General features: G+C 72.1%; 52 protein-coding genes and 2 pseudogenes (1 of these 54 cut by a window edge). 35 read left to right on the forward strand and 19 right to left on the reverse strand.

Annotated features, from left to right (window positions below; all coding sequences use genetic code 11):
* The first annotated feature begins 72 nt into the window (after positions 1 to 72).
* From E6U81_RS18625 to E6U81_RS18660, 8 genes are all read left to right on the forward strand, one after another.
* The gene (locus E6U81_RS18625) at positions 73 to 615 is read left to right on the forward strand and encodes a hypothetical protein (protein ID WP_136231231.1); all 543 of its coding nucleotides are present in this window, start codon (positions 73 to 75) and stop codon (positions 613 to 615) included.
* A 160-nt stretch (positions 616 to 775) separates the two neighbouring features.
* Positions 776 to 1,357: a TetR/AcrR family transcriptional regulator gene (locus E6U81_RS18630; RefSeq protein WP_206309965.1), complete on the forward strand. Its 582-nt coding sequence runs from the start codon at positions 776 to 778 to the stop codon at positions 1,355 to 1,357.
* A 284-nt stretch (positions 1,358 to 1,641) separates the two neighbouring features.
* Positions 1,642 to 2,676, forward strand: a complete 1,035-nt coding sequence (locus E6U81_RS18635) for an agmatine deiminase family protein (protein ID WP_136231232.1) — start codon at positions 1,642 to 1,644, stop codon at positions 2,674 to 2,676.
* A gap of 85 nt (positions 2,677 to 2,761) precedes the next feature.
* Positions 2,762 to 4,429, forward strand: coding sequence for an ABC transporter substrate-binding protein (locus tag E6U81_RS18640; RefSeq protein WP_136231233.1), 1,668 nt, complete (start codon positions 2,762 to 2,764; stop codon positions 4,427 to 4,429).
* Entirely contained in the window at positions 4,426 to 5,385 is a 960-nt protein-coding gene (locus E6U81_RS18645; RefSeq protein ID WP_136231234.1) for an ABC transporter permease, read from the forward strand. The genes E6U81_RS18640 and E6U81_RS18645 overlap by 4 nt, the downstream gene beginning before the upstream one ends.
* Positions 5,382 to 6,236: an ABC transporter permease gene (locus tag E6U81_RS18650; protein ID WP_136231235.1), complete on the forward strand. Its 855-nt coding sequence runs from the start codon at positions 5,382 to 5,384 to the stop codon at positions 6,234 to 6,236. The genes E6U81_RS18645 and E6U81_RS18650 overlap by 4 nt, the downstream gene beginning before the upstream one ends.
* A complete protein-coding gene (locus E6U81_RS18655; RefSeq protein ID WP_136231236.1) occupies positions 6,233 to 7,228 on the forward strand; it encodes an ABC transporter ATP-binding protein in 996 nt (331 codons plus the stop codon). Before E6U81_RS18650 ends, E6U81_RS18655 begins: the two co-directional genes overlap by 4 nt.
* A complete protein-coding gene (locus tag E6U81_RS18660; protein WP_136231237.1) occupies positions 7,221 to 8,045 on the forward strand; it encodes an ABC transporter ATP-binding protein in 825 nt (274 codons plus the stop codon). Before E6U81_RS18655 ends, E6U81_RS18660 begins: the two co-directional genes overlap by 8 nt.
* 22 nt (positions 8,046 to 8,067) lie before the next feature.
* On the opposite strand, the gene E6U81_RS18665 is transcribed toward E6U81_RS18660, so the two are convergent.
* Positions 8,068 to 8,721: a TetR/AcrR family transcriptional regulator gene (locus E6U81_RS18665; RefSeq protein WP_136231238.1), complete on the reverse strand. Its 654-nt coding sequence runs from the start codon at positions 8,719 to 8,721 to the stop codon at positions 8,068 to 8,070.
* 167 nt (positions 8,722 to 8,888) lie between these two features.
* Here E6U81_RS18665 and E6U81_RS18670 point away from each other — a divergent pair, with 167 nt between their 5' ends.
* Together E6U81_RS18670 and E6U81_RS18675 are read left to right on the forward strand one after the other, a co-directional pair.
* Positions 8,889 to 10,043 carry an agmatine deiminase family protein gene (locus E6U81_RS18670; RefSeq protein WP_136231239.1) on the forward strand — a complete coding sequence of 385 codons (1,155 nt, stop codon included), beginning with the start codon at positions 8,889 to 8,891 and terminating at the stop codon, positions 10,041 to 10,043.
* A gap of 156 nt (positions 10,044 to 10,199) precedes the next feature.
* Positions 10,200 to 11,450: an MFS transporter gene (locus E6U81_RS18675; protein WP_136231240.1), complete on the forward strand. Its 1,251-nt coding sequence runs from the start codon at positions 10,200 to 10,202 to the stop codon at positions 11,448 to 11,450.
* On the opposite strand, the gene E6U81_RS18680 is transcribed toward E6U81_RS18675, so the two are convergent.
* On the reverse strand, positions 11,422 to 12,456 hold the full coding sequence (locus tag E6U81_RS18680) for an FUSC family protein (protein WP_168714666.1): 1,035 nt from the start codon (positions 12,454 to 12,456) through the stop codon (positions 11,422 to 11,424). The genes E6U81_RS18675 and E6U81_RS18680 overlap by 29 nt on opposite strands.
* 102 nt (positions 12,457 to 12,558) lie before the next feature.
* Between E6U81_RS18680 and E6U81_RS18685 the strand changes: the two are divergent.
* Positions 12,559 to 13,073 (forward strand): annotated as a pseudogene (locus tag E6U81_RS18685) (DM13 domain-containing protein).
* An 18-nt stretch (positions 13,074 to 13,091) separates the two neighbouring features.
* Here E6U81_RS18685 and E6U81_RS18690 read toward each other — a convergent pair.
* Positions 13,092 to 13,259 (reverse strand): annotated as a pseudogene (locus tag E6U81_RS18690) (UTRA domain-containing protein); the annotation flags it as partial.
* Between the two features lie 15 nt (positions 13,260 to 13,274).
* Between E6U81_RS18690 and E6U81_RS39880 the strand changes: the two are divergent.
* From E6U81_RS39880 to gdhA, 3 genes are all read left to right on the forward strand, one after another.
* Positions 13,275 to 13,508, forward strand: coding sequence for a TetR/AcrR family transcriptional regulator C-terminal domain-containing protein (locus tag E6U81_RS39880; RefSeq protein WP_276615814.1), 234 nt, complete (start codon positions 13,275 to 13,277; stop codon positions 13,506 to 13,508).
* A 120-nt stretch (positions 13,509 to 13,628) separates the two neighbouring features.
* On the forward strand, positions 13,629 to 14,273 hold the full coding sequence (locus E6U81_RS18700) for a dihydrofolate reductase family protein (RefSeq protein ID WP_136231242.1): 645 nt from the start codon (positions 13,629 to 13,631) through the stop codon (positions 14,271 to 14,273).
* A 160-nt stretch (positions 14,274 to 14,433) separates the two neighbouring features.
* Entirely contained in the window at positions 14,434 to 15,789 is a 1,356-nt protein-coding gene (gene gdhA / locus E6U81_RS18705; RefSeq protein ID WP_168714667.1) for an NADP-specific glutamate dehydrogenase, read from the forward strand.
* Between the two features lie 136 nt (positions 15,790 to 15,925).
* Here gdhA and E6U81_RS18710 read toward each other — a convergent pair whose 3' ends face one another.
* Positions 15,926 to 16,576: a TetR/AcrR family transcriptional regulator C-terminal domain-containing protein gene (locus E6U81_RS18710; RefSeq protein WP_136231243.1), complete on the reverse strand. Its 651-nt coding sequence runs from the start codon at positions 16,574 to 16,576 to the stop codon at positions 15,926 to 15,928.
* 75 nt (positions 16,577 to 16,651) lie between these two features.
* Here E6U81_RS18710 and E6U81_RS18715 point away from each other — a divergent pair, with 75 nt between their 5' ends.
* Positions 16,652 to 18,145, forward strand: coding sequence for an FAD-dependent oxidoreductase (locus E6U81_RS18715; protein WP_136231435.1), 1,494 nt, complete (start codon positions 16,652 to 16,654; stop codon positions 18,143 to 18,145).
* Between the two features lie 160 nt (positions 18,146 to 18,305).
* Entirely contained in the window at positions 18,306 to 19,505 is a 1,200-nt protein-coding gene (locus E6U81_RS18720; protein ID WP_136231244.1) for a S8 family peptidase, read from the forward strand.
* Positions 19,506 to 19,586: 81 nt separating this feature from the next.
* On the opposite strand, the gene sulP is transcribed toward E6U81_RS18720, so the two are convergent.
* The 4 genes from sulP to E6U81_RS18740 form a co-directional block, all read right to left on the reverse strand.
* Positions 19,587 to 21,341 (reverse strand): sulfate permease, encoded by a 1,755-nt coding sequence (gene sulP / locus E6U81_RS18725; protein ID WP_136231245.1) that lies wholly within the window; start codon positions 21,339 to 21,341, stop codon positions 19,587 to 19,589.
* Positions 21,341 to 24,061, reverse strand: a complete 2,721-nt coding sequence (locus E6U81_RS18730; RefSeq protein WP_136231246.1) for an HAD-IC family P-type ATPase — start codon at positions 24,059 to 24,061, stop codon at positions 21,341 to 21,343. Before E6U81_RS18730 ends, sulP begins: the two co-directional genes overlap by 1 nt.
* Before the next feature lie 50 nt (positions 24,062 to 24,111).
* Positions 24,112 to 25,071, reverse strand: coding sequence for a polyphosphate kinase 2 family protein (locus E6U81_RS18735; RefSeq protein WP_136231247.1), 960 nt, complete (start codon positions 25,069 to 25,071; stop codon positions 24,112 to 24,114).
* Between the two features lie 93 nt (positions 25,072 to 25,164).
* Positions 25,165 to 26,427, reverse strand: a complete 1,263-nt coding sequence (locus tag E6U81_RS18740) for a DUF4436 family protein (RefSeq protein WP_346766157.1) — start codon at positions 26,425 to 26,427, stop codon at positions 25,165 to 25,167.
* Between E6U81_RS18740 and E6U81_RS18745 the strand changes: the two genes are divergently transcribed.
* Complete coding sequence (locus tag E6U81_RS18745; RefSeq protein WP_168714668.1) at positions 26,426 to 28,042, forward strand: alpha/beta fold hydrolase; 1,617 nt, start codon at positions 26,426 to 26,428, stop codon at positions 28,040 to 28,042. The two genes, E6U81_RS18740 and E6U81_RS18745, sit on opposite strands and share 2 nt — an antisense overlap.
* 12 nt (positions 28,043 to 28,054) lie before the next feature.
* Complete coding sequence (locus E6U81_RS18750; RefSeq protein ID WP_136231248.1) at positions 28,055 to 29,668, forward strand: alpha/beta hydrolase; 1,614 nt, start codon at positions 28,055 to 28,057, stop codon at positions 29,666 to 29,668.
* 24 nt (positions 29,669 to 29,692) lie between these two features.
* On the opposite strand, the gene E6U81_RS18755 is transcribed toward E6U81_RS18750, so the two are convergent.
* The gene (locus tag E6U81_RS18755; protein ID WP_136231249.1) at positions 29,693 to 32,551 is read right to left on the reverse strand and encodes a peroxidase family protein; all 2,859 of its coding nucleotides are present in this window, start codon (positions 32,549 to 32,551) and stop codon (positions 29,693 to 29,695) included.
* A gap of 328 nt (positions 32,552 to 32,879) precedes the next feature.
* Between E6U81_RS18755 and E6U81_RS18760 the strand changes: the two genes are divergently transcribed.
* Positions 32,880 to 34,985, forward strand: a complete 2,106-nt coding sequence (locus E6U81_RS18760) for a serine protease (RefSeq protein WP_136231250.1) — start codon at positions 32,880 to 32,882, stop codon at positions 34,983 to 34,985.
* Positions 34,986 to 35,111: 126 nt separating this feature from the next.
* Positions 35,112 to 35,630 carry a hypothetical protein gene (locus E6U81_RS18765; protein ID WP_136231251.1) on the forward strand — a complete coding sequence of 173 codons (519 nt, stop codon included), beginning with the start codon at positions 35,112 to 35,114 and terminating at the stop codon, positions 35,628 to 35,630.
* Positions 35,631 to 35,642: 12 nt separating this feature from the next.
* Here the strand turns inward: E6U81_RS18765 and E6U81_RS18770 are convergent, their stop codons facing one another.
* Positions 35,643 to 36,311, reverse strand: coding sequence for an amino acid transporter (locus E6U81_RS18770; protein ID WP_240803896.1), 669 nt, complete (start codon positions 36,309 to 36,311; stop codon positions 35,643 to 35,645).
* A 116-nt stretch (positions 36,312 to 36,427) separates the two neighbouring features.
* On the opposite strand from E6U81_RS18770, the gene E6U81_RS18775 reads away from it, so the two are divergent.
* Positions 36,428 to 37,168, forward strand: coding sequence for a class I SAM-dependent methyltransferase (locus E6U81_RS18775; protein ID WP_168714669.1), 741 nt, complete (start codon positions 36,428 to 36,430; stop codon positions 37,166 to 37,168).
* Between the two features lie 12 nt (positions 37,169 to 37,180).
* Here E6U81_RS18775 and E6U81_RS18780 read toward each other — a convergent pair whose 3' ends face one another.
* Positions 37,181 to 37,816, reverse strand: a complete 636-nt coding sequence (locus E6U81_RS18780) for a TetR family transcriptional regulator (RefSeq protein WP_136231253.1) — start codon at positions 37,814 to 37,816, stop codon at positions 37,181 to 37,183.
* Between the two features lie 98 nt (positions 37,817 to 37,914).
* On the opposite strand from E6U81_RS18780, the gene E6U81_RS18785 reads away from it, so the two are divergent.
* Both E6U81_RS18785 and E6U81_RS18790 read left to right on the forward strand, forming a co-directional pair.
* Positions 37,915 to 38,109, forward strand: coding sequence for a hypothetical protein (locus E6U81_RS18785; protein ID WP_136231254.1), 195 nt, complete (start codon positions 37,915 to 37,917; stop codon positions 38,107 to 38,109).
* Positions 38,106 to 38,387: a DUF4190 domain-containing protein gene (locus E6U81_RS18790; RefSeq protein ID WP_136231255.1), complete on the forward strand. Its 282-nt coding sequence runs from the start codon at positions 38,106 to 38,108 to the stop codon at positions 38,385 to 38,387. Before E6U81_RS18785 ends, E6U81_RS18790 begins: the two co-directional genes overlap by 4 nt.
* A gap of 28 nt (positions 38,388 to 38,415) precedes the next feature.
* Here the strand turns inward: E6U81_RS18790 and E6U81_RS18795 are convergent, their stop codons facing one another.
* From E6U81_RS18795 to E6U81_RS18805, 3 genes are all read right to left on the reverse strand, one after another.
* Positions 38,416 to 38,808 (reverse strand): hypothetical protein, encoded by a 393-nt coding sequence (locus E6U81_RS18795; protein WP_136231256.1) that lies wholly within the window; start codon positions 38,806 to 38,808, stop codon positions 38,416 to 38,418.
* A 137-nt stretch (positions 38,809 to 38,945) separates the two neighbouring features.
* Positions 38,946 to 40,763, reverse strand: a complete 1,818-nt coding sequence (locus tag E6U81_RS18800) for a serine/threonine-protein kinase (RefSeq protein ID WP_136231257.1) — start codon at positions 40,761 to 40,763, stop codon at positions 38,946 to 38,948.
* Between the two features lie 90 nt (positions 40,764 to 40,853).
* Complete coding sequence (locus E6U81_RS18805) at positions 40,854 to 41,231, reverse strand: FKBP-type peptidyl-prolyl cis-trans isomerase (RefSeq protein WP_136231258.1); 378 nt, start codon at positions 41,229 to 41,231, stop codon at positions 40,854 to 40,856.
* Between the two features lie 187 nt (positions 41,232 to 41,418).
* Between E6U81_RS18805 and E6U81_RS18810 the strand changes: the two genes are divergently transcribed.
* Positions 41,419 to 42,825 (forward strand): DUF5685 family protein, encoded by a 1,407-nt coding sequence (locus E6U81_RS18810; protein WP_136231259.1) that lies wholly within the window; start codon positions 41,419 to 41,421, stop codon positions 42,823 to 42,825.
* 176 nt (positions 42,826 to 43,001) lie between these two features.
* Positions 43,002 to 44,510 (forward strand): DHA2 family efflux MFS transporter permease subunit, encoded by a 1,509-nt coding sequence (locus tag E6U81_RS18815; RefSeq protein WP_136231260.1) that lies wholly within the window; start codon positions 43,002 to 43,004, stop codon positions 44,508 to 44,510.
* A gap of 27 nt (positions 44,511 to 44,537) precedes the next feature.
* Here E6U81_RS18815 and E6U81_RS18820 read toward each other — a convergent pair whose 3' ends face one another.
* Positions 44,538 to 45,677 carry a PucR family transcriptional regulator gene (locus E6U81_RS18820; protein ID WP_136231261.1) on the reverse strand — a complete coding sequence of 380 codons (1,140 nt, stop codon included), beginning with the start codon at positions 45,675 to 45,677 and terminating at the stop codon, positions 44,538 to 44,540.
* 87 nt (positions 45,678 to 45,764) lie between these two features.
* Here E6U81_RS18820 and E6U81_RS18825 point away from each other — a divergent pair, with 87 nt between their 5' ends.
* From E6U81_RS18825 to E6U81_RS18870, 10 genes are all read left to right on the forward strand, one after another.
* Positions 45,765 to 46,820, forward strand: a complete 1,056-nt coding sequence (locus E6U81_RS18825) for a ferredoxin reductase (RefSeq protein WP_136231262.1) — start codon at positions 45,765 to 45,767, stop codon at positions 46,818 to 46,820.
* A gap of 7 nt (positions 46,821 to 46,827) precedes the next feature.
* A complete protein-coding gene (locus E6U81_RS18830; RefSeq protein ID WP_136231263.1) occupies positions 46,828 to 47,946 on the forward strand; it encodes an acyl-CoA desaturase in 1,119 nt (372 codons plus the stop codon).
* A 230-nt stretch (positions 47,947 to 48,176) separates the two neighbouring features.
* Positions 48,177 to 48,671 carry a methyltransferase domain-containing protein gene (locus E6U81_RS18835; RefSeq protein WP_136231264.1) on the forward strand — a complete coding sequence of 165 codons (495 nt, stop codon included), beginning with the start codon at positions 48,177 to 48,179 and terminating at the stop codon, positions 48,669 to 48,671.
* 86 nt (positions 48,672 to 48,757) lie between these two features.
* Entirely contained in the window at positions 48,758 to 49,099 is a 342-nt protein-coding gene (locus tag E6U81_RS18840; RefSeq protein WP_136231265.1) for a metalloregulator ArsR/SmtB family transcription factor, read from the forward strand.
* 74 nt (positions 49,100 to 49,173) lie between these two features.
* Positions 49,174 to 50,829, forward strand: coding sequence for a SulP family inorganic anion transporter (locus E6U81_RS18845; protein ID WP_136231438.1), 1,656 nt, complete (start codon positions 49,174 to 49,176; stop codon positions 50,827 to 50,829).
* Positions 50,826 to 51,248: a pyridoxamine 5'-phosphate oxidase family protein gene (locus E6U81_RS18850; RefSeq protein ID WP_240803897.1), complete on the forward strand. Its 423-nt coding sequence runs from the start codon at positions 50,826 to 50,828 to the stop codon at positions 51,246 to 51,248. Before E6U81_RS18845 ends, E6U81_RS18850 begins: the two co-directional genes overlap by 4 nt.
* Before the next feature lie 17 nt (positions 51,249 to 51,265).
* Positions 51,266 to 51,670 carry an ATP-binding protein gene (locus E6U81_RS18855; protein ID WP_136231440.1) on the forward strand — a complete coding sequence of 135 codons (405 nt, stop codon included), beginning with the start codon at positions 51,266 to 51,268 and terminating at the stop codon, positions 51,668 to 51,670.
* A gap of 16 nt (positions 51,671 to 51,686) precedes the next feature.
* Entirely contained in the window at positions 51,687 to 52,097 is a 411-nt protein-coding gene (locus E6U81_RS18860) for an STAS domain-containing protein (protein ID WP_136231266.1), read from the forward strand.
* Between the two features lie 46 nt (positions 52,098 to 52,143).
* The gene (locus E6U81_RS18865; RefSeq protein ID WP_136231267.1) at positions 52,144 to 52,365 is read left to right on the forward strand and encodes an alkylphosphonate utilization protein; all 222 of its coding nucleotides are present in this window, start codon (positions 52,144 to 52,146) and stop codon (positions 52,363 to 52,365) included.
* A 175-nt stretch (positions 52,366 to 52,540) separates the two neighbouring features.
* Positions 52,541 to 52,876 carry a metalloregulator ArsR/SmtB family transcription factor gene (locus tag E6U81_RS18870; RefSeq protein ID WP_136231268.1) on the forward strand — a complete coding sequence of 112 codons (336 nt, stop codon included), beginning with the start codon at positions 52,541 to 52,543 and terminating at the stop codon, positions 52,874 to 52,876.
* A gap of 160 nt (positions 52,877 to 53,036) precedes the next feature.
* Here the strand turns inward: E6U81_RS18870 and E6U81_RS39885 are convergent, their stop codons facing one another.
* From E6U81_RS39885 to E6U81_RS18885, 4 genes are all read right to left on the reverse strand, one after another.
* A complete protein-coding gene (locus E6U81_RS39885) occupies positions 53,037 to 53,195 on the reverse strand; it encodes a DUF6126 family protein (protein ID WP_168714664.1) in 159 nt (52 codons plus the stop codon).
* Positions 53,196 to 53,391: 196 nt separating this feature from the next.
* Positions 53,392 to 53,838, reverse strand: a complete 447-nt coding sequence (locus E6U81_RS18875) for an ATP-binding protein (protein ID WP_136231269.1) — start codon at positions 53,836 to 53,838, stop codon at positions 53,392 to 53,394.
* A 241-nt stretch (positions 53,839 to 54,079) separates the two neighbouring features.
* Positions 54,080 to 54,592 carry an NAD-dependent epimerase/dehydratase family protein gene (locus E6U81_RS41940; RefSeq protein WP_346766159.1) on the reverse strand — a complete coding sequence of 171 codons (513 nt, stop codon included), beginning with the start codon at positions 54,590 to 54,592 and terminating at the stop codon, positions 54,080 to 54,082.
* A gap of 179 nt (positions 54,593 to 54,771) precedes the next feature.
* Positions 54,772 to 56,047: the 3' portion of an aldehyde dehydrogenase family protein gene (locus E6U81_RS18885; protein ID WP_136231270.1), read on the reverse strand. It continues 248 nt past the right edge of the window; 1,276 of the gene's 1,524 nt are visible here — the last part of the coding sequence; its start codon lies off the right edge, out of view; its stop codon occupies positions 54,772 to 54,774.

A 56,047-nucleotide genomic window follows, 5' to 3' on the forward strand; every position in this document is an offset into this window, starting at 1 on the left:
GGGCGTCGAGGACCTCGGGGACACCCTCGGTGTCCGAGAGGTTGTCGCCGGTGTTCACGACGAAGACGGCGCTTGCCGACGGCCGCCGCGGCGGTGGCCGCGACCCTGCTGGCCTGCGCCGCAGCCGTGTACTACCTGGACGGCCCGGCAGAGGGCGAGGGGGGCCCGGGCGGGAGCTCCGCCACCCCGTCCGGCCCGCCCGCAGCCTCCGCCCCCGCGGACCCCTCGGCCTCCGCCTCCGCCGGCTACGTGCCCGGCTACGCCCGGGCCGAGCTCACCGCCCCCGACTCCGGCTACGAGTTCGACCTGAAGGCCGGGAAGGTCGTGGCCGCGGAGACGGCCACCTGGTACCTGGCGCGCGACGGCCGGGCGTTCCTGCCGTCCGAGGACTCGGACGCCTTCGTGGCCGAGGGCGGGGAGCTGACGGTGGCCGACTGCCTGCGCGGCATCGAGACCCGTCCGGCCTCCGCCCTGCCCTTCGGTGCGCTCGCCCGGTCGCGGCCGTTCTGCGTGCGCAGCCCGGACCGCGGCGAGATCGCGATCGTGCGCCTGGTCGCCGCGTCCGCCGACGGCTCCGTCACGATCGCCGCGGACCAGTACCGCCGGACTGCTTGACTGAATTTTCAGTAGCCGCGAGGATGCCGAGTCATCCCGCCTCTTCCCCTTGGGAGGGCCCATGGACGCGTCCGGTGCCACCCGGCCGCTCCACCCGCCCCCTGATGCCTGCGACGGGCCGCGTACGCCGGCACCGGAACGCCCCGGTAAGGTGCGGTCCATGGCGTCTCGCAGCACTCAGATCCTGGAAGCGGCCGCCCGGGTGATCGCCCGGCGCGGGGTCCGCGGGCTGCGCGTGGAGGAACTCGCGGCCGAGGCGGGCGTGTCGACCGCCCTGATCTACTACCACTTCAAGGACCGCACCGGGGTTCTGCGCCAGACCCTCGAGTTCATCAACGACCGCGCCGAGCGCTACACCACGGACCGCGACCCGGACGACCCTCCGCTCACCCCCCGGGAGGAGCTGGAGGAGACTCTGCTCCTGGAGCTCCAGGACACCGTGGAGGTGCGGGAGAACAGCTCGGCCTGGGGTGAACTGCGGGCGAGCGCCGTCTTCGACGAGGTCCTGCGCGAGGATCTGGCCAGGGCCACCCTGGTGTGGGTCCAGGAGGTCGCCGCGCTGCTGGGCCAGGTGCACCCGATGGCGCCCGCGTCGTCGCTCGCCGCCGCCGCCGAGCGGCTCACCGCCCTGCTCGAAGGGCTCAGCATGCGCTGGCTCAGCGGCGGCATCAGGATCGGTCATGCGCGGGAACTCATGAGCGGCGCCATCGACGCCGAACTGGCCGGTCTCCGCCAGGGCTGACCCGCCCGCCCTTCCCTCCGATCGCCCGCAGGCCCGCCCCCCGGTGGCCTGCCCTTTTCGCCGCCCCATCTATTGACTGAATTTTCAGTCAATGCCAGAGTGGGCGCAACCCGAGCCGCCGGCCTGTGTGACCGCTCGCCCCGCTCCTTGCTGGGGAGCCCTGTTCCGGCAAGGTCCGCCGCGCACCCTTCTCGCCGCCCGGGCCGACCGCACTGCCGCCCGAACTCTTGACTGAATTTTCAGTCCGGTGGAAGACTCTGCCAACGAAAGAAGTGGGACACCTGATGTCTGAATACCGTATGCCCGCCGAGTGGTCCGAGCACGAGGGCTGCCTGATGGCCTGGCCGGTCCGCGAGGACCTGTGGGGGAGCGTGCTGGCCGGCGTGAAGGAGGAGTACGCGAACGTCGCCCGCGCCATCGCCGCATTCGAGCCCGTGACGATGGTCGCCCCGCCCGGCCACGGCGACGACGCCCGCGCCCACTGCGGCGCCGACACCGTCGGCCTCACCGTCATCGAGCTGCCGCTCGACGACTCCTGGTTCCGCGACTCCGCCCCGCTCTTCGTCCTCGACGCCGACGGCAACCGCGCCGGCGTCGACTTCCGCTTCAACGCCTGGGGCGGCAAGCACCACCCGTTCGACGCCGACGACCGGATCAGCACCCTGCTGCTGGACCACCTCGGGGTCGACCGCATCGCCTCCGACATGATCCTCGAAGGCGGAGCGATCACCGTCGACGGCGAGGGCACCCTCATCACCACGGAGCAGTGCCTCCTGCACCCCAACCGCAACCCCGGCCTCGGCCGCGACGCGATCGAGGCCGAGCTGAAGGCCCGCCTCGGCGTCACCAAGGTCATCTGGCTCCCGTACGGCGGCCTCCTCGACACCGAGACCGACGGCCACGTCGACGGCGTGTGCGCGTTCGCCGCGCCCGGCACCGTCGTCGTCTCGCTGCCGTCCGACCCCACCCACCCCGACTACGCCCGGATGCGTGCGAACCGCGCGGTGCTCGAGGCCGCCACCGACGCCCGGGGCCGCCGCCTGGAGATCATCGACGTACCGCAGACGGCCTTCGCGGACCTCGCCGACGGCCGGATCGAGGTCTCCTACCTGAACTACTACGTTGCCAACGGCGGCGTCGTCGTCCCCGTGGCCGGACTGCACCAGGACGAGGACGCCCTCGCCGTCATCGCCACCGCCCACCCCGGCCGCAAGGTCGTCGGCGTACGCGCGCTCGCGATCGCGTTCGGCGGCGGGGGCGTGCACTGCATCACCCAGCAGATCCCCGTCGCCGCACGGCGCGCGGCCGACGCCGGCTGACCGGGCACCGAACGTTCCCAGCGGACCGCCCCGGCGGTCCGCCCGCTCCTCCCCCCGCATCCCTCACGGCAAAGAGAGCGCGACGATGAACACCACCACACCCCGCACGAGCAGACGGCCCCACCGTCGGCCGGGCCGCCGTGCAGCGGCCGTCACCGCCGCCGTCCTGACCACCTTCTCCCTGCTCGCAGCCTGTTCGGGCCCACCCGGGAACGAGGGCGGCGCCGTCACCGACACCCACCTCTCCGTCTCCACGCCGCCCGCGCGCGGTGAGATCGACTCCTTCAGCTGGGCCGTCTACGCCGAACCGCCCACCCTCGACTACACGATGGCCTTCGACTACCCCCAGAACACCGTCCTGTCCAACGTGTGCGAGAGCCTGATGCGCTGGACCCCGGCCCTCACCACGGAGCCCGGCCTCGCCCAGAGGGCCTCCAACCCCGCGCCCACCACCTGGGTCTACGACCTCCGCCCCGGCGTGCGCTTCCACGACGGCAAGGAGATGACCGCGGACGATGTGGTCTTCAGTCTCGGCCGCCAGACGGACCCCGACAACGCGGCCGCCTGGGCGCAGGTCTTCCAGAACGTCGCCTCCGTGACCAAGACCGGACCGCTCCAGGTCACCGTCGAACTGAAGAAGCCCGACTCGCAGTTCCCGCAGTACATGGCCACCGCCGCCGGAGTGGTCGCCTCCAAGGCGGGCGTCGAGGCGGCGGGCAAGGACTACGGCACCCCCGGCGGCCTCGCCTGCACCGGTCCCTTCACCCTCGGCACGTGGAACAAGGGCCAGTCGATCGAACTCGACCGCTTCGACGGCTACTGGGGAACCAGGGCCAAGTCGAAGAAGGCCGTGTTCCGCTTCATGACCGACCCGTCGGCCCGGACCAACGCCATGCTCAGCGGCGAGGTCGACGGCGGCTACCTGATCCCCACCGAGAGCTACGCCCGCCTGCGGGCCGCCGGCATCGGCACCCTCTACTTCGGCGAGGGCCTCAGCACCGTCAACGTCAACATCACCGACATGAAGGGCCCCCTCGGTGACGTCCGCGTCCGCCGGGCCCTGTCCCTGGCACTCGACCGCACCGGATTCGTCAAGGCCGGACTCGGCGGCGCCGGCACCGTCACCAACTCCCTCACCACCCGGGCCGCCTGGGCCGCCGCGCCCGAACGCACCCTGAAGGCCGCGTTCGACCGCCTCCCGCCCACCGGCCAGGACATCGCGAAGGCCAAGGCCCTCGTCGAGGAGGCCGGCGCCACCGGCAAGACCCTCACCGTGGCCACCAGCTCCATCGGCCAGGACGTCTCCCTCCTCGCCACCGCGGTCCAGGCGGCCGGCACGCAGATCGGCCTGGACATACGGCTGAAGACCATCGCCCCGAACGCGTTCACCGCGCTGTTCACCGACCCGCAGGCGCGCGAGGGCATCGACATGTTCCCGCTCACCTACTACGACTCGATCACCGACCCGCTCGACCTGCTGCAGAACTTCAAGACCGGCGCCTACATGAACTTCGCCGGCTACAGCGACCCCGAGTACGACCGGCTCGTCGACCAGGCCACCGCCGCCTACCCGACCGAGCAGCGCATGGACATCGAGGCGAAGCTCCAACGCCACGCCGCCGAACAGCTGCTGTGGATCCCCGTCTCCGAATGGCCCACCGCGCTCTTCATGAACAAGCGGATCACCGGCGCGCCCACCACCATCTCCTACATGTACCACCCGTGGGCCGCCGACGTGGGGGCCGCTCAGTGAGCTTCGCCAGGTTCGCCGTGCGAAGGGCGGCGGAGATGGCCGCCACCCTCCTCACCGCCTCGTTCGTCGTCTTCGGTGCCATGTACCTGGCACCGGGCAGCCCGGCGAGCTTCCTGCTCGCCGGTCGGTCCGCCTCCCCGGAGGCCCTGGCCGCGATCAACGCCCAGTACCACCTGGACGACCCCTTCCTCGTACGGTACTTCCGCTGGCTCGGGGGCGTGCTGCAGGGCGACTTCGGACGGTCGATCACCTACCGCACCGACGTCTCGCGCCTCCTGGCGGACCGGCTCCCCGTGACACTGCTGCTGATCACCATGGCCCTCGTGCTGGTCGTCGCGGTCGGACTGCTCCTGGGCCGGATCGCCGCCGTCCGCGGCGGGGCCGCCGACTCGGCGATCCTCGTCACCACGACGTTCGCCGTCGGCACCCCGTCCTTCGTCGCGGCGGTCCTGCTCCAGGGCCTCTTCGCCGTGCAGCTCGGCTGGTTCCCCAGCAGCGGGGCCGGCGACGGCCTCGGCGACATGCTCTGGCACCTCACCCTCCCCGCGATCGCCCTGGCGCTCTACCTGACCGGCATGCTCGCCCGGGTGACCCGCTCCGCCATGCTCGAAGCCCTCGACAGCGAACACGTCACCGTCGCCCGCAGCCGCGGAGTGCCCGAACGCCAGGTCATCCGCCGCCACGTGCTGCGCAACTCCCTCGGGACGGTCCTGACCACCGGCGGACTCATCGTCTCGACCCTCCTCGTGTGCACCATCCTCGTCGAGACCGCGTTCGGCATCGGCGGCATCGGCCAGCTCCTGGAACTGTCCACGACCACCAAGGACTTCCCGACCGTCCAGGCCGTCTCCCTGATCATCGTCGCCCTGTTCATGATCGTGAACCTGGTCGTGGACCTGCTGCTGCCCCTGGTCGACCCCCGGGTCACCCTCGGATCCAGGAAGGGCGCCGCATGACCGCCGTCCTCACCCGCCGCCCCGGCCTGTCCCGGATCCGCGCCACCGGTTCCGCGCTCCACCTCCTCTGCCTGGGGCTCGTCGCCGTCGTCGTCCTCGCGGCACTGCTCGCACCGCTCCTGGTGCCCTACGACCCCAACGCCGTCGACCTGGGCAACGCCCTCGCCGGCCCCTCGGCGGCGCACCCGCTCGGCGTGGACGCCGCCGGCCGGGACACCCTCTCCCGGCTGCTGCTCGGCGCCCGCACCTCGCTGCTCGGCCCGCTGGGCGTCGTCGTCTTCTCCACCGTCGCCGGCATCGCCGTCGGCATGGCGGCCGCCTGGCGCGGCGGCCGGCTCGACTCCGTCCTTTCCCGCAGCACGGAGCTGGTCTTCGCCTTCCCCGGCATGCTGCTGGCCATCCTGATCATCTCCGTGTACGGCGAAGGACTGCTCGCCCCCGTCATCGCGCTCGCCGTCGCCTACCTGCCGTACGTCAGCCGCCTCACCCGCTCACTCGTCCTGGCCGAACGCTCCCGGCCGTACGTCAGCGCCTACCAGGTGCAGGGCCACTCGGCCGTGCAGATCTGCCTGCGCCACATCCTTCCCAACATCGCCCCCGTCGTCCTCGCCCAGTCCACCGTCAACTTCGGCTACGCCCTGATGGACCTCGCCGGGCTGTCCTTCCTCGGGCTCGGCGTACCGGCGCTCACCCCCGACTGGGGCCGCATGGTCTTCGACGGGCAGACGGCCATCCAGCACGGCTACCCGCTGTCCGCGATCCTGCCCTGCGCCTTCATGGTGCTGACCGTGGTCGCCTTCAACGTGGTGGGCGAGCGGTGGGCCGACCGTGTCGCCAGGAGAGACCGATGAACCCCACGCAACCGGTGCACACCCTCGACATCCAAGGCCTCAGGGTCACCCTGCCCGGGACCGCCCGGCCCGTCCTCGACGGCGTCGACCTGAGCGTCGGCGCGGGCGAGACCGTCGCCCTCGTCGGCGAGTCCGGCTCCGGCAAGAGCCTCACCTCCCGCAGCGCCCTGCGCCTGCTGCCGCCCGGCGCGGTCGTCGAGGGCGCCGTACGGGTCGCCGGGGAGGACGTGCTCACGATGGACGCCGACCGGCTGCGCGCCGTACGGGCGGGCTCGGCGGCCATGGTCTTCCAGGACCCGCGCGCCGCCGTCAACCCGCTGCGCCGCATCGGCGACTTCCTCACCGAGAGCGTCACCCTCGCCGGGGCCACGAGCCGGGCGGACGCGACCGCCCGAGCCGTGGAACTCCTGGGGGCGGTGGGCCTGGACGAGTCCGTCCTGCGCAAGTACCCCGGCCAGGTCTCCGGCGGCATGCTCCAACGCGTCGTGATCGCGGCCGCCCTCATGGGCGACCCCGCGCTCCTGCTCGCCGACGAGCCCACCACGGCGCTCGACGTCACCAGCCAGGCCGAGGTCGTCGCCCTCCTCGCCGCCCTGCGCGAACGCTTCGGCACAGGCCTGCTCTTCGTCACCCACGACCTCGACCTCGCCGCCGCCATCAGCGACCGGGTCTACGTCATGTACGCCGGGCGGATCGTGGAGACCGGGCCCGCCGAGGTCCTCTTCGCGCGCCCCCGACACCCGTACACGGCCGCCCTCCTGGCCTCCACCCCGCGGATGGAGGGCCCCCGGGGCAGGCTCGCCGCGATCGAGGGACAGCCGCCGGACCTGCGGGAGCCGCTGCACGGCTGCGCCTTCGCCACCCGCTGCCCGCTGGCCACGGAGGTCTGCGACCAGCGGGCCCCGCAGCCGGCCGCGGCCCCGGACCGGCCGGACCACCGGGCCAGCTGCCACCACAGCGGCCTGCTCGAAGGGAGCGCCGTCGATGCCTGAGAACGTACTGGAGGCCAGGGGGCTGCGCCGCACCTTCGGCGCCGTCCGCGCCGTGGACGACGTCTGCTTCGCGCTCCCCGCGGGCGGATCGCTCGGCGTCGTGGGCGAGTCCGGCTCCGGCAAGACGACCACCGCCCGCATCGTCGTCGGCCTGGAGCGGGCCGACGCCGGAGAGGTCCTGGTGCGCGGCCGGTCCCGGACCGGGCACGCCCGCGCCGGCGGGCGCTCGGCGCGGCTCGCCCGCGCCCGGGAGGTGCAGATGGTCTTCCAGGACCCCTACCTCTCCCTGGACCCGCGCACCGGGGTCGGAGCGGCCCTGCGGGAGACCCTCCGGCTGCACTTCCCCGGGCGCGACCACGCGCGGCGCGCGACCGAACTCCTCGACCAGGTCGGCCTGGGCACCCGGGCCGCCGACGCCCTGCCGCGGCAGCTCTCCGGCGGCCAGCGCCAGCGCGTCGCCATCGCCCGGGCCCTCGCCGTCGAGCCGGCCGTCCTCGTCCTGGACGAGGCGGTCGCCGCCCTCGACGTCTCCGTGCAGGCGCAGATCCTCAACCTGCTGGCCGACATCAGGGAGCAGACCGGGATCGGGTACCTCTTCATCACCCACGACCTCGGAGTCGTGCGGTGCGTGACCGACGAGATCGTGGTGATGCGCCACGGGGCGGTCGTCGAGCAGGGCCGCACGGAGGAGGTCCTCGCCGCGCCCGCTCATCCCTACACCCGGCTGCTGCTGGAGTCGGTGCCCCGCCCCGGGTGGGACCCGCGGGCGATCGCGGCCGCCCGCCGGGCCCTGTGGGCGCCCCCCGATCCGGTGTGATCCGCACGGCACCCCGCAGGGGTCAGGCGCCGGCGGCGAGCGTACGGATCAGGGTGCGCAGCACCGCCCCGGAGTCGACCTCGGAGCCGAGCGACTCCGCGGCCGCCAGGCCGTCCACGGCGGCGGCCACGGCCTCGCCCAGCGCGAGGGGGTCGACATCACGGCCGCGGCCCGGGCCCGCGTCCCGTTCGTCGGCCAGGACCTGGAAGAGAGTGACGAAACAGCGGCGCCAGCGCCGGTACTCCGCCTCCAGGCTCTCCCGCACCCGCTCGTCGTTCAGCGCGTGCCAGTGCAACGCGGAATGGAGGTGGGAGAGTTCGGCGCCCTCGGGCCGGGAGAGCAGCGCGACCACCCGCTCGGCCCGCTCGGCGAACGCCCCGGGAGCGGCGACCGCCTCTTCCAGGGGGAGGATCCACTCCGGGCGGATGTCCGTGACGACCGCCAGGACGAGATCGGTGCGGTCCTGGAAGTGGTAGTGGCACATCCCGTGCGATACGCCGCACAGCGCGGCCACGTTGCGCGTGGTGAAGCGTTCGCCGAGGCCGCCCGCGAGCAGCGTCCGCGCGGCGGTGATCAGCCGTGCCCGGGTCTGCTCGCCCTTCGCCGAGGCGCGGGGCCGCCCCGTGCGTGCGGGCGGAGCCGACGGGTCCGGGGAGTCCTTCGCGGAAGCTGCCATGGCGTCACTCTAACGAGCCCGCGTGTCGCGACCTGGGGCTTTCCCGGATCCTCCGGAATGCCCCCGTCCTAAGTATTGACCGAGCGCTTGGCCAGTTTTAGCTTTCCGGTCAACCCCGCAGTCGCCGCGGGTAGTTCGCGGAGTTCACCCCCACCAGGAGACCCCTCATGAACGATCACGCAGCCAACCCGCCCCGTGCGGGCATGGACAGACGCCGGTTCCTGACGGCCGCCGGCCTCACCGCCGCGGCCGCCACCCTCGCGGTGGCCGAGGGGCGGGCCCGGGCCGCGGCCCGCCCGGCCCCCGCGGCGGCGGGTGCCTTCCGGGTACCGATCGAGGACGTCCGCCACACCCGCACCTGGATGGCCTGGCCGGACAGCAGCTCCATCTGGGGCAGCAAGCTCGGCGGCGTTCAGTCGGACATCGCGCTCATCGCCCGCACCATCGCCACGTACGAACCGGTCTACCTCTGCGCCAACTCCGCCTCCGCCGCCAAGGCCCGCTCCATGTGCGGCTCCACCGTCACCGTCATCACCACCATCCCCGTGGACGACTGCTGGATGCGCGACTCCGGACCCGTCTTCCGCACCGACGGAGCGGGCGGCCTGGACGCGGTCGGCCTCAACTTCAACGGCTGGGGCAAGAAGCAGGCCCACGCCAAGGACGCCCTCGTCGCGGGCCGGATCGCGGCCCACGTCGGTGTCCCCTTCTCCGCCGCCGGCCTGGTGGGGGAGGGCGGCGCGGTCGAGCAGGACGGCGCGGGCACCCTGATGGCCACCCGCAGCAGCCTCGTCAACCGCAACCGCAACCCCAACACGTCGCAGGCGCAGATCGAGGCCGCGCTGTGCACCGCCTACGGCGCGACCAAGGTCATCTGGTTCGACGGAGTGGTCGGCCAGGACATCACCGACGACCACGTCGACGCGACCTCCCGCTTCCTCGCCCCGGGGAAGGCCCTCGTCCAGACGCCCCTGGCCTCGGACAACGACGTCTACGCCAAGGACGCGCGCCAGCAGTACCAGATCCTGTCCGGCGCCACGACCGCGGGCGGCGTCCGGATGTCCGTCGAGCGGCTCCAGGGCCCCGACTACTACAAGATCCGCTCCACCAACCCCGACTTCCTCGCCTCCTTCGCCAACTACTACGTGTGCAACGGCGCCGTCATCAGTGGCCAGTTCGGCGACACCCGGGCCGACCAGGCGGCCAAGGCCACGCTGACCCGGCTCTTCCCCGGCCGAGTCGTCGAACAGCTCAACATCGACCGTCTCGGCACCGGCGGTGGCGGGATCCACTGCGTCACCCAGCAGCAGCCGGCCCCGTAACCCGCCCGCCCGCCCCGACACCGCGAGGACGAGGCCACCGGCCCGCCGGAACCCGGCGGAACCGGTGGCCCTGCCGGTTTGACCGCCGGTGCACGGCTCGCTTTGATCCCAGGGGCGGCACGAGGTCGTCCGTACGGAGAGCGGGGCGGACTGATCATGGTGGGCGGGCGGTCGCTGGGCCGGCGGTTCGGCTGGCTGTGGACCTCGTACGCCGTCAGCACGCTCGGCACCTGGCTCGCCTTCGACGCGTTCCCCCTGATCGCGATCCTCGTGCTGCACGCCGGCACGACCCAGGTGTCCTTGCTGGCCGCCGCGGGGCCGGCGATCGGCGCGGTGCTGGCCCTCTCGCTCGGGCCGTGGGTGGAATCCCGCCCCAAGCGGCCGGTGATGGTCGCCATGGACCTCGTCCGGTTCGCGGCGCTGACCAGCGTGCCCGTGGCGTTCGCGCTCGGCGGGCTCACCTTCGCCCAGCTCCTGGTCGTCTCGGTCGTGGTCGGCGCGGCCGGCATCGCCTTCACAGCGGCCGGCGGCGCCTGCCTGAAGGAGATCGTCCCGCCGCAGGACCTGCTCGTCGCGAACGGCCGGTTCGAATCCACGACGTGGACCGCCACCCTGCTCGGACCGCCGCTCGGCGGGGCCGCGATCGCCGCGTTCGGGCCGGTGGCGACCGTCATGGCCAACGCGGTCAGCCACCTGCTCTCGGCGGCGGGGATCCGCGCCATCGGGGCACCGGAGCCGCGCCCCGCCCCCGCCGGACCACGTGAACGCCTGCGGCCGGGCGACCTGTTCGAAGGCTGGCGGCACATCCTGGCCGACCCCGTGCTGCGCCCGCTGTTCCTCAACACCGCCCTGGTCAGCGGCCTGATCATGGCGACCTCGCCGCTGCTGGCCGTCCTCATGCTCGGCCCGCTCGGGTTCGCGCCCTGGCAGTACGGACTCGCCTTCGCCGTGCCGTGCGTGGGCGGCCTGATCGGCTCCCGGCTGGCGCCGCGGCTCGTCGAGCGGTTCGGCCGGCACCGGGTCATGCTCACCGCGGGGGCGCTGCGGGCCTGCTGGCTGCCGTGGCTGGCGTTCACCGGACCCGGCACGTCCGGGCTCGTGCTCGTCATGGCCGTCGAATGCGGGCTGATCACCTGCATGGGCGTCTTCAACCCGGTGCTGGCCACCTGCCGGCTGGAGCGGACCCCTGCCGACCGGGCCGCCCGCACCCTGCTCGCCTGGTCGGTCTCCGGCAAGGCCGCCATCGCCGCGCTGACCGCCCTGTGGGGCCTGCTGGCCGTCGTCACCGGCCCGCGCGCCGCGATCGCGATCGCCGGCGTCCTCGCCCTGGCCACCCCGCTGCTGCTGCCGCGGTCGGTCCCGGCGGAGCGGACCGCCGTCAGCGGCGGGCCGCGAGGTGGTCGCTGAGGGCCTCGTGCGTCAGGTGCAGGCCCGCCCGCAGGACCGCGTCGTGCCGGGTGGGATGGGCCGAGCGGTGGGCGAGGTCCAGGCCGCGGGCCCGGTCGAGCTCCGCGGCGAACGCGGCGCCCCGCAGGGCGGCGTCCAGGGCCAGCGCGGTCGCCCGGACCAGCGGGGCGATGTCGCGCAGCGCGGGATCGGGCGCGGACGGTGCGGGCGCCGCCGAAGGGTCCGGGGCCGGGCCGCGGGCCCGCTCCTGGAGTTCCTGCGTGAAGCACTGGAGGGTCACGGCGCTCCGGGCCGCCAGGCCCAGCCGCCCGTCGAGCCCGTCGGGCGGCGTGCGGGTCCGCCGACGGCGCGCGGTCCGGTCGAAGGCGGCCCGGCAGGCCTGCGGCCGCAGCCACAGCTGCGCCCCCTCGGGCAGCGGATCCGGGGCGGCGGGCGGCCCGCCGCGGGCGAGCCGGCCGGCCACCCCGTCGAGGAGGCGCCCGACCCCGGCCCGGTACGCGTCGAGGCCCTCCGCGGCCGACCGGTAGGGGTCCGGCGGCCACAACAGCGGTCCGAGCAGCACCACCACGGCGATGCCGACCAGGGTCTCCGCCAGGCGCGCCAGGGGGTACCCGGGGAGAGCGGTGGCGTAGATCATCAGCGCGGTGATCAGGACCTGCTGGTTGGGGGACCCGCGCCGGCCCAGCAGGTACATGCCCGCGCAACCGCACACCAGCACGGCGAGGAAGGACAGGGACGAGGGCGGCAGCCGGTCCAGGAGGAGCGTGCTGAGCGCCACGCCCACGAAGACGCCCAGGAGGCGCTCCCACGCCAGGCGCGGCGCCGCGTACACGTCCTCACGGAGGATCAGGACGGCCGGCAGGGCGGCGGGCACGGGCGCCGTGCTCGTCCCCCACCACAGGCAGAGGTACCAGGGCACCGCGGCGCAGATCACCAGCCGGGCGCCGGACCGCAGCCCTGCGCCGACGGACGGGGTGAGGGGATCGACGGCGACCGTACCGGGCATAACGGACATCGTAGGGTTCGCCGTACCGCAGCCGGCCGAACCGCGCGACGAACGACCGAGGAGTGCGACGTGGGACGTGAGGGCGGTCGGCGCCGGCCGCTGCTGATCGCCGCGGCGGCCGTGGTGGCGGTGGTGGCCGTACTGGTGGGCGTGGGGCTGTACTGGTTCGAACCGTGGAAGCTGTGGCAGGAGCAGGCGGTGAGCGAGGTCCTGCCCAGTGCGGCGCCGAGCGCGCGGCCCTCGGATTCCGCCGGGCCCGCCGCACCCCGGACGCTCGCCACGGGCGACCTCATCAGCCACGAGCACACCACCACGGGCAAAGTGAAGATCATCCAGCTGCGGGACGGCTCGCGCTTCCTGCGCCTGGAGGGGCTGGACACCAGCAACGGCCCGGACCTGAGGGTGTGCTGACCGACGCCCCAGTGCAGGAGGGCGTGGCGGGCCGGCGCGTCTTCGACGACGGCGAACACGTCAGCCTCGGCGAGCTCAAGGGCAACAAGGGGGACCAGAACTACCCGGTCCCGGGGGACGTCAATCTGGCCGACTGCACCAGCGTCAGCATCTGGTGCGACCGCTTCGACGCCTCCTTCGGCGCGGCCGCCCTCACCCCGGCCTGAGCCGGAGGAGGGAGCGGCTCAGGCGTCGTCGAGGGCCGGGCCCGTGCGGCGGGCCAGGGGGTTGCTGCCGATGGAGTTGTGGATGCTGAAGCCCACCGCGTCCGAGCGGTAGCGGTCGTCGGACCACTCGACCGGCCGGCCGTCGCGGGTGGTGGTCATGCGGCGCACGCGCAACAGCGGGCTGGTGCAGTCGAGGCGCTGCTGGCCGGCGGACTCGGCGACCGCGAGGCCGCCTGGACCTGCTGGTCGATCGTCTACTTCGTGCTGGGCCTGGCCCAGGAGGAGCAGGCCGCCGACCGCGCCCAGGGCGAGGTGCTGGCCGCGGCCCTGGCTCCCGGCGGGTATCCGGCCCTGAGCCGCGTCGGGGCGCACCTCGCCGACGCCTCCTTCGACGAGCGCTTCGAACACGGCATCGGACTCATGACCCGCCGGTGACCCCGCGCGGACATCCGCCGCACCGGTTTCCGCAGCACCGGTTTCCGTCGCGCCGATGAGTCCGCGGGCTCCCGCCGGTCTATTCCTTGACGGAGGAAGAACCGACACCGGGAGCACGTCATGGGACTCATCCACATCGAGCTGTTCGCGACCCTCGACCTCGTCGGCCAGGCGCCGGGAGGCCCTGACGAGGACCCGGAGGGGTTCCCGTTCGGCGGCTGGCAGGCGCCCCTGCTGGACGAGACCGCCGGGGAGCAGGTCGGCGCCGCGTACGAGGGCACCGACGCCCTCCTGCTCGGCCGGCGGACCTACGACATCTTCGCCGCCCACTGGCCCCACCAGGAGGGCGGTCAGGACGACGACATCGCCACGCTGTTCAACCGGGTCCCGAAGTACGTGGCCTCGCGCGGCACACCGGACCTCGCCTGGGCCGGATCCAGCCTGCTCGGCCCGGACCTCGCCGGCGCCGTGCGGGAGATCCGCGACCGGCACGAGCACATCAAGGTCGTCGGCAGCCTGGACCTCGTACAGACCCTGCTGCGCGAGAAGCTCTTCGACCGGCTCGACCTCTGGGTGCACCCGATCGTGCTCGGCGTCGGGAAGAAGGTGTTCGACGGGGGAGAGGTGCCGACGAACCTCACGCTCCTCGAACCCCCGGCCGCCGGTCCGAAGGGCACCGTCTACCTGCGCTACGGCCTCGCCGACGGCGTTCCCGCGACCGGGGACATGAGCGCACCCGATCGGGGTACCGGAAGCGACGGCTGAGGCGCCTGCCGTCCGCGGTTTTTGTCCGCAGGGCAGCAGCCTTCCCCAGAGCGGCACCGTGCGCGGTAGCCTCCGCGAAAGGGCCGCCCTCTGGAAGAACTCTTCCGAAAGCGCGTGTTCGTTGCGCGCCGCAATTCGGAATCGACCTGGAAGGACATACGTGAAGGACTCGAAGGACAGGCTGGAAGCACTGCGGGCCGAGATCGAGCGCCGCAACCCCGCACAGCCCGAGTTCCACCAGGCGGTACGGGAGGTCCTCGACACGCTGGCCCCGGTCTTCACCGCCCGGCCCGAGTACGCCGATCCGGCCGTGGCCCTGGTGGAGCGGCTCACCGAGCCCGAGCGGCAGATCGTCTTCCGTGTCCCGTGGCAGGACGACCGGGGCCGGGTCCACGTCAACCGCGGCTACCGCGTCGAGTTCAACAGCGCGCTCGGCCCGTACAAGGGCGGCCTGCGCTTCCATCCTTCGGTGGACATCGGCGTGGTGAAGTTCCTCGGCTTCGAGCAGATCTTCAAGAACGCCCTGACGGGCCTGGGGATCGGCGGCGGCAAGGGCGGCAGCGACTTCGACCCGCGCGGCCGCTCGGACGCCGAGGTCATGCGCTTCTGCCAGTCCTTCATGACCGAGCTGCACCGGCACATCGGCGAGCACACCGACGTCCCCGCCGGGGACATCGGCGTCGGCGGCCGCGAGATCGGCTACCTCTTCGGCCAGTACCGGCGCATCACCAACCGCTGGGAGGCCGGCGTCCTGACCGGCAAGGGACAGGGCTGGGGCGGATCCGCGATCAGGCCGCAGGCGACCGGCTACGGCAGCGTGCTGTTCGCCGCCGAGATGCTGAAGGTCCGGGGCGAGTCGCTGGACGGGCTGACCGCGGTGGTCTCCGGCTCCGGCAACGTCGCGCTCTACACGGTCGAGAAGCTCCAGCAGCTCGGCGCGAACCCGCTGACCTGCTCGGACTCCCAGGGCTACGTCATCGACGACAAGGGCATCGACCTCGCGCTGCTCAAGCAGGTCAAGGAGGTCGAGCGCGGGCGGGTGAGCGAGTACGCGGAGCGCCGCGGGTCCTCGGCGCGCTTCGTGCCCGGCGGCCGGGTCTGGGAGGTGCCGGCGGACATCGCCTTCCCCTCCGCCACTCAGAACGAACTGGAGGCGGGGGACGCCCGTACGCTCGTCGCTGCCGGGGTCAAGGCGGTCTCCGAGGGTGCCAACATGCCGACCACGCCCGAGGCCGTACGGATCCTGCAGGAGGCCGGGGTCGCGTTCGGGCCCGGCAAGGCCGCCAACGCGGGCGGGGTCGCGGTCAGCGCCCTGGAGATGAGCCAGAACGCCGGCCGGGCGGCCTGGAGCGCGCAGCGGGTGGAGGACGAACTCGCCGCCATCATGCGGTCGATCCACGCCGTCGCCCACGAGACGGCCGAGCGCTACGGCGCGCCGGGCGACTACGTCACCGGCGCCAACATCGCCGGCTTCGAGCGGGTCGCGGACGCGATGCTGGCCCAGGGCGTCATCTGACCGGTAAGGACCGGCGCGCCGGTGCCGTGAGGGAGCGGTCCGGGACTTCTGTCCCGGACCGCTCCTGCGCGTCCGGGCTCCCGTCGCGCGCGGGCCCGGGTCCGCCCGCCCTGTCCCGCCTGGCGGCGGCACGGGTCTAGGAGATGCCGTAGCGCGCCTCGATGCCCGCGACGAGCAGGCGCAGGCTCTCCTCGAAGCCCGAGGAGAAGTCCTGGAAGAGCTCCGCGCCCGCGGCCGCCGCCAGGGGGAAATCCGCCATCCGCGCGGCGCGTTCGTCCGGGTCGTAGCCGTCGCGGCGGTCGCCCGGGAGGGGCTCGACCCCCTGTTCCTCGGTGACGAAGCCCAGCGTGAAGTAGTAGGCCGTGGTGAGCGCGCGGACGGCCTGGGGGAGGCCGAATCCGGCCTCGACGAGGCCCCGGAGGTTCTCCTCCATCTGGACCGCGTGGTCGGTGCCGGTGAAGCGGGAGCCGCTGTAGACCTTGGCACCGTCGCGGTAGCCGAGCAGGGCTGCGCGCAGTCCCGTGTTGGCGATCGTCAGCCGTTCCTGCCACGAGGCGTCCGCCGGGATCCGCTGCCCGGCGACCATCCGCCGGTACATCTCGGTGGCCATCTCGTCGAGCAGCTCCTGCTTGTTCTTGAAGTGCCAGTAGAGGGCCGGCGCCTGGACGTCCAGCTCCTTGGCGATCGCGCGCAGGGTCAGTCCGTCGAGGCCGACGTCGTTCAGCAGCCGCAGCGCGGTGTCCACGGCCTGCTTCTTGTCCAGCTTGGGGGGTCTCCGAGTTGCCACGCTTGACAGTTTAACAGCGTTAAATGCATGCTGGCGGCGGCTGAATTTAACAGCGTTAAGGAGAGTGTCGTGAATATGTCAATCCAGCGCACGGACGTGCTCGTCGTCGGCGCCGGCCCCACCGGGCTCGCGCTCGCCGTCGACCTCGCACGCAGCGGAGTCGACGCCCTCGTCGTCGAGCGGTCCGGCTCCCTCTTCCCGGGGTCGCGCGGCAAGGGGCTCCAGCCCCGCACCCTGGAGGTGCTCGACGACCTCGGCGTGTACGAGGAGATCGGGGCGGCGGGCGCCCCCTACCCGGTCGGGATGGTCTGGCAGGACGGCGTCCGCGTCGGCGAGCACCGGATGTTCGACGACGTCGCCGCGGACGAGGGCGCCCCGTACGCGGGCCCCTGGATGGTGCCGCAGTGGCGGACGCAGGAGATCCTCGCCGCGAGGCTCGCGGAGCTGGGCGGCGAGGTCGCCTTCGGCCGGGAGGTGACGGGCGTCGAACAGGACGCGCACGGGGTGACGGTCGCCTTCGCTGAAGGGGCGCCCGTCCGCGCGCGCTACGCCGTGGCCGCGGACGGCGGCCGGTCCACCCTGCGACGCGCGCTGGGCATCGGCATGACCGGCGAGACGGTCGACCCGAGCCCGATGCTCGTCGCTGACCTCCGCATCACGGGCCTCGACCGCGACAACTGGCACGTCTTCCCGCCGGCCGGCGGCGCCGGCTTCCTCGCCATCTGTCCGCTGGCCGGAACGGAGGACTTCCAGGCGGTCGCGCAGTTCCAAGAGGGCGTCGAGCCCGACCTCTCGCTCGACGGGATCCGCGCCCTGGTCGCCGCCCGCTCCCACCTCGCACCCGGCGACGTGACGCAGGTGCGCTGGGCCTCGGACTTCCGGCCGCGGGCCGCCATGGCCGACCGGTTCCGCGACGGCCGCGTCTTCCTCGCCGGCGACAGCGCGCACGTGCACTCGCCCGCCGGCGGGCAGGGCCTCAACACCAGCATCCAGGACGCCTACAACCTGGGCTGGAAGCTGGCGGCCGTACTGCGCGGGGGAGCCCGCGAGTCGCTGCTCGACTCCTACGAGGAGGAGCGGCTGCCGGTTGCCGCCGACATGCTCGGCCTGTCCACCCGCATCCACCGCGGGCAGGCCCGGCGCGGCGCCGCCACCCGGCAGCTCGGCCTCGGCTACCGGGGCTGCTCCCTCGCGGTGGAGACCCGTGCGGACCTGGGTGAAGGAGCCCTGCGGGCAGGCGACCGCGCACCGGACGGGATCCGGGGCGGCGTCCGCCTGTTCGAGGAGTTCCGCGGGGCGCACTGGACGCTGCTGGCCGTCGGCGACGCCGCGGCCCCCGGCCGCGACCTGCCGGACCTGTCCGGGTTCCCGGGGCTCGCGGCGGTCCGCACCGTCCGGATCCCCTCGTACGAGGCGTACGGGGACGGGGTGTTCCTGGTCCGTCCCGACGGCCATGTCGGGTGGGCCGGAGCCTGCGCGGAGGGGCTCGCCCGCTACGCGGCCGCCCTCGCGGGACAGCCGCGACCCGGCCGCCGAAAGAACGTGCTTATTACACGCGGGAGTTCGTGAGAACGCGTGTGCGAGATGGAGGAGGTGTGGAGGGGCTATTAAGAAACCTTGTTGAACAAGTCCTTACCCCCGGTTCGCCCTTGATTTGCTCCTGTCAATCGGAACAGGGTTCTACAGAACGTTTGACGCCCCACACGTCAACACGAGGAGAACCCTCTTCATGGCAACTCACAAGCGATCCAAAGCCCTTCGCAACACGGCGATAGCAGCGGGAGCCGCAACAGCGGTCGCCGCGGGCCTGTTTGCGAGCCCCCTGGCGGGCGCGGCCACACCGGCCGAAGGGACTGTGCACGGCCTCGGCGCCCCGGGCGCCGTGGACGGCAGCTTCGTCGTCATCCTCGACGCATCCGCGAACAAGGAGGACCTGGCGAAGAAGTACGGCGGCAAGCTGGAGCGCGCTTACGGCTCCAAGGTCAACGGTTTCTCCGCCTCCGGCCTGACGGAGAAGGAGGCCAAGCGGCTCGCCGCGGACCCGGCTGTCGGCACCGTCGTGCAGAACAAGCGCTTCACCATCAACGAGACCCAGGAGAAGCCTCCGTCCTGGGGCCTGGACCGGATCGACCAGGCCGCCACAGCCGGCGACCAGAAGTACACGTACCCCGACGGCGGCGGCGAGGGGGTGACGGCCTACGTCATCGACACGGGCGTCCGCACCACGCACAAGGACTTCGGCGGCCGGGCCACCAGTGGCTTCGACGCCATCGACAACGACGAGACCGCCGACGACGGCAACGGCCACGGAACGCACGTGGCCGGAACCATCGCCGGCACCTCGCACGGCGTCGCGAAGAAGGCCAAGATCGTCGCGGTGCGGGTGCTGGACGACAACGGCTCCGGCACCACCGAGCAGGTCGTGGCGGGCATCGACTGGGTGACGCAGAACCACTCCGGGCCGTCCGTCGCCAACATGAGCCTCGGCGGCGGCGCCGACGAGGCGCTGGACGCGGCGGTCAAGCGGGCCATCGACGCGGGCGTGAGCTTCGCGGTGGCGGCCGGCAACGAGTCCTCCGACGCCGGCCAGGGCTCCCCCTCCCGGGTGCCCGAAGCCCTCACGGTCGCCTCCAGCACCGAGGACGACCAGCAGTCGGACTTCTCGAACTTCGGCTCGGTGGTGGACCTGTACGCGCCGGGCTCGGAGATCACGTCGGCCTGGAACGACAGTGACACCGGCGTCAAGACGATCTCCGGTACCTCGATGGCCTCCCCGCACGTGGCGGGCGCCGCCGCCCTGTACCTGGCGGCCAACCCGTCCGCGACGCCGGCCGACACGGCCGCCGCGCTGACCGGGGCCGCGACGAAGGGGGCCATCAAGAACCCCTCCTCCGGCACGGAGAACAAGCTGCTGAAGGTCGCGCAGTAACCCTTCGCCAGAGCCATCGGGAGCGGCCCCCCGCACAGCGGGGGGCCGCTCCTCGGCGTGCTGCCCAGCGTGGCCCACGGGTCAGCGGTCGCCGTCCGTCCACTCGGCCCCGGTGCGCCGGCGGAACGCGGCGACGGCGGCCCCCACCGTGGGGAAGAAGTGCCGGGGGTCGATGGTCCGGGTGAGTTCGTACCGCTCGATCTTCTGCCGCACCGGATCCTTCAGTTCGGCGAACACCAGGTGCACGCCGTCCGCGTTGAGCGCCTCGTCCAGGTCCTCCAGGACGTCGGCGGCTGTGGTGTCCACATCGGTCATGGGCTCCGCCGCGATCACGATCCAGGTGGGCCGCGGGTCCGTGCCCGCCAGCCGCCTGATCTCGTCGCGGAAGGTCCTCGCGTTGGCGAAGAACAGCGGGGCGTCGAACCGGTAGATGACCAGGCCCGGCAGCTGCCGCGCCTGCGGGTACGAGCGGACGTCGTGGTAGCCCTCCAGGTCCGGCACCCGCCCCAGCACGGTGCGGTACGGCCACCACGCGCGCCGGAAGACGTTGAGGACGGACAGGGCCACGGCGACGGCGATCCCGGGCAGCACGCCGAGCAGGGCCACGCCGACGAAGGCCGCGCCGCACAGCAGGAACTCCGTACGGCTCTGCCGCCACAGCCGCACTGAGCCGGGAACGTCGGCGAGGGACAGCGACGCCGTGACGACCACGGCGGCGAGGGCCGGCTGGGGGAGGTTGCGGAACAGGCCCGGAACCAGGACCAGCATGAGGACGATGAGCACCGCCCCGACGACCCCGGTGAGCTGGGTCCTGGCCCCCGCCCGCTCCGCCACCGCCGTACGGGATCCGCTCGTGCTGACGGGGAAGCCCTGGAAGAGGCCGGCCGCCAGGTTGGCCGCGCCGACGCCCGCCATCTCCTGGTTGCCGCGGACCTCCTGGCCCGTACGGGCCGCGAAAGCCGACGCGTTGGAGATCGTGTCGGTCAGCGACACCAGGGCGATGCCCAGCGCACCGCCCATCAGCAGCGGCAGATCGGCGGCCCGAACGTCCGGGACCGTGAACGGCGGGAAGCCGTCGGGCAGCTCCCCGACCAGCTCGACGCCGCGCTCGCCCAGGTCGAGGACGACGGCCGCGCCGATCGCCAGGACCACCATCACGAGCACCGCCGGGACCTTCGGCAGGAAGCGCTGCAGCACCAGGACGACGACGATCCCGCCGATGCCGACCGCGGCGGCCGCCGGCACGGCCGCCCCGCCGGCCAGGCTCCGCACGAAGCCGGCGCACTCGCCGATCAGACCGTCCGCGTCGACCGAGAAGCCCAGCAGCTTGGGCAGCTGTCCGATCAGGATGGTCAGCGCCAGACCGTTCATGTAGCCGGTCATCGTCGGCTTGGAGATCAGATCGGCGATGAAGCCGAGCTTCGCCACCGACGCCAGGATCATGACCGCCGCCACCATCAGCGCGAGCACCGACGCCAGCGCCACGGCCCGGTCGGGATCCCCGCCGGCGGCCACCAGGGGCACAACGGTGGCCGCGATCATCGGACCCAGCGCGGAGTCCGGTCCCAGCACCAGGATCCGGGACGGCCCGCACACCGCGTAGCCGAGCAGGCACAGGACCGTCGTGTACAGGCCGGTGATGGCCGGCAGGCCCGCCAGCTCGGCGTACGCCATGCCCTGCGGCACCAACAGCGTGGTCAGGACGACCCCCGCCACCAGGTCCTTGACCAGCCACTCCCGCCGGTAGGTCGACACCGCGCGGATCCCGGGTACGGCCCGCACCCGGGAGACGAGCGTGCGGTCCGGATGCCCGGCCGGCGCGGACCGCCCGGCCATCAGATGCCTCGGGACCGGCGGGCCACGAGCTTGCCCAGCTCCCACAGGAGCAGGAGGGCGACGGCGGCGAGCAGCGCCCAGCCGAACTGCCGGGCGTCGATCTCCGTCGTCCCCAGGAGGCGCCGGAAGCCGTCCATCTGGGTGACCAGCACCGCCAGCACGAACTGGGCCAGCGCCACCCAGTTCATCTGCTTGCTGTCGAAGGTGGACGCGGTCAGCACCGAGTCCGTCTCGCTGCGGCACTCGAACGCCGCCACGATCAGACAGAGCGCGAACGCCGTGAACGCGATGGACCGACCCGTCTCGACACCGTCGAAGTGGGCCTCGCCGAGCGTGATCAGCCCCAGCAGGACCACGGTGATCGCCAGCCCGCCGAGTCCGACCGTCACCAGCACGGGCCGGGTGAGCACCGACTCCCCGCGCGGCCGCGGCGTGCGCCGCATCAGCCCGGGGCTCTCCCGGTCGAAGCCCAGCGCGAAGCCGAAGGAGGCGTTGACCACGAAATGGATCCACAGCACCTGCGGCGGGGTGAAGGGCTCGCCGGCGGCGATGTTGAACACCGTGGCCCCGAGGAAGGTCAGTACGAAGGTGACCAGCAGGAGCAGGACGAACCGGATGTACTTGGTGAGGTTGTCGTAGATCCTCCGGCCCTGCTCCACGGCGTAGACGATGGTGGCGAAGTTGTCGTCGGAAAGGATCATGCGCCCGGCGTTCTTCGCCACGTCCGTGCCGCTGCCCATGGCGATGCCGATGTCCGCGGCCTTGATCGCGGGCGCGTCGTTGACGCCGTCCCCGGTCATCGCCACGACGTCGCCCCTCTTCTTGAGCGTGTCGGCGAGCAGCACCTTGTGCTCCGGCGCGACCCGCCCCACCACACCGATGCCCTCGATCCGGGCGATCTGCTCCTCCTCGCTCAGGGCGGCGAAGTCGGCGCCGAGGATCGCCTCGCCCGGGATGCCGAGCTGCCGGGCGATCGCCGCACCGGTCGTGACGTCGTCACCAGTGACCATGCGGACCCGGATGTGTCCCGCCCGGGCGGCGGCCACGGCCGCCTTCGCCTCCTCGCGGGGCGGATCGACCATGCCGACGAGGCTGCTCATCCGCAGCTCCGTGACGTACGCGAGCAGGTCGCCCCCCGGATCGAAGGCGGCCGGGTCCAGGTCCCGGGTGGCCGCGGCCATCACCCGGCGGCCCTCGCCGCCCATCCGCTCGGCCTCCTCCCCGGCCCGCGCCGCCAGCGCGGCGTCCCACGGGACGGTCTCACCCGCCGCGAGCGCGGTGGCGGCCCGCGCCACCACCGCCGGGGCCGCACCCTTGACGAAGCACCGCACGACCTGCCGTCCGGAGGCGTCCCGGGCCTCGTTGAAGGTGGCCATCAGCTTGTACCCGGGATCGAACGGCAGGGTGGCCAGCCGCGGCAGGCCCTCCCTGGTGGCGTCGACGTCCAGCCCGGCCTTGTGCGCCAGCACCAGCAGCGCACCCTCGGTGGGATCGCCCACCACCGCACCCTCCACCAGCTTCGCGTCGCTGGCCACCACGTACGGCAGGATCGCGTCCTCGATGCCGGCGGAGGAGCCCGCCGCGTGGTGGATCCTCCCCTCCAGCCCGTACCCCGTGCCGGAGACCGTGTACCGGTCGGTGGGGCTCAGCACCTCGACGGCGGTCATCTGGTTCATCGTCAGGGTGCCGGTCTTGTCGGAGTTGATCGCGGAGGTGAACGCCAGGGTCTCGACCGACGGCAATTCCTTGACGATGGCGTTCCGCTTCGCCAGGTTGAGGCTGCCGACGGACAGGATCGCCTGCGTCACGGTCGGCAGGGCCTCCGGGATGGCGGCGATGGCCAGGGAGACCGCGCTGACGAACAGCGCGTCCCACGCCTGGTCCCGCTGCCGCCCCAGGGCGAACATCACGATCATGGTCAGGCCCGCGGCCGCCGTGATCCACAGCGTCAGGGTGTCGAGCTCCCTGGTGAGCGGCGGCACTTCCTTCTCGGTGGCCGCCAGCATCCCGGAGATCCGGCCGAGCTCGGTGCCGGAGCCGGTCGCGGTGACGACGAGAACGCCGCTGCCGTGGGTGACCGGCGTGTTCATGAACGCCATGTTCGTCCGGTCGCCGGGAGCCGGGAGGGAGCCCGCCAGCGTGCCGGAGTCCTTGGCGGCGGGAACGCTCTCGCCGGTGAGCGCCGACTCGTCGATCTGCAGGGCACTGGCCTCGATGATGCGACCGTCCGCCCCCACCTGGTCCCCGGCGGCGATGAGCACGACGTCCCCGACGACGAGCTGCTCCGCGGGTACCTCGGCCTCCGAGCCGTCCCGGCGGACCCGCGCCGTCGCCTTCATCATCGACTGCAGCGCGTTCATGGCGCTCTCGGCCTTGCCCTCCTGGCGCAGGCCCACGACCGCGTTCAGCAGGGTCAGCACGATCAGCAGGATCGCGGTGGTCCACTCCCTGATGAGCAGCGAGACCACCGCCGCGGCCAGCAGCACGATCTGCATGTAGCTGCGGTACTGCGCGAGGAACCGGCGCCAGGCCGGGGTCCGCCTCTCCTCGGGCAGCGCGTTCGGTCCGTACGCGGTCAGGAGCTCCGCGGCCCGCGCCGCGGACAGTCCGACGGCCGGGTCGACGCCGAACGCGGCCACGACCTCCTCCGGCGTGCGCGTGTACCAGGCGTCCCCCGGAGCCCGGGGCCGCCCTCCCGCAGATTCCGACCGCACCGTCATCGTCCTGCCTCCGATCCCTGGCCGCGGATGCGCCCGGGCAGGCGCCGCCCTCAGCGGCGCTTCTTCCTCCCGGGCCGCCGGGAGTCGGCGTACGGATCGGCCGCCGCCCCGGCGGGGGCCTCACCCTCCAGCTCCCGCCGGGTGACGAGCAGCGCCTTGCGCGCCTCTTTCCCCACGTCGGGGTACTGGGGATCGATCTCCGTCAGGGTGTGCGCGAGGACCGCCGCCGAACAGATCCGGGCGAACCACTTCCGGTCGGCCGGCACCACGTACCACGGCGCCCACTTCGTGCTCGTGGCCGACAGCATCGCGGAGAACGCGTCCTGGTAGTCCTCCCACCTCGCCCGCTCCCGGACATCGGCCGCGGAGAACTTCCAGTTCTTCTCCGGCCGGTCGATCCGCTTGAGGAAACGGGCGCGCTGCTCCTCCTTGGACAGGTTGAGGAAGATCTTCACCACCTTGAACCCGTTGTCCGTGAGGTAGTGCTCCCAGCGGTTGATCTCCCGGTATCGCCGGTCCCACACGTCCGGCCCGCACGCGTCGTGCGGCAGCTTCTGCCGGACGAGGTTGTCGGGGTGGACCCGTACGACGAGAACCTCCTCGTAGTGCGAGCGGTTGAAGATGGCGATCTCGCCGCGCGCCGGCAGCCGGCGCGCGTACCGCCACAGGTAGTCGTGGTCGAGCTCCTCGGCGGAGGGCACCTTGAAGCTGCTGACGTGCACGCCCTGGGGATTGACGCCGCTCATCACATGGCGGATCGTCCCGTCCTTGCCCCCGGCGTCGATGGCCTGGAGGCAGAGCAGCACGCCGTAGGTGTCCTGGGCGGCCAGCCGCTCCTGGTACTCGGCGAGCAACGCCACCCCGCTGCGCAGGAGCTCGGCGCCGTCCCGTTTCCTCAGGCCGGCCTTGTAACGGGGATCGAAATCCCGGTCGAGGCGCACCTCGGACCCCGGCTCCACCCGCAACGGCTCGATGAAGTCCGCGATGCGTTCGGCTCTCTCGTCCGACATCATCCATCAGTCCTTCGCTGGACCCGTGGCGCCGCTGCGGCACGCGGCGTCGGGCTCCCGCCGGGGACGGTCACCGCGCCGGGCGCCTGCTGCTCATTGTCTGCTCGCCCGGCCAAGATCGCCCGTCCCGCCGGGTCCGGGCAGGCCGGCCCCTTCGCCGTCCGGCCCGTCGTCCTCCCCGCCGCCCGGACCGGCGTCCTCCCGGCCGTCAGGCCCGTCGTCCTCCCGGAGGGCGGTGCGGACGCCGGCGAGGACCACGGCGATCACGCAGAGCGCGATGACGGTCTCGGCCCACAGGAAGGCGAACCAGTCCAGCACACACCCGATCGGCGGTGAGCCGGGTGCCGTGTTGCGGAACGCCGCGAGGGCGAACAGGGTGGCGGCCATCCAGCCGAGGGCGGGCCAGACCAGGCCCTCGCCGCGGGTCGTCAGGTACCAGGTCCCGATGAGCACCGACGCCGCCAGCGCCCACATCACCACCATCATGAGGACCGCGAAGACGAGCAGGCTGCCCGAGCGGACCAACTCGACCCCGAGGGCGGCCTCCTGGGGGGAGGGCCAGGGGATCGCGGAGACCGAGAAGAGCGTGTCGTTGTTGGAGAACAGCAACCGGACCGGCACGTCCTTGCCGTCCATCTGCGCCCAGAACCCGATGTCGGTCTCGTAGGCGTCGAACGGGTAGTCACCGACCGACCCGCCCGCCATGACCACCTTCACGTCCTTGGTCACGAGCCGTTCGTGCGCCCTGAACGACAGGTCGCCCAAAGTCGCCCCGGTGGTCTGGAGGCTGAGGTCCCCGACCGGAGCGGTCCCGTCCTCCTCGCCGAGGCTTCCGCGCGGAGTGACCCGGACCCGCAGCACCAGTTCCCTGGCCGCGGCGTCGACGCGCTGGACGGTCGCCTGCACATCCAGCCGGTCGGCCGCCGCGGATCCCGCCGTGTGCACCGTGTCGATCGCCTGCCGCTCGGTGAACTGCAGCCACGACCCCACGGCCACGGCCGCCACGATCAACACCGCGATGGGAAGCAGGACCGGCAGGAGCGATGCCCGCCGTCGGCGCGGGCGGGGCGGCCGGGGAGGGGCCGGGGGAGGTGGGGCCATGGTGACTCCGGCGGGGTGGTAGGGCGGCGGGCTCGTTCGGCTCGTCGCCGCCGCCGTACGATCCTCCTCGACCGGGCCGGCGATCCGCCGTACCCGGGCGGGTGTGTCGGCTCCGCGGCCGGGGCCGCCGGACGGCTCCGCGTGCGCCCGTACGGTCCAACCGGTAGCGTCGAGGACGAGCGTTCCGCCCCAACCGCTGCGGCCCGGGTCGCCCGGCAGGTCCGCCGCCGATGTCGGCAGAGGAACGAAGTCCATGCCAAAGCACAGCATCCGCGCGGCGGCCGCCGTGGCCGCCCTGGCCTGCCTGACCGCAGTCGGCCCCGCACAGGCCGGCCCCGCACAGGCCGGCCCCGCACAGGCCGGCCCCGCACAGGCCGGTCCCGCACCCGGTGCGCCCGTAGGCCCTGCACCCGGTGCCACGAACCCGCCCGCCTCGCCCGCCTCGCGGTTCGTGCCCGGCGCGTGCCCGGAACCGCCCGAGCCCATCGAGGCGCTGAGCGGCGCTCGCTGCGGCGTCCTCGAAGTCCCCGAGAACCGCTCCCGCCCCGGCGGCCGGACCATCGGCCTGGCCGTGGCCGTCATCCCGGCCGTCACCCCCGCGAAGCCCGCCAAGGAACCCGTGGTGTTCATGGCGGGCGGCCCCGGTGCCGACACCTTCGACGACATCCCGTTCCTCGTCGACTCCGGCCTGAACAAGGACCGCGAACTGATCGTCATGGGCCAGCGCGGCAACCTCTACGACCGGCCGAACCTCGCCTGCCCGGAGGTCGACCGGTTCAACGCGCAGGCCGTGGGCCTCGGATACGACGCGAAGCAGGCCGAAGCGCTCCTGCTGAAGGCCGTCAAGGAGTGCCGCGGCCGCCTCACCGCCCAAGGCGTCGACCTGAGTGCATACAACACCACCGAGAACGCGGCCGACTTCGCCGACCTGCGCAAGGCACTGGGCATCCCCCTGTGGAACGTCTACGGATACTCCTACGGTTCCGACCTGGCCCTGACGTATCTGCGCAGGCACCCCGAGGGAATCCGCGCCGTGGCGGTCGACTCCGTCACACCGCCCCAGTACGCGACCCTGCCGTGGACGTGGAGCAGCGTCGCCGAGGGCATCGACAACATCCTCGACGCCTGCGCGGCGCAACCCGCCTGCAAGGACCGCTACCCGGACCTCCGCCGCACCCTGACGGAACAGGTGCGCAGGCTGGAGGCCCACCCCCTGACCCTGAACGTCCCCCCGCCGGGCGGCGGAAAGCCCGTCAAGGTCGTCCTCGACGGCGGCGCGCTGCTGAACCTGATCGTCGCCTTCACCCCCCGGCCCAAGGACCTCCCAGCGGCCCTCACCGAACTCGCCGACGGGAACCCGGAGCGCTTCGCGCAGGCCCGCGCGGCCGGCTCGGTCCAGAACACCGGCGCGTTCGCGCACGGCCTGACGAACTCGGTGGCCTGCGCCGAATGGGCACCCGGGTACTCGGAGACCGACGTGCTGAAGGCGGGCCGCGAGGCCTTCCCCGGCTGGCCGGACACAGTCCTCGCGCAGGCGCCGCAACTCCCCTTCCAGTACCCGGTGTGCCGGCTCTGGAACGTCCCGGACCGCGCGTCCGTCCAGCGCGTCGCGACGGCCGGCTCCGTCCCGGTACTCCTCGTCTCCGGCACCTTCGACGTCAAGACCGGGGCGAGCTGGGCCACGGAGGCGGCCCGCAGCCTGCCCCGCTCGACCACCGTGCGCATCCCCGGAATCGGCCACTGGGTGGTCCCGCAGTCGCCCTGCGCGCAGCGCGTACTGGCCTCCTTCCTCGACCGTCCCACCGCGCCGCCCGACACCGGCTGCGTGGACGGCCTCGAACCCGCACCGTTCACGATCATCCCCGAATGACCGGGAGGGCAGATGACCTTCGCCCGTGCGCCCCGCCGTCGCAGGACCGCAGGAAGACTCCTCGCCCCCTCATCGGCCGGCCCGGCGGCCGCGCTCCTCGTCGCCGGCCTGCTCACGGCACCCGTCGCGGCGCAGGTCCGCACCGCCACCGACCCCACCCCGGGAGCGACCACCGGCACCGTCGCCCGCACCGTCGGTGACGCCGCCTACGAACCGGGCCCCTGCCCGAAGACGCCGGAACCGATCAAGGCACTCGAAGGAGCCCGCTGCGGCACGCTCACCGTGCCCGAGAACCGCGAGAAGCCCGGCGGTCGCACGATCGACCTCGGCGTCGCCATCGTGCCCGCGGCGTCCGGCACACCCAAGGCCGACCCGATCGTCTGGCTCGCGGGCGGGCCCGGGGACGACGCGGTGGGCGAGGCGCAGATGGCGATCGACGGCGGCCTGAACCGCGACCGCGACGTCATCTTCATGTCACAGCGCGGTACGTACTCGGCCGAACCGGACCTCCTGTGCCCCAACATCGACGAGTTCAACGCCCGTTCGGTCGGCCTCGTCCACGACGCCCCGTCCACCGAGCGCCTGCACGTCGAGGCCACCAAGGCCTGCCGTGACAAGCTCGCGGCCGCCGGGATCGACCTCGGTGCCTACAACGACATCCAGAGCGCCGCCGACTACGAGGACCTGCGCAAGACGCTCGGCATCGACAAGTGGAACCTCTACGGCATCTCCTACGGCACCCACCTGGCGCTGGCCTACATGCGCCTGCACCCCGAGGGACTTCGCTCCGTCGGCATCGACGGCATCCTCCCGCCGTCCAGGGCCGGCTCGGCGGCGACCTGGAGCAGCGCCCGGCAGGGCTTCGACGGCCTCTTCAAGGCCTGCGCGGAGCAGCCCGCCTGCAACAAGCGCTACCCGAACCTGTCGGCCACCTTCGACAAGCTCGTCCGCCAACTGGAAGCCAAGCCGGTCACGACCACCGTCACCCTGCCCGGCAGCGACAAGCCGGTGAAGGTCGTACTCGACGGGGGAGCCCTGGTGAACTGGATGACCTCGGCCACCCACGTGGCACCCCAGGTACCTGCCGCCCTCGACGAACTGGCGCACGGCAAGCCGCAGCGCATCGCCCAGCAGTGGGCGGGCGGCAAGCTCAGCCCGCAGGCCATGGGCCGGATCGCACACGGCCTCGTCTACGGAGTCTTCTGCAGCGAGTGGACCCCGTACGAGAGCGAGCAGGCGGCGCTCCGGGGCGGACAGGCGACGTTCCCGTCCTTCCCCCGCTCGGTGCAGGCCCAGGCCCCGCAGCTGGCCTTCCTCCACCCGGACTGCGACGCCTGGAACGTCCCTGCGGCGCCGCCCTCCATCCGCGACGCCACGCGCGGCGACATCCCGACCCTCGCCCTGTCCGGCGGCTTCGACTCCCAGACCGGTGCGAACAACGGGCCGTACGTCGCCCGCACGCTGCCCAACGCCAAGGTCGTCACGGTCCCCTACGAGCCGCACGTGGTCTTCGCGACGTCCAAGTGCGCCCAGGAGATCGCCGTCTCCTTCTTCGACACCCCGTCCGCCCCGAACACCACATGCCTGAAGACCCTCAAGCCCCCGGAGTTCGAGATCGCCCCGTAGCAGCGGTGCCGGGCTCGTCCGCGCTCAGCCGTTGCCGTTGCCGTTCCGGTGTGGTGTGACCGGGCGCCAGGGGGCGAAGGCGCTCGCGCCGCGCGGCAGGATGCCGGCCAGCTCGGGGCAGTGCCGCAGGATGACGCTCGTCATGCCGCCCCGCTCGATCCAGTCCATGCCCAGCGGCGTGTAGATCTCGGGCCGGAAGTCGACCGTGAGGAAGCGGTCGCTCTGCAGGCGCCGGCTGGCCATCAGGATGAACACGCGGAAGGCGGTGTCGCTGAAGCCGAAGCCCGCGGGCGGGTTCTCGGCGAACAGCCCCACCATCGTGTCGACGTCGTCCACCGAGCGGTAGACGTCCCGCAGCCGTGCGACCGTGTCCGGATCGCGGGAGAGGTCCTCGAACCGCCGGATCCGCGGCTTGTGCAGGCCGGCCCGGAAGTCGTTGTAGCGGGGGACGCCGCGGCGCCGGGTGCGCACCAGGTCGACCACGGAGAGGTCGATCACTTCCCCGTCCCGCTCGAACGCCTGCAGCGCGCGCGGGAAGTTGTGCAGGGTGATCGCCCCCGGGTGGGCGATGCCCAGCGAGTACAGGGTGTTCACCAACCCCGTCTTGCGGATCAGCGGCTCCGTCGCGGCGCCCTGGAGGGCGGCGAAGTCCAGGGTGTCGAGCCGGCGGCCGAACCGGTGGTCGACGAGCTCGTAGTCGTCGGGCATCAGCGGGTGCATCCGGTAGACGGTGACGAACTCCTCCGTGAGGGAGTACGGGGCACCGTGGTGGTCGGGCAGGGTCTTCGGGATGCCCTGCCGCCCGTTCGCCTCCAGCAGCCAGACGCCGAGCTGGTCGAGCCACTTCTTCGGCGGTCCCTGCCAGTTGGTCCTCATGCCGATGTCGAGCGTCTCGGTCGCGAGGATCGCGGGCGTCCACTCCACCGTGTGGATCTTCGCGATCAGGGCGGAGACGACCAGCCGGGCCGTGTGGTAGACCCGCTCCTCGTCCATGCGCGGATACTCGTGCCGCAGGGCTTCGCACACCGCGTTGTGCTCACGGGCGAAGAGGGTGTGCATGGCGCTCAGGCCGAGCCACCAGTTGTCGGTGAACCCGGTGAGCGGGGAGCCGTTCGAGCCGTTCGGCAGGTGGCCGTCCTCCAGCCGCAGGCCGGCGCCGCCGTCGGGCTCGCGCAGGGCCGTCGCCGCGGACCGGTCGCCCCCGTAGACCTCCGAGCCGTCCCACCAGTGCGACACGTCGCTGGCGAACACGATCGGCGGCCGCCCGCCGGACGTGGGCACCGCCTCGTCGTCGCCGAAGCGCATCACCGCCTCGTGCGGGCCGCCCGGGGTGTTCTGCCAGGTCTCGCCGGGAGGCAGCGGCACCTCGACGCTGCGGGTGGAGAGCGGAAGCCTCCTGTGCTTGACCCAGTCGTGCACCTGGAACTGGATCCACGCGGCGGCGATGATGTTCAGCGAGGTCGCGGGGATGAACGCCTCACGCCGCAGCAGTTCCCGGCTGACGGTGACCGGATTGGGCGAGTCGAACCGGTCCGGGCGGTGGACGGGCGGCATCGTACGGCCGAACGTCGCCCCGACGGCTCCCATCCGCGGCGCCGACAGATCGTTGTACGAGCCGTCGTAGCTGCGCCTGACCAGCAGTTCCTCCTCGGGCGGCGCCTCCACCGGACCGGCCTCGGGCGGAGCCTCGTGGGCCTCGGTGTCAATGAGGTTGTGCCGCCGCAGGGTCTGCCGGAAGGCCATGAGGTTGAGCAGGCCGAGCGGGGTGGGCAGCCGGTGCCAGGGGACGAAGCGGTTGACCGTGCGGAAGCCGGCCCGCAGCGGTGCCCCGAGCAGGGTGTTGCGGCGCGGCTCGACCGTCACGAAGCGGCGGCCCAGGCGGTGGGCGCTGCTCGCCTCGTAGGCGGCCTTGCGGGCGCGGTTGAGGTTGCCCAGGGGGCGGAAGTCCGCCGAGGTGTGCCACGGGTTGAACGCCAGCAGATCGACCCGGGCCGCACCGGCGCGGCCCTCCGCGGTGTGGACGTCCTGGCGCGGGACGGTCAGTGTGGCCACCGGTACGACGGGTGCCACCCCCTCCTGCCACTCGGCCGCACCGTCCTCCACCGGCGTGCGCCGGGCGTCCACGTAGCGCTGCACGCACAGCTCGAAGACGACGTCCCCCCGGAGCAGCCGCTGGGAGAGCTCGCGCCGCAGGTAGTCGGGATCGGTGCCCGACGCGGCCGGGGCCGGGGCGGCGGACGCGGCAGGCCGCAGCTGATAGCGCACCGGACCGCGGTCGCCCCACAGGATCGCGCCGCGGCTCCAGTAGGTCTCCAGGGCCAGGCTGCGCACCGTACGCCTGGTTCCCGCGACGATGTTGCGCCGCATCCGGGTGGCCGTGGGCCAGCCGACCGCCAGGGGGAGCTTGAGGAACAGGGCGATCCCCTTGCGCAGCCGCGAGTCGGCACCCGCCATGGCCTTGGCGAAGGCGACGAACTCCCGCGCGTCGCGGGCGTGGGAGACCGGGAAGCTCGTCATCAGCAGATCGTGGGCCTCACCCGGGCCCACCTCGACGCGCAGCGCCGCCCCGCGCAGATCGGGTGCGAAGTCGGGCCCTCGGACCCCGCTCGCGTTGGAGAGCCGGACCGTGACCGGGTACTCGGCTCCGGGCGCGGCGAAACCCGCCCGCAGTTCCTCCGGGAGGTCCTCGCGGAACCTCAGCCGGGCGTTCTCCACGCCGAGGACCGCCTTCGCGTGGAAGGTCCGGTCGACGGCGGCGGCGCCACTGCGCCTCTGCACCTTGTGCTGCACCCGCAGCAGCTCACGCGCCAGCCGTTCGAAGACCAGCCGCTCGGCCTCCGCACTGCCGCCGGCGTAGCGTTCGTACCGTTCGACCTCGTCCATGCGAGCCTCTTCCCGGAGGGGTTTCCCTGCACTCCCCACGACGCTGCCCCAGCCCTCGGCGGCTGTCGTGCGGAGCGGGGCAGACAGGCGAAAACCCAGGTGAACGGCGGGGTGTAAGGCATCACGGTGCAACCGCGCCCGCCCACCTGTCCGGCGCAGCGCCCCGGAATCTTCTGCGCCGGGACATCGCCCCAGGAAGCCGGTTCGGTGCGCGCCGTTCGCTCCGTCCGGCGCGGTCGAGGCCGCACCCGCTGTTGTTGCGGCATCGAGAGCGCGTCCGCCTCCTGGAAGGCGTCGGAAGACCCACAGCGACAGAACGGTGAGTGGCATGCTCCCCTCCAACGAATCCCCGGAAGAGCAGGAACAGCAGAAGGCGGCGGCGCAGCGGTACCGCGAGGCGTCCGCGGCGCGCAGGGAGATCGAGGCGCAGCTGGCGGCCGGGGTGCGGTACCCGGACACCCCGGAGCGGATCGCCTCCCGGGCCAACCGGCTGCTCGAACGGGGCGGGATTCCGCCGACGGCGGCCGTGGAGAGCGTCCACGCGGAGGCCCTGGACATGCCCGAAACCCTGGAGCGGGTCATCGGACTCACCAAGGACCTCCAGCCGTGGAGCTTCCTGCCGCGGGGTGCCCGCGCCGCCGCCACCGTCGCCCGGATCTCGATCCTCCGGGGCGGCCTGGAACGGCCGCACGGAACCGGCTTCCTGGTCTCCCCCCGGCTGCTGCTCACCAACCACCACGTGCTGCCGGACGCGGCGACGGCACGGCGCTGCTTCCTGGAGTTCAACGCCCAGGTCACCATCGACAACGCGCCCGACGCCGCGATCCGGTTCACGTTCGACCCTGACACCTTCTTCACGGCGGACAGGCATCTCGACTACGCGCTGGTGGCGGTCGTTCCCGCCGCCGACGGCGGTCTCGCCGGCGAGAAGTTCGGATGGAACCGGCTCAGCATCCAGCAGGGCAAGCTGGTCCAGAACGAACCGGTGAACGTCATCGGCCACCCGATGGGACGGCTCAAGGAGATCGCGCTCCGCGACAACGCCCTCGTGCAGCGCCTCGACGATTTCCTCCACTACCGGACCGACACCGAGCCCGGCAATTCCGGGTCCCCGGTCTTCAACGACCAGTGGGAGGTCGTTGCGCTGCACCACATGGGCGTGCCGAACACCGACGCCCAGGGCCGCGTCCTGCGCAAGGACGGCCAGCTGTGGCGGAGCGGCATCGACAGCGACGACACCGTCGACTACGTCTCGAACGAGGGCGCCCGCACCAGCTCGATCCTCAAGCACCTCGCCGCGTTGCCGCTGGACTCCGGGCGGCGGGCGCTGCTGGCGGAGATGGGGCCCGAGTCGGGGCTCCGGCAGGACGCCGTCGCAGGCCCGGTGGAGACTCCGGTCGCGCCGCTCACGCCGCTCGCGCCCGTGGTGCCCGTGACGCCGGCCGTGGCCCCGGCACGGACCCCGGGCCCGACCCCGCGGGAGGCTGCCACGACCCCCGCGCCCGCCGGGACCCGCGTCGGCCTGAGGGCCCCGATGAACGCGTTCGGCGGTGCGCGCCACCTGGTGTTCCTGCACGGCCGGAGCCAGCAGGGCAAGGACCCCGAGGTGCTCCGCCGCGGCTGGACCGGGGGACTCAACCACGGACTCACCCGCGCCGGGCTGCGCACCGTGGACCCCGAGCACGTCTGGTTCCCCTACTACGGCGACCGGATCGTCGAGGCCATCGGGCAGCACGAGGCGCTTCCCGCCTCCTACGCCGACGCCCCCGCCATGGCGGCGCTGGAGGCCTTCGCCGCCCGGTCCGAGCACGGGACGTACGAGCAGCTCGTCATCGAGGCGGCGGTCCTGGCCGGCATGCCGCCGAACGGCCAGGAGGCCGCGGAGAACATCGGCAGCACCATCGTCGGATCCCTCCAGGGCGCGCTGGGCTGGCTGGCGGCCAAGACCGATGTGGACGCACTGGCCATCGCGACCGTCTTCCGCGACGTGGACGCCTACCTCGGCGATCAGGCGGTCCGCGACGCCGTCCTGGACCGTGTGGCCGAGGAGATCCCGCACGAAGGCGAGCTGGTCCTGGTGACCCACAGCCTCGGCACGGTGGTCGGCATGGACCTTGTCGCCAACCGGCTCCCCCCGGGCATGAAGGTCACCCTCCTGGTCACAGCGGGCAGCCCGCTGGGGATGAACGCGGTCACCAGCCGGCTCATCCCGCCGGGCACCGACCGCCCCGGAGCCGTACGCGAGTGGGTCAACGCCTGGTGTCCGACCGACGCGGTGGCCATCGGCTGCCCGCTGGAGCCCGTCTGGGGCAAGCTGACGGAGGAGCACGCCGTGGTGAACGCGAGCGACCGGGCCCACAGCATCGAGGAGTACCTCGCCCACCCCGAAGTCGCCACGGCCATCGACACGTTCCTCGCCAGACCCGCCAACTGACGCCCACGGCCCGGGCGGGCGCGACGCACACCCGCCCGCCCGGCCCCCGAGCATCGAGTCCTTCTGCCAGGATCTGGATACCCAGCAGGGCAAGGAGCCCTGCGTATTCGGCCATGGGGGCGACTCATGATCCACATCACCCTGGGTGCGAGGCGTTACGTCAACCCGCAGGAGGACCAGCTCGGTCGCAACATCATCGGCTTCGACCCGGTCATGAACGACGAAGCCCTCTTCCACGCCAACCGCGGCTGCTGGGTCCTCGGCGAAAGGGCCGAGAAGGAGCGCTACGCCCTGCTCTCCCACGAGGGCGAGGTCCGCTTGGCCATCGAGATCGACCGCCTCGTCCCCGTGGCCGGAGGGCGCAAGGCGATCGAGGGCAAGTACCTCACGCCGGGCGACGCCGTCCACGACGCCTACGTCGGCAGGCCCACTCCCGTCGAGACGACACGCAACCCCATCACCTACTTCGACTCCCCGCACGGCGCCCGCACCTGCTACTGCGGCTGTGGAGAGTCGGTGGCCGGCGGCTGGTTCGTCATGGGCCACGACCAGAAGGCCCTGCACGCGCGGATCTCGAAGATCGGCACCGTGCGCGAGTTCATCGACTGGTTCGACAGCACCTACGCCGACCCGCAGGGCGCGTAGCCGCCCGCGCCGTCACCGCTGCTCCCCGTGGTGGGGGGCCTCGACCGGGAGGCCCTTGCTCGGCGGGTGCCGGTACTGCTCCGGCACGTCGAGGCGGTCGACCCACGGGTGCGCCCCGTACGTTTCGAGGATGGCCGTGGCGAGCCAGATCCGCTGGGCGGGCGCGAGGACCGGCAGGGCCGCGGCGAGATCCGTCTCGTCCTTCGGGCGGGGCTTCTCGGCCTTGTAGTAGAGCTGGACTTCGGGGGTCAGGTAGGGGATGCCGCCCGGGCCGACCGCTCCCAGTTCTGCCACGGGGCGGCGTACTGCGGCGTTGCGGCGCGACACCCACAGGCCGTCCCGTGCTTCGTCCAGCATGACCTGGATGCGCCACGGCGTTCCGGGCCCGGGGCGGCACCAGACGTCGTGGATGCCGAGGGGCAAGTACTCGTCGGGCTGCCAGGGACGCAGCGTGCCGGGCGGGTCGGCGGCCCACCACTGCCAGCCGGCCAGTACGCGTTGCACGGCGAGCTGGTCAGCGCGCAGGACCAGGACGTCGATGTCGTCGTGCGCGCGGACGGGGTGCCCGACGGCGAGTTCGACGGCATGTCCCCCGGCGATCCACCAGGGCGTTCCGGCCCGGCGGAACAGGTCGGCCACCTCGTGCACGGGTGCGGGATCCCAGCAGGCTTCGGCGGTCATTTCCGGGAGCGTAGCGGTTCGGCGGTGGTCGGGCCCCGGGCCGGCTCCCAGCGCGCGCCGCGCTGGGAGAGTAAATGCGTCGACAGGCCCCCCGGCCCCCGGCAGAGTGGCCGTCCGTGACGAGCAGCGAACTGTGGACCCGCGCGACCGCCGACCGATACGACGCCGAGGAGGCCGAAACGTCCTCGGCAGCCGTTCTCGGACCGACTCTCGACTTCCTCGCCGAACTTGCCGGAGACGGCCGGGCCCTTGAATTCGCCATCGGAACCGGACGAGTGGGCGTCCCGCTCCGGGAACGCGGTGTGCCGGTGGTGGGCATCGAACTGTCCGAGCACATGGCAGCGGTGCTGCGGCGCAAGGTCGACGGGGACACGCTCCCGGTGGTCATCGGGGACATGGCCACCACTGTCGTCCCGGGTACGTTCACCCTGGTCTATCTCGTCTACAACACCATCACGAACCTGCTCACACAGGACGAGCAGGTCGAGTGCTTCCGCAACGCCGCACGCCACTTGGAGCCCGGCGGCCGCTTCGTCATCGAGCTGGGCGTGCCGCCGCTGCGGTTCCTGCCGCCCGGCCAGGTCGCGGTGCCGTTCGACGTCTCCGAGCAGCACGTCGGCTTCGACACCTTCGACCTGGTCGAGCAGATGCTCGTCTCGCACCACTTCACCCGCGACGGCGACGACGGCCACTACCGGCGCGACAACTCCCGGCATCGGTACGCCTGGCCGGCGGAGCTCGACCTGATGGCACGGATCGCCGGGCTCGAGTCGGAACGGCGCGTCGCGGACTGGGACGGCTCGCCGTTCACCCAGGACTCCGCGAAGCACGTCTCCGTGTGGCGCAAGCCGGCCTGAGGCCCGCCGCCGTCACCTTGCCCGCCCGCCCGCCCAGTGCACGCGCCCGAGATGGATCAGGCGCAGCTGGGCGAGGGCCGTGGCGGAGGCGGCCGACCAGTCCTCGCCGCGGAGGGATGCGGTCAGGAACGCCGAGGCCGTCATGAACATGTGGTCCACCAGCAGTCGCGACAGCATCGTCACGTCGTCGGCATCCCAGCACGCGCTCAGGCGGTCGGAGCCCAGTGCGACGCCTATCTCGTCCGCGAGGACGTCGAGTTGCGCGGCGATGGCCTCGCGCACCGCCGCCACCCCGCCGTGGCGTTCGCGGACCAGGAAACGGACGTGTGCGGGCCGCTCCCGCACCAGGTCGCCGATGAGCCGCACGGCAGCGTCGCCGCGCCGGTCGGCGTCGCCGGAGGCGGTGAGGATCTCCCGTACCGTCCCGTGCAGGCTGGCCAGCGCCTCCTCGACCAGCGCGGTTCCCAGCTCGTCCATGCCGCGGAAGTGCCGGTAGAAGGCGGTGGGGGCGACTCCGGCGGTCCGGGTCACTTCCCGGAGCCCGAGGCTGCCGAGGCTGCGCTCCGCCAACTCCGACAGGGCCGCATCGAGGAGGGCGCGCCGGGTGCGGCGGCGCCGGGTCTCGCGAAGGCCGGTCTCTGCACTCATGACGCGAAGTCAACCGCGTCACAGTCGTCCGTCGCCAGCATGATGCAAACTGGACCGGGTAGTCAGTGAACAACTGTTACCTGAACGGAGGACGTCTCATGCTCTTCCTCGTAGGTGCGTTGCTTGTGCTCGGCGTCGTCCTCGGCGTCGTGGCCCATGTACCCGCGCCCGTCAGCATGGTCGCTGGTCTCGCCATCGCTCTCTGGCTCGCCCTCTTCGCCGCCCGCGAGCGGCTCTTCGGCCACCGCCGGTCGGCAGGACGACTCGACCACGACCCCCGGGGTGCCCGATGAGCCTCCAGGCGGATTCCCGTACCGCGGGCCGCAACCCGGCCCGTACCCGCGACGCCGATGCGATGGCCGTCACCGGCTTCGTCCTCGGCCTGGTGGGGCTGCTCGTGATGAACCTGATCCTCGGCCCGATCGCCGTCGTCCTGGGCACCCTCGCACTCCTGCGGCACACGACCAGGCCCGGCCGGGCCCGCCTGGCCATCGGCCTGGGCCTGGCCGACGTGGTGCTCCTCGTCTGCCTCGTCACCGCCGACGGGACCTGGTCGTGGAGCCTGACCTGAGCGTCCCGGCCGGTCCGGGGGGCGTTCCCTAGGCGGACCTGCGGCGCAGGGCGCGGCGGACCGCGTACAGGACGCCGAACAGCACGATGACGACGACCAGGACGATCAGCAGATTCTTGAACAGGCCGCCCTTCTTGCCCTTCTTCTTGCCCTTCGACTTGCCCTTCGACTTGCCCTTCTTGTTCCCGGTGGTGGCCCGGAGCTGGGACGAGGCCGGTGCCTGGTGGAGACCGGCGGCCACGCCCGCGCCGGCGAGCGGACCGCCCTGCGGCAGCGCGGCGGCGGCAGGAGCCTGCCGGGCGGCCGGAGCGGCCGCCGAGGCCGTGGCCGCGGTGCCCAGGAGCAGTCCGGCGAGCATGAAGAGCGGGACGATGGCCGCCGCGACCATCGGGCGCTTCTTCGGGCGGTTGTTCGTTGTCACTGTGTCCCCCAGTTCTTCCCTGCCCCGTCCGGGCCCGGTGGGATCCGGAAGGCAGGGGCTTGAAAGCATCGTCGACGAGTTCGACGGCCCCTGCAAGGAGAAGGACCGGGCAACGTCGTCGGGCGCGCGAGCCACCGTCAGTTCTTCGCCGCGGGGTCGGCATTGCGCCATACCGTCAGGTCGACGGTGATGAAGGCCGTCTCCTTCGCTCCGCCCGTCCTGCCGCGGAAGGTCGCCACCGCGATGTGGCCGGCCTTGCTCAGCACGCAGACCTGCGAGCCGTCCGTGAGCTGGTCGAGGCCGACCTTCTCGGTGAAGCGGGTCACGGCCCGACAGGTCTCCAAGGAGCCCTTCTCGGAGTTGTTCAGCAGGACGAGCTTGCCGTTCGTACTGCCGAACTTCTCGTCCCCGAACAGGGTGTCCCGGTAGAAGAAGAGGTCGGCGTCCCCGTAGAGCACGCCGGCGCCGGTCGGCTCCTCGGCCGGGCGCGGCGGATTGTCGGCGAACATCAGCTGGTGGTTCTGGGGCACGTCGATGCCCGGGTACGCGACCGGCTGCGGGTCGGGCCTCCCCGAGGAGGAGCTTGCGCCGCCCGAGGCCTTGTCGTTGCCACCCTTGGCGGAGCCGTCCGGCAGCAGGGACCCGATGACCACGAGCCCGACGACCGCCGCCGCCACCGCCCCGGCGACGATCAGCCCCGTCCGCTTGGGGCGCGGCGGAACGGGCGGACCGGCGACGAAGCCCTGGGTGTGGAACGGCGGCGGCGTGCTGTGGCCCGGAGCGTACGAGGGCTGCGTGTAAGGGGGTCGGTGGTACTGGCCCGGCGGCTGCGGCTGCGGATAGGAAGGCTGCGCGTACGGGGGAGGCGTCGGGTAACCCGGCGGCACGGCCCCCGGCGCCCCCGGCGCCGGAGCTGTCTGCGTCGGCGCGGCGGCCACCCCGGTCGGCGTGTACCCGGGAGCCGCCGGCGCCTGCGGCGAGATCTCGGTCGGAACCGGCGTCGGGGCGGCCGTCGGCGCGGCCGTCGGCGGCGGGGTGGCAGCCGGCGCGGGCAGCCGCAGCCGCTCGGTGAGGGAACCGGCGACGGCCTGCGGCAGCCAGTCCTCGCCCTGGCGCAGCGGAGTCCGGGAGGCCGCGTTGCACAGCTCGATGACCTCGGTCAGGGTCGGGCGGTCGGCCGGATCGCGGGTCAGGCAGCGGGTCACCACCGGCCGCAACTCCTCCGGCAGGGCGCTCAGATCGGGATCCTCGTGCACGATCCGGTACAGCACCGCGTGTGACGGCCCGTCGCCGAAGACCGATGCCCCGATCGCGGAGAAGGCCGCGATCTGCCCGAGGGCGAAGACGTCGGTGGCCGGGGTGACCGTGCCGGCCGAAGCCTGCTCGGGCGCCATGAAGGCCGGGGTGCCGACGCTGACGCCGGTACTGGTCAGAGCAGTGGAGTCGGCGGCCCGGGCGATGCCGAAGTCGATGACCCTCGGGCCGTCGGAGGCGAGCAGCACGTTGGCGGGCTTCAGGTCCCGGTGGACGATGCCCGCGCCGTGGATGACGTGCAGCGCCTCGGCGACCCCGACGGTCAACAGCAGTACGCTGCGCACCGGCAGCGCCCCGTGCCGGGCGACGGCGTGGGCGAGCGAGGGGCCGGGTACGTAGGCCGTGGCCAGCCAGGGCTGGGGGCCGTCGGTGTCCGAGTCGATGACCGGGGCGGTGTAGAGCCCTTGGACCCGCTCCGCGGCCCGCACCTCCTGCCGGAAGCGTCGCCGGAACTCGGGATCCTCGCTGAACTCGGGCCGGATCACCTTGATGGCGATGGGCCGACCGCCCGGCGTGTGGGAGAGGTAGACCTTGCCCATCCCACCCGCACCCAGCACGGCGGCCAGGCGGTAGCCGCCCACGACGGCCGGGTCGTCCGCCTTGAGCGGCTGCAGGAAATCGGCGGAAGGTGCGCTGCCCATGGGATCCGTCTCTGATTGCGGCGATTCAGCACCTGGCGGCGCCCCGAAGTCACCGGAGAGCGTACCCAACGCCCGGTCCCTCAGCGGCCTTCAGACCACGGAGAGCAGGTCCACCACGAAGACGAGCGTGGAACCCGCCGGGATCAACGGCGAGGGCGACTGCTTGCCGTAGCCGAGGCGCGGGGGGACGACGATCTCGCGCCGGCCACCGACCTTCATCCCCCTGATCCCCCGGTCCCAGCCCTTGATGACCCTGCCACCGCCCACGGCGAACTTGAACGGCTCGCCCCGGTCCCAGGAGGCGTCGAACTCCACTCCGGACTCGAAGGTGATCCCGACGTAGTGGACCCGCACGACCCTGCCCGGCTTCGCCTCGGGGCCGTCCCCGACGACGAGGTCCCGGACGGTCAGCTCCTGGGGAGCGTCGCCCTCCGGACGTTCGACCGCGGGCTTCGTCGGTTCACTCATCGCACCTCACCACTCTCCGCCGGAATCCCTCGTACCGGCCGCCTGAAGTACATCAAACCCCGACCGGCCCAGGGTTACGCGCCGTCCTCCGTCCCTGTCGTCCTCGACTCCGCGGGGGCCCTCGGAAGGGACCGTCTAGGATGTCGGCCGCGCGTCCGGGTAGCTGTTCCAACGGGGGAGAACGTCGATGTTCGGAATCATCAGACCGTGCCGTCATCGCCTGGGCGAGGGCCTGCGTACCGAGTGGATGGCGCACCTGTGCGGGCTGTGCCTGGCTCTGCGCAGCGAGTACGGGCAGTTCGCGAGGGTGGCCACCAACTACGACGGCCTGATCATCTCGGTGCTGACCGAGGCGCAGTCGGAACGTGCCGGGGACTGGAGGCGGGGTGCCGGACCGTGCCCGCTGCGCGGGATGCGGTCGGCGGACGTGGCCCAGGGTGAGGGCGCGCGGCTGGCGGCGACCGTGTCGCTGGTCCTGGCCGCGGCGAAGATGCGTGACCATGTGGCCGACGGCGACGGCCTGGTGGGGCGCCGCCCGATGGCGCTGGCGGCACTCCGGATCGCCGACAGCTGGGACCGCGTGGGTGCCGCGGGCGGCGAACGGCTCGGCTTCGACACCGCGCTGCTGCTCAGGGCGGTCGAGCGCCAGCCGGACATCGAGCGGTCGACCGGCCCCGGTGGCTCGCTGCTGACGGTCACGGAGCCCTCGGAGACGGCGACCGCTGCCGCCTTCGCATACACCGCGGTGCTCACGGACCGCCCGGGCAACGCCGAACCGCTGGCGGAGGCCGGCCGCCTGTTCGGCCGACTGGCGCACCTGCTGGACGCGGTGGAGGACCTGGACGCGGACGAGGCGTCCGGCGCGTGGAACCCGATCGCCGTGACCGGCGCGGACCGCGCCGAGGTGCGCCGGCTCTGCGACGACGCCGTGCGCGGAATCCGGCTCGCCCTGTCCGACGCCGTGTTCGTCGACGAGCGGCTGGTCCGCGCGCTCCTGGGCGGCGAGCTGGAGCGTGCCGTCGATCGGGTCTTCGACCCCCGGCACCGTGACCATCAGCACCGCCGCCGGGCGCGGGGCCCGCGCATGCTGCCCTGGCTGGGACGCCGTGCGCAGACGGAGACACCCGCGGGGACCGGCACCGGCACGGCCTGCGGCGCGGGAGAGCTCGCGGGCGTGGCTCCGGTGGTCGGGACGACGGCGTCGGGCCGGCCGTCGGAGGGGCAGTGCCGACGGTGCCGCGAGTGGCGCCGGCTGTGCGGCGGATGCGGGCTGTGCAGCGCGTGCTGTCGCTGCGACGCCGGCGAGGACGACGGGGAGTCCTGGCAGTTCGGCGACGGCAACAGCAGCGGCGGTTCGAGCCGGGACGGCTCCGGCAGGGACGGTTCCAGGGGTGACGGCTGGTTCGGCGGCAACTCGGGTGGCGGCTCCGGCGGCGGCCACGGGTCCGGTGGCTCGGGTGGCTCAGGTGGCTCAGGTGGCTCGGGCGGTTCCGGCGGTTCCGGCGGTTCCGGCGGTGGTTCGGGTGACGGCTGCGGTGGTGGCGGCGGTGGCTGCTGCAATCCGTGCAAGTGCTGCTGCGACTGCTGCGACTGAACGACGGAGCATCCCGGAGCGCAGGGTGAGCCTGCCGTCACTCGTACGGTAAATGGTTTGAGCTCGGGCGGCGGCACCGAAAAGATTCGGGGAACACCGATGAGTTCTTCGCGGTGTCGCGGTCTGTCATGGTGACCAGCCCACATTCGGAGGACACTCACATGACGGAAGGCGCCATGCCCGCACCACACGCAACGGCCACCCATTCGCCCGCCCGCGTCACCGCCGTGCTGCGGATTCTCGTGCTGTCCACGTTCGTCGTCCTCCTCAACGAGACGATCATGGTCAACGCGATCCCGCGGCTCATGCGCGATTTCGAGGTCACCGCGGCAGCCGCGGGGTGGCTGTCCACGGCCTTCATGCTCACCATGGCCGTCGTCATCCCCGTGACGGGGTGGTTCCTCCAGCGCGTGACGACCCGGACCGCCTTCAGCCTCGCCATGGCACTGTTCCTCGCCGGCACGACTCTGGCCGCGGCCGCGCCCGCCTTCCCCGTACTGCTGGCCGCCCGCGTCATCCAGGCCAGCGGCACCGCCGTCATGATGCCGCTGCTCATGACCACGCTGATGACCCTCGTACCCCCGCAGGACCGCGGCCGTGTCATGGGCAACATCACCCTCGTCATCTCCGTCGCGCCCGCCCTCGGCCCCGCCTTCTCCGGTGTGCTGCTGCAGCTGGGGTCATGGCGCCTGCTGTTCGTGGCGGTGCTCCCCATCGCCGGAGCCATGGCCGTGTTCGGCCGGCGCAAGCTGGTCAACATCGGCGAGCCGCAGGCCGGCCCCATCGACTGGCTGTCGGTCCCCCTGGCGGCAGCGGGCTTCGGCGCCCTGGTCTACGGCCTGAGCGGGCTCGGTGCCGGGGACGCGGACCGGGCTCCCGTGCCCCCGGAGGCCACCACCCTGGTCGGCGCCGTGCTGGTGGGCCTGTTCGTATGGCGACAGCTGGCCCTGCAGCGCTCCTCCGCACCGCTGCTGGACCTGCGGGCCCTCACGTACCGCCATTTCTCCGTGGCGCTCGGCCTGATGTGCCTCTCCTTCATGGCCCTCATGGGTGCGTTCATCCTGCTGCCGATCTATCTGCAGGAGGTGTGCGGCCTGAGCTCCCTGCAGACCGGGCTGCTCCTCATCCCCGGCGGCCTGACCATGGGCCTGCTCGGACCGCAGGTCGGCAAGCTCTACGACCGGCTCGGCGCACCACGCCTGGTCGTACCCGGAGCCGTAGTCACGGCGCTCTGCCTCGCCCTGTTCGCCCTCACGGGCGAGCAGACCTCGCCGTGGCTGGTGCTCGCCCTCCACGTGGCCCTGAGCGCGGGCATGGCGTTCGTCTTCACCCCCGTCTTCACCTCCGGCCTGTCCGTGCTGCCGCCGCACCTCTACCCCCACGGCTCCGCCATCCTGGGCTCGCTCCAACAGGTCGCGGCCGCCGCCGGCACCGCCCTGGTCATCAGCGTCATGTCGGGTCACGCCGCCACGGCGGCGGCCGAGGGCGCCGACGCCACCGGCGCCCTCGCCGCGGGCGTCCGGTGGGGATTCGGCATCGGCGCCGTGCTCGGCGCCGTGGCCGTACTCGTCGCGCTGCTGATCCGCACCCCGCCCGCTCCGCCGCAGCCCGCGCCGGAGGCCCTGGACGAGGACGGCACCACGAGGGACAAGATCCAGAAGGACCCGAGCTTCTCGGGGGAGTAGGAGACCGGGAGGCTCTGCCGTACCGCCTCAGCCCATGCGGAGACCGACCGCCAGCGTCAGTTCGAGAACCCGCTGCGGCGAGGCGAGATCCGGGAAGAGCTCCCGCAGCTGCGACATCCGGTACCGGACGGTCTGGGGGTGGACGAACAACGCCGCCGCCACCTCGTCCCGCCTGCCCTGGTGCAGCAGCCACGCCCGCAACGTCTCCTCGAGCCGCCGCGCGGTCGCGGTCGGCAAGGTACGGAACGGTGCGAGGGCTCGGGCCCGCAGGTCGGCGAAGGCGTCCGCGTCGGCGCCCAGTACCAGCTCGGGCAGGTGGTCCTCGGTGTCGCGGATGTCGCAGGAGAGGGAGCGCGCGCGTACGGCGCGTGCGTACGAGGCGGACGCACGCGTCCACGGCCGGGCCGGGCCGACCACGGCGGTGCGGTCGGACAGCTGCCTCAGCAGGCGTGCCCGGTCGGTATCGGGGACGAGCAGCACGCCGGAGGCGTCCGGCAGGTCGTCGAGGACGAGGGTGCCCGGGTCGAGCGCGCGGTAGGCCGGCCGGGCCTGGGCGGCGGGCAGCAGGACCGCGGTCAGCGAAACCGGCGGCTGCCACCGGGCCCGCCCGGCAGCGGCGAGGAGCACGTCCGGGCCCGCGCTGGCAAGGAGGTCGCGGGCCAGCTGTTCCAGGTGGCGCTCGTGGGCCCGGCCCCGCGCCGCCAGCTCGTCGGCGTGGCCCGCGGCGCTCGCGGCGGACAGCTCGTCGATGTAGGCGAAGGTCAGCTCGGCGAACTTGGCGACCTGGGCGGCGGGCAGACCTGCGGGTACGGCACCTGCCGCCAGGCCTCGCCAGGCCACGCGGGCGCCGACCCGGTAGGCGCTGAGCAGGGCGTCCATCGAACGGCCGTCGCGGACCTCGCCGCGGCCCAGCTCGTAGGCCGCCTCGCCGGCGTCGCCGCCGGTGGCCTTCCCGCTCGCCAGGTCGAGGTAGAGGCCCAGGGCGGTGCGGACGGCCCGCCGGATGGTGGCGCCCATCCGGCCCGAAAGGGCGTTGGCGTACGGCGGCACCTCGTCGATGATCGCCTGGACGACCTCGTCGGCGGTGGTCCGCAGCGCGGCCCGAAGCGCGGTGACCGTCGTCTCATCCAGGACCAGTTCACTGGCCCTGCGGACTGCATGACTCACGTTTTTGTTCCCTGCGAACAATTCAGTCGATCAGATTCACGTCCTACGGACAGGACTTTACCCCCTGAAGCGCATCAAGCTGGGGTCATGACGAGTGCAGCCCTCCGCAGTAGGGCGTGGAAACTGCTGGAGATGGTCACGACGCCGGTGCTGCCGTCGGACTACCTCGACCTGGTCAGCCCGCTGCGTGCGGGCGGCGACCTGCGGGGGCGCATCGAGGCCGTGCACCCCGAGACGGGTGATGCCGCGACCATCGTGATCAGGCCGGGACGGGGCTGGCGCGGCCACACGGCCGGTCAGTACGTGCGGATCGGGGTCGACGTCGACGGGGTGCGCCTGTGGCGCGCCTACTCGGTCACCTCGCCGACGGACCGCCGGGACGGCCGGATCACGATCACCGTGAAGGCGATCCCGGACGGCAAGGTCAGCAACCACCTGGTCCGCAGGGTCGAACCGGGCACGCTGATCCAGCTCGACCAGGCGACCGGTGACTTCGTACTGCCGGAGGCCAGGCCGGCCAAGGTGCTCTACCTGACGGCCGGAAGCGGCATCACGCCGGCGATGGGCATGCTGCGCGACAGCGAGTTCGACGACGTCGTCATGGTCCACTCCGCACCGCAGCCGCACGACGTGATCTTCCGCAACGAGCTGCACGACCTGGTCGCGGACAAGAAGCTGCGCCTCACCGAGCTGCACACCGACACGGACGGCATGCTCGACATCGCCCGGCTGGGCGAACTCGTCCCCGACTGGGCCGAGCGCGAGACCTGGGCGTGCGGGCCCGCGGGCCTGCTCGACGCCGCCGAGGCGCACTGGAGCGAGCACGGCATCCCGGAGCGCCTGCACACCGAACGCTTCCGCGCCGGAGTCGTCGTCACCGGTGACGGTGGCGAGGTCACGTTCGCCACCACCAACAAGACCGTCGACGCCGACGGGGCCACGCCGCTGCTGGATGTCGGCGAGGAGGCCGGCGTGCTCATGCCGTCCGGGTGCCGCATGGGCATCTGCTTCGGCTGCGTCACGCCGCTCACGGCGGGCGCCGTCCGCGACCTGCGCACCGGCGAGATCACCGAGGCCGGGCCGGACGTCCTCATCCAGACCTGCGTGTCCGCCGCGGCGGGCCCCTGCGACATCGAACGGTAGGAGCACCTTGACCGCCATCGACCCCACCGCCCACCTGACCGCGGAGCAGATCGAGGAGCTCGGCCGCGAGCTGGACGCGATCCGCGACGAGGTGATCGCCAGCCGCGGGGAGAAGGACGCCGCCTACATCCGCAAGGTCATCTCGGCGCAGCGCAAGCTCGAACTGGTCAGCAGGGGCATCCTGCTGTTCTCGATCTTCCCGCCGGCGTGGCTGATCGGCACCGCCGGCCTGTCCGTGGCCAAGATCATGGACAACATGGAGATCGGCCACAACATCCTGCACGGCCAGTGGGACTGGATGCGGGACCCGAAGATCCACTCCACCACCTGGGACTGGGACCACGTCTCGCCCGCCGACCAGTGGAAGCACTCGCACAACCAGCTGCACCACACCTACACCAACGTGATCGGCAAGGACAACGACCTCGGCTACGGCATCATGCGCGTCGACGAGGACCAGAAGTGGCACCCGTTCCACCTCGGCCAGCCGCTGTGGAACTTCATCAACGCCTGCTTCTTCGAGTACGGCATCGCCGCCTACGACCTGGAACTCGGCAAGAACCTGCACAAGCGCCGCCGCAAGAACCCGGAGTTCCGCGCGCGGGCCAGGGCCGTGGGCCGCAAGATCCGCAAGCAGGTGCTCAAGGACTACGTGATCCACCCGCTCCTCTCGGGCCCGTCGTTCCTCACCACGCTCGCCGCCACCTTCACCGCGAACCTGGTCCGCAACCTCTGGACCCACTCGGTGATCATGTGCGGGCACTTCCCCGAGGGCGTGCAGGTCTTCGAGCGCCGCTCGATCAAGGGTGAGACGCGCGGCCAGTGGTACCTGCGCCAGATGATGGGCTCGGCGAACATCAGTGGCAGCAAGGCCATGCACTTCATGACCGGCAACCTCTCGCACCAGATCGAGCACCACCTGTTCCCGGACCTGCCGAGCAACCGGTACGCCGAGGTCGCGGTGAAGGTGCGCGCCCTGTTCGAGAAGTACGAGCTGGACTACGTCACCGGGCCGCTGCCCAAGCAGGTGTACTCCGCGTGGCACAGGGTCTTCCGGCTCTCGCTGCCGAACAGGAAGCCCAAGGCCACCACACCGGACCGCGAACAGCAGCTCGCCGCGGCCTGACGCGGGGGTCGGCTTCCCGCCCGGGAGCCCGAGTCGGCGGCCTAGAAGAAGCCCAGGCGCTTCGCGTGCCCCGCTGGCCCGAGCTCGCGGCCGCCGTTATAGCGGGCCCGCGAGCAAGGCGATGTCCGTGTCTATCGAGTCGCGGGCTGTGCGGTGCACGTCGCGGATTCCCGGGCCCAGTTCGTACGCGGCGATGCGCTGAGGCTGCCGTTCCCGGACGGCGGGCGTCGGTGGCGATCAGCGGCCTGGTCCTCAGCTTCGTCCCTGCTCCTGAGCCGGCCGTCGCAGAGATGGCCCGCATCCTGCGCCCTGGCGGCACGCTCGCCGCGTACCTCTGGGACTACACCCCGGGAGGCATGGAACTCATCCGCTACTTCTGGGAAGCCGCCGTCTCCCTGGACGAGGGCAGCCGGAAGCTGGACGAGGCTCTGCGGCTCCCCCTTTGCGCGCCCGGTCCGTTGGGCGAGTTCCTGCGAGCGGCCGGCCTGGCGGACGTGGAGGTCGACGAGATCAACATCCCCACACGCTTCAGGGATTTCGACGACTACGGGGCCCCGTGCCTGGGCGGGCAAGGGCATGCCCCGCCTGAATCCCACGGGCGTGTCTCCCGGTGCCGGAAGGGGCCTCGCCGCCGATCGATGCGGCGAGGTCCCTTCCGTACAGTGCGCCAGCGGCAGGCAGCGGATCGCAGGATCTGCAAATTGCAGAAATCTGCAATTTCATAGATGCTGTGGGTGCTGTGTCCGTAGGTAGCCGCGGGCGCGGCACCAGGCGTATGCCCCGTTCGGGGCGGTGAGAAGGGTGCGAGACCGTGCCGGTTCCGCTGTATCAGGTGAAGGCCGAGTTCTTCCGGATGCTCGGGCACCCGGTGCGGATAAGGGTTCTGGAGCTGCTGCAGGACGGGCCGATGCCGGTGCGGGACCTGCTGGCCGCGATCGAGGTCGAGCCCTCCGCCTTGTCCCAGCAGCTCGCGGTCCTGCGCCGCTCGGGGATCGTCACCTCGACCCGTAACGGCGCTACCGTCGTCTACGCACTGGCCGGCGGGGACGTCGCGCAGCTGATGCTGGCCGCGCGGCGGATCCTGACCGAGGTCCTGACCGGGCAGAGCGAGCTGCTCGAGGAGCTGCGCGCGTCCAAGGTTGCGGCCTCGTGAGCGTGAACACCGCCCTGACGGCCGTGCTCGGCCGGGTCCGTTCCGTCCTGCCCGCCCGGGCCGATTACGCGGTCATGGCCCGCAACCCCCGACGGGATCTCCTGGCCGGCCTCACGGTGGCGATCGTCGCCCTTCCCCTCGCCCTCGGGTTCGGGGTCTCCTCCGGGCTGGGCGCGGAGGCGGGGCTGGCCACCGCCGTGGTCGCGGGCGCGCTCGCCGCCCTCTGCGGCGGGTCGAACCTCCAGGTGTCCGGCCCGACCGGCGCGATGACCGTCGTCCTGGTGCCGATCGTCGCCCGGTACGGGCCCGGCGGTGTCCTGACCGTCGGGCTGATGGCCGGCGTGCTCCTGATCGGTCTCGCCCTGCTGCGGGCCGGGCAGTACATGCGGTACGTGCCGGCACCGGTGGTGGAGGGCTTCACCCTGGGGATCGCGTGCGTGATCGGCCTCCAGCAGATACCCAATGCCCTCGGGGTCGCCGAGCCGGAGGGGGAGAAGGTCCTGCTCGTGGCGTGGCGGGCGCTCGTGGAGTTCGTCGCCTTCCCGAACTTGACGGCGATCGGCCTCTCGGTGGGTGTCGCGGCGGTGATGCTGGCCGGGGCCCGGTGGAAGCCGAGGGTCCCGTTCTCGATCGTCGCGGTCGTCGTCGCGACCGTGATCGCGCAGGTCTTCCGTCTTGACGAGGCGGCCCCGATCGGTGACCTTCCCCCCGGGCTCCCCGCTCCGTCCCTGGCCTTCCTCAACGCTTCCGCGTTCGGGTCGCTGCTGGCCCCGGCGGTCGCGGTCGCGGCGCTCGCCGCGCTGGAGTCGCTTCTGTCGGCGACCGTGGCGGACGGGATGACGGTGGGGCAGAAGCACGATCCGGACAAGGAGCTCTTCGGGCAGGGCGTCGCCAACCTGGCGGCCCCGCTGTTCGGCGGAGTGCCGGCCACCGCCGCGATCGCCCGCACGGCCGTCAACGTCCGCACCGGCGCCTCCTCCCGGCTGGCCGCGCTCACCCACGCCGCGGTACTCGCAGTGATCGTGTTCGCCGCAGCCCCCCTCGTCTCGAAGATCCCCCTCGCCGCACTGGCCGGCGTTCTGCTGGCGACCGCGATCCGCATGGTCGAGGTCGGCTCACTAAAAGCAATGGCCAAGGCAACCCGCTCGGACGCCGTCGTCCTCGTCCTGACCGCCGCCGCAACCCTGATCCTCGACCTCGTGTACGCGGTGATCATCGGCCTCGTCGTCGCGGGAGCCCTCGCCTTGAAGGCAGTGGCGAGCCAGGCTCGGATGGAGCAGGTCGACTTCCGCCCGGACCTGCCCGGCGAGCACAGCGACGAGGAACACGCCCTGCTGGCCGAGCACATCGTGGCCTACCGCATAGACGGCCCCCTCTTCTTCGCCGGCGCCCACCGCTTCCTCCTCGAACTCTCCGAAGTAGCCGACGTGAAGGTGGTCATCCTGCGCATGGCGCGGGTGACCACCCTGGACGCCACCGGCGCCCTCGTTCTGAAGGACGCGGTCGAGAAGCTGAACCGGCGCGGCATCGCCGTCATGACCTCCGGCATCCGGCCCGGCCAGCGCCAGGCCCTGGACGCCGTCGGCGCCTTGGACCTGCTGCGCCCGGAAGGCCGTGAGTACGCCACCACCCCCGAGGCGATCGCCGGCGCCCGCAAACACCTGGAGCAGGCGGGCCTGCTGCCCCGTACGCATCACCGACCGCACCGCATCCGGAAGGCCGCACGATGACCGTCCCCGCCGACCTCCGCATGATCGAGGTCTCCGGTACCGAAGCCCTATGGCTCCTCGAAGGCTCCGCCCAAGGCCGACTCGTCTACATCCAGCGGGAGGTGGCCGTCGTCCGCCCCGCCGCACACGCGATGGAGTACGGACGCCTCGTCGTCCGGGCCCCCGTGCAAGCCGCCACCATCCCCGGCCGGGCACTGCTGACCTACCAGGTCGATGAGATCCGGAGCCCGGCCGGGACCGGCTGGACGGTCAGCACCCACGGCCCGGCCGATGTCATCGTCGACCCCGACGAGGCCGCCCACTACCGGCGCACCCTGCCCGGCTGGGCCCACGGCCCTCATGACACCCTGCTGCGCCTGCACCCGCAGTCCGTGTCCGGGTTCCGCCTGGCCCGCACCGTGAACGGGGTGGGCCGGTGACCGTCCAGGTCGAGGCGATGCCCTACCGGCACGTGCTGGACGTGCCGGCCATGGGGGCCGCCGTTCGCATCGCCCGCGAGACCACCGAGCTTGTCCTCGTCGAGTGCGGGGTGGGCCTTCGCCACCCGAGCGTCGGCCCGGCGCTGCTGATCCTGGCCGAACTGGTCACCAACGCCGTCCGCCACGCTGCAGTCCTGTCCCCGATCATCACGGTCACCTACGCACACGGGCCGGGTGCATTCGCGTTCGCCGTCCGCGACCGCCACCCCTACCGGCCCGTCCTGTTCGGGGCGCTCGCCACCGCCCCGGGCAGCGGCCTGGCCATGGTGGTCGAAATGACGATGGAACTCGGCGGCACCGCCGTCGTACGGGCGGACGCGGACGGGCGCGGCAAGGCCATCTGGATCACCCTTCCCCTGTGAAGCCGAGGAGCTGACGATGACGATCGAATGGCGCTACACCACCCGCCAGGACCTGGGCGTGCTGTCCCTGGCCGGGTATCTCGGCGCGGACGCCACCGACCGGTTCACCGGCGCCATCGGCTGGGCGCTCGCGAGGGGCACCGGCCCGGTCATCCTGGACCTGACCGGTCTGCTGGGCTGGTCGGCCGGCGGGCAGATCGCCGTTGCCCGGGCCGCCCACCGCCTCGCCGAGAGCGGGCGCCGACTTGAGCTCGCCGCGATACCGGCGGACGGCTCCCTTGTCCCGGACGCGACCTGTCCGCCCGTCCCGATCCACTGCGACCTCGCCGCCGCGCTTGCCGCTCACGGAGCCCACGGGACGATCAAGCAGTGGACCACTGATGACTGGCCCACTCCGCAGTCCCCCGAGGAACCCGCCCTCACCTGAACCCAGCACACCATCCGCAAGATCAGCGACGAAGGACATCGGCACCATGAGCGACATCATCTTCAAGGACTCCAACGGCAAGTTCCTGGAGGACGGGGACTCGGTCACGCTGACCAAGGACCTGAAAGTCAAGGGGACCTCCGAGACCCTCAAGCGCGGCACCCTGGTCAAGAACATCCGCCTCACCTCCCGCCCGGGCGAGGTCGAGTGCAACACGAGGAAGGTCAAGGGCCTGGTCCTGAAGACCGAGTTCCTCAAGAAGGCCTGACCGGCGAAGGTCCCACTGCGGGAGGCGAACGTCACGAAGGTGCCCCGCCGGGTCCCACGAGTTGCAAGGATCTGCAATTGTGGAGGTCGCAAGGTGTGAGGAGGGGCGAACGGATGCCTCTACGAAGGAACGGTTCCGGGTGGATGAGATGGGCAGTCACGGCAGGGGTAGCCAGGTGAGCGCACCGCTGTACCAGCTGAAGGCGGAGTTCTTCAAAACGCTGGGGCACCCGGTCCGCATCCGCGTCCTGGAACTCCTCTCCGTACGCGAGCACGCGGTAGCCGAGATGCTCCCCGAGGTCGGAGTGGAGGCCGCGAGCCTCTCCCAACAGCTCGCCGTCCTGCGCAAGGCCAACCTGGTGATCACCCGCCGGGAGGGTTCGAACGTGTACTACGCGCTCACCGACCCCGAGATCGTCGAGCTCCTGCGGGTCGCCCGCGGCATCCTCTCCGGCGTCCTGGAAGGCCAGGCCGAACTCCTGGCCGACCTCAAGGCCAGCCGCCACGCCTGAACGGTGCCCCACGGTGCGGGCCCTGCGGGGCCGGCACCCCACATACGGCGGCCGTCTTCCGATAGTGCGGGTTCAACGCGCTTCTGACACCGGAAGACGGCCGCTCCCTCATATGCCGAACCTGCTCCGCAGGCGTGCGGGCCCCATTTCGGTCCCGGCCTCACTTCTGGGCGTGCTGCCCCAGGTAGAACAGCAACCAGATGAACCCGGCGAACACGTGCGTGCCGAAGATGTAGAAGAAGGCCCGCATCGCAACGCCCTTCTCTTTCCACTTCTCGTGCTCCGCCGCCGTGTCTCTCTCGGGCAGGTTATCCGTCATGACGCGCCTTCCTTCCTGGTGCTCGGCTCCTCGACAGGGCGGCGGCACGGGCGGAGGCGGACCTGCATGCCGTGTTCGCCGGCGTACTCGATGACGGCCGCGACTTCGCCGGCCTCTACCGTGCGAACCTCCGGCTCATGGCCGGTTCCGAGGTAGGTGATCTCGTACAGCTGTACGTCCCTTTGGTTCCTGCTGGTCACGGTGTGCCTTCCGGCAGGATGAAGCGGACGACCACCGTTTTGCCGTGCCCGCCGGAGGAAGGCTCGATACGGACGTCGCCGCCGAACGTGCGCGCCAGGTCAGCCACCGTGCGCAGCCCCTGCCCGGAGGTCCGGCCGGCATCGGCCAGCGTTATCGGGCGCGGGTCCAGGTCCTCGACCGAGACCACGAGCAGGTGCTCGGTCATGTGGAGAGTCACCTCCGCGTCCAGGGAGTCCTGAGCGTGCCGGACGGCGTTGGCCACCAGCTCGCTGACCACCAGGAGCACGGCGCCGAAGAGCGCGCAGGAGCTCTCCAGGCCGAGGAGGACCAGGGACCGTTCGCTGCGCTCGCGCGCGGCCCGCACGGAACCCGGCACCAGCGGCACCGTCCACACGTGCTTGAGCGCCTCGACGGCCGATTGTCCGCTGGGGTGCCGGGCCATCACCGACGCCTCGGCGCCAGTGACACTGTCTGGTTCACCGGCTGTCTCCGGCTTCGGTGGCCACGCCGTGATCGTGGGCCACGCGCAATGCGTCCTCCAGCTTCTCCGCGGCCTGTGCCTCCTCGAAGCGCATCGTCAGCTTCCTGTGCAGCCTGGAGACGAGCCCGCGCCACACGGGCCCGTTCCAGCGCTGCTGCCTCGAACCCGGCCACACCGCGACCCCCGTCCGCCATATCCAGAACTAGTAAATTGCATAACTCTGCAAGTCTAGCGGGTGTGGGACCGTTGGGAGGTCGGTGACCGCCGCACATCGCCTACCTGGCGGACCGGATCTGACCGGCAATCGACCACAGTCTTCAGGGTGAAAGCCTCGGATCGACGCAGGCCCTGTGAGCGCGGCTTTGACGTAGCCGACGGTGTCGCGTGGACTCGTCCACGTCGCCAGGTGGCGGGGCTCGGTGGATGCCTGCTCGAAGCTGCCGGTGCGCAGGAAGGCGGCGGACGGCCCGCACTTGTCCGCGTACAGGCGCCCCAGAGCCTCGACCCCGACCTTGCTCACCCCGTACAGGCCGTCCGGGTGTGCGGGCTCCTGTGGCCCGGTGAGGTGCTGCGTCGGGTAGGAGCCGGTCACGAGGTTGCTGCCGGCCGGCACCACCCGCCCGATTCCGTTGCACCTGGCGGCTTCCGGGACGTTGTGCGTGCCCCGTGGAGCGAGTTGCAGAGCCTGAGCCGTCCCGCTACGCCGCGCCACCACGCGTGTCAGAGGGCGTCGCCTCCCTCGCTCCCGGGCGGGAGTCTGGTCCGTGACTGGTCCGGGAGGCGTGGCCGGGCGACCCCATTCCGCACTCAGCGTGATGTTCCTGTGTCGATGAGTGACGCTTCGGAACTGATTTCAGGAGTGCAATTTCCCTTCCGGGCGCTCGACTTGGCGCTCTAGAAGAACCCAACTGCTTTCGGGGAATAGCTGACATAAACGTTCTTCGTCTGCTGGTAGTGCTCCAGCATCATCTTGTGGGTCTCGCGGCCGATGCCCGACTGCTTGTAGCCGCCGAAGGCGGCGTGGGCCGGGTAGGCGTGGTAGCAGTTCGTCCAGACGCGGCCCGCCTGGATGGCCCGGCCCGCGCGGTAGGCCGTGTTGATGTCGCGGGTCCACACGCCCGCGCCGAGGCCGTACGCCGTGTCGTTGGCGATGCGCACGGCGTCCTCGAAGTCCTGGAAGGCGGTCACCGACACCACCGGGCCGAAGATCTCCTCCTGGAAGATCCGCATGCGGTTGTCGCCCTCGAAGATGGTCGGCTGGACGTAGAAGCCGCCCGCGAGGTCGCCCTCCAGTTCCTGGCGGCGGCCGCCCGTGAGGAGTTTCGCGCCCTCCCGACGGCCGATCTCCACGTACGACAGGACCTTCTTCAACTGCTCCTCCGACGCCTGGGCCCCGATCATCGTGTCCGTGTCCAGCGGGTGCCCCGGCACGATCTGTTCGGTGCGCGCCACGGCCGCGTCGAGGAAGTCCCCGTACCGGCCCCGCTCGATCAGGGCCCGCGAGGGGTTCGTGCACACCTCGCCCTGGTTGAGCGCGAACATGGTGAAGCCCTCCAGGGCCTTGTCGCGCAGGTCGTCGTCCTGCGACCAGATGTCGTCGAAGAACAGGTTCGGGCTCTTGCCGCCGAGTTCCAGTGTGACCGGCTTGAGGTGCTCGGCCGCGTACTGCATGATCAGCCGACCCGTCGCCGTCTCCCCGGTGAAGGCGACCTTCGCCACGCGCGGGCTCGACGCGAGCGGCTTGCCGGCCTCCTCCCCGAAGCCGTTGACGATGTTCACCACGCCCGGCGGCAGCAGGTCCGCGACCAGGCCCAGCCAGTGGTGCACGGAGGCCGGGGTCTGCTCGGCCGGCTTGAGGACCACGGTGTTGCCCGCCGCCAGCGCCGGGGCCAGCTTCCACACGGCCATCAGGATCGGGAAGTTCCACGGGATGATCTGCGCGACCACGCCCAGCGGTTCGTGGAAGTGGTAGGCGACCGTGTCGTCGTCGATCTGGCTGAGCGCGCCCTCCTGCGCCCGCAGCGCGCCCGCGAAGTAGCGGAACTGGTCGATCGCCAGGGGCAGGTCGGCCGCCAGGGTCTCGCGGACCGGCTTGCCGTTCTCCCAGGTCTCCGCGACGGCGAGGGCCTCCAGGTTCCGCTCCATCCGGTCCGCGATGCGCAGCAGGACC

The sequence above is a fragment of the Streptomyces sp. A0592 genome, assembly GCF_004795115.1.
Taxonomy (GTDB): domain Bacteria; phylum Actinomycetota; class Actinomycetes; order Streptomycetales; family Streptomycetaceae; genus Streptomyces; species Streptomyces erythrochromogenes.

Excerpts from the sequence above, each read along its gene's own strand:
- E6U81_RS18630 (WP_206309965.1), top strand. The coding sequence starts at position 776 with ATGGCGTCTCGCAGCACTCAGATCCTGGAAGCGGCCGCCCGGGTGATC.
- E6U81_RS18635 (WP_136231232.1), top strand. The coding sequence starts at position 1,642 with ATGTCTGAATACCGTATGCCCGCCGAGTGGTCCGAGCACGAGGGCTGC.
- E6U81_RS18640 (WP_136231233.1), top strand. The coding sequence starts at position 2,762 with ATGAACACCACCACACCCCGCACGAGCAGACGGCCCCACCGTCGGCCG.
- E6U81_RS18650 (WP_136231235.1), top strand. The coding sequence starts at position 5,382 with ATGACCGCCGTCCTCACCCGCCGCCCCGGCCTGTCCCGGATCCGCGCC.
- E6U81_RS18655 (WP_136231236.1), top strand. The coding sequence starts at position 6,233 with ATGAACCCCACGCAACCGGTGCACACCCTCGACATCCAAGGCCTCAGG.
- E6U81_RS18660 (WP_136231237.1), top strand. The coding sequence starts at position 7,221 with ATGCCTGAGAACGTACTGGAGGCCAGGGGGCTGCGCCGCACCTTCGGC.
- E6U81_RS18665 (WP_136231238.1), bottom strand. The coding sequence starts at position 8,721 with ATGGCAGCTTCCGCGAAGGACTCCCCGGACCCGTCGGCTCCGCCCGCA.
- E6U81_RS18670 (WP_136231239.1), top strand. The coding sequence starts at position 8,889 with ATGAACGATCACGCAGCCAACCCGCCCCGTGCGGGCATGGACAGACGC.
- E6U81_RS18675 (WP_136231240.1), top strand. The coding sequence starts at position 10,200 with ATGGTGGGCGGGCGGTCGCTGGGCCGGCGGTTCGGCTGGCTGTGGACC.
- E6U81_RS18680 (WP_168714666.1), bottom strand. The coding sequence starts at position 12,456 with ATGCCCGGTACGGTCGCCGTCGATCCCCTCACCCCGTCCGTCGGCGCA.
- E6U81_RS18700 (WP_136231242.1), top strand. The coding sequence starts at position 13,629 with ATGGGACTCATCCACATCGAGCTGTTCGCGACCCTCGACCTCGTCGGC.
- E6U81_RS18715 (WP_136231435.1), top strand. The coding sequence starts at position 16,652 with ATGTCAATCCAGCGCACGGACGTGCTCGTCGTCGGCGCCGGCCCCACC.
- E6U81_RS18720 (WP_136231244.1), top strand. The coding sequence starts at position 18,306 with ATGGCAACTCACAAGCGATCCAAAGCCCTTCGCAACACGGCGATAGCA.
- sulP (WP_136231245.1), bottom strand. The coding sequence starts at position 21,341 with ATGGCCGGGCGGTCCGCGCCGGCCGGGCATCCGGACCGCACGCTCGTC.
- E6U81_RS18730 (WP_136231246.1), bottom strand. The coding sequence starts at position 24,061 with ATGACGGTGCGGTCGGAATCTGCGGGAGGGCGGCCCCGGGCTCCGGGG.
- E6U81_RS18735 (WP_136231247.1), bottom strand. The coding sequence starts at position 25,071 with ATGTCGGACGAGAGAGCCGAACGCATCGCGGACTTCATCGAGCCGTTG.
- E6U81_RS18745 (WP_168714668.1), top strand. The coding sequence starts at position 26,426 with ATGCCAAAGCACAGCATCCGCGCGGCGGCCGCCGTGGCCGCCCTGGCC.
- E6U81_RS18740 (WP_346766157.1), bottom strand. The coding sequence starts at position 26,427 with ATGGACTTCGTTCCTCTGCCGACATCGGCGGCGGACCTGCCGGGCGAC.
- E6U81_RS18750 (WP_136231248.1), top strand. The coding sequence starts at position 28,055 with ATGACCTTCGCCCGTGCGCCCCGCCGTCGCAGGACCGCAGGAAGACTC.
- E6U81_RS18755 (WP_136231249.1), bottom strand. The coding sequence starts at position 32,551 with ATGGACGAGGTCGAACGGTACGAACGCTACGCCGGCGGCAGTGCGGAG.
- E6U81_RS18760 (WP_136231250.1), top strand. The coding sequence starts at position 32,880 with ATGCTCCCCTCCAACGAATCCCCGGAAGAGCAGGAACAGCAGAAGGCG.
- E6U81_RS18765 (WP_136231251.1), top strand. The coding sequence starts at position 35,112 with ATGATCCACATCACCCTGGGTGCGAGGCGTTACGTCAACCCGCAGGAG.
- E6U81_RS18770 (WP_240803896.1), bottom strand. The coding sequence starts at position 36,311 with ATGACCGCCGAAGCCTGCTGGGATCCCGCACCCGTGCACGAGGTGGCC.
- E6U81_RS18780 (WP_136231253.1), bottom strand. The coding sequence starts at position 37,816 with ATGAGTGCAGAGACCGGCCTTCGCGAGACCCGGCGCCGCCGCACCCGG.
- E6U81_RS18785 (WP_136231254.1), top strand. The coding sequence starts at position 37,915 with ATGCTCTTCCTCGTAGGTGCGTTGCTTGTGCTCGGCGTCGTCCTCGGC.
- E6U81_RS18790 (WP_136231255.1), top strand. The coding sequence starts at position 38,106 with ATGAGCCTCCAGGCGGATTCCCGTACCGCGGGCCGCAACCCGGCCCGT.
- E6U81_RS18800 (WP_136231257.1), bottom strand. The coding sequence starts at position 40,763 with ATGGGCAGCGCACCTTCCGCCGATTTCCTGCAGCCGCTCAAGGCGGAC.
- E6U81_RS18805 (WP_136231258.1), bottom strand. The coding sequence starts at position 41,231 with ATGAGTGAACCGACGAAGCCCGCGGTCGAACGTCCGGAGGGCGACGCT.
- E6U81_RS18810 (WP_136231259.1), top strand. The coding sequence starts at position 41,419 with ATGTTCGGAATCATCAGACCGTGCCGTCATCGCCTGGGCGAGGGCCTG.
- E6U81_RS18815 (WP_136231260.1), top strand. The coding sequence starts at position 43,002 with ATGCCCGCACCACACGCAACGGCCACCCATTCGCCCGCCCGCGTCACC.
- E6U81_RS18825 (WP_136231262.1), top strand. The coding sequence starts at position 45,765 with ATGACGAGTGCAGCCCTCCGCAGTAGGGCGTGGAAACTGCTGGAGATG.
- E6U81_RS18845 (WP_136231438.1), top strand. The coding sequence starts at position 49,174 with ATGGCCCGCAACCCCCGACGGGATCTCCTGGCCGGCCTCACGGTGGCG.
- E6U81_RS18850 (WP_240803897.1), top strand. The coding sequence starts at position 50,826 with ATGACCGTCCCCGCCGACCTCCGCATGATCGAGGTCTCCGGTACCGAA.
- E6U81_RS18855 (WP_136231440.1), top strand. The coding sequence starts at position 51,266 with ATGCCCTACCGGCACGTGCTGGACGTGCCGGCCATGGGGGCCGCCGTT.
- E6U81_RS18860 (WP_136231266.1), top strand. The coding sequence starts at position 51,687 with ATGACGATCGAATGGCGCTACACCACCCGCCAGGACCTGGGCGTGCTG.
- E6U81_RS18865 (WP_136231267.1), top strand. The coding sequence starts at position 52,144 with ATGAGCGACATCATCTTCAAGGACTCCAACGGCAAGTTCCTGGAGGAC.
- E6U81_RS39885 (WP_168714664.1), bottom strand. The coding sequence starts at position 53,195 with ATGACGGATAACCTGCCCGAGAGAGACACGGCGGCGGAGCACGAGAAG.
- E6U81_RS18875 (WP_136231269.1), bottom strand. The coding sequence starts at position 53,838 with ATGGCCCGGCACCCCAGCGGACAATCGGCCGTCGAGGCGCTCAAGCAC.